Origin of the sequence: Myxococcus sp. AM011, from assembly GCF_013372595.1 — a bacterium.
Lineage (GTDB): Bacteria > Myxococcota > Myxococcia > Myxococcales > Myxococcaceae > Myxococcus > Myxococcus eversor.
In genome coordinates this window covers 1-45,151 of sequence record NZ_JABXEM010000056.1, presented here as the reverse complement: position 1 = coordinate 45,151, position 45,151 = coordinate 1, and the positions used below count along the sequence as shown (strand labels likewise).

The window sequence follows — 45,151 nt, the reverse complement described above, 5'->3', positions numbered from 1 at the left end:
GCCACCCACCACCCAGGCGCCGCCCCCGTCGACGGCCCGTGCGACAGCGCCTGGCGCCGAGCACGCGGCGTCGCCGATTCAGGCGCCCGAAGGCCAGGGGAATGAACAAGCGAAGGTCGCCGCGCCCGCCGGCACCGGTGTGGTGAAGGGGCTGGTGACTTTCACGGGCACGCCTCCCGCCGCGGCGGACCTGCCGCCGAACACCGACCCGGCTTGCGAGGGGCGAGGCTCCAAGGACGAGGCGGTGCTGGTGAAGGACGGCAAGCTGCAGAACGTGCTGGTGCGCGTGAAGGGGACCGTGGCCGGGGCTCCCGCCGCGCCGAGCACGCCGGTGACGGTGGACCAGACGAAGTGCACCTATGTGCCTCGCGTCCAGGGCGCGGTGGCGGGACAGTCGGTCGTCTTCAAGAACAGCGACGGCACGCTGCACAACGTGCGCGGCGTGGTGGGGACGAAGTCGGCCTTCAACGTCGCGCAGCCGCCCTCGGGGGCGCCGGTGCAGAAGCCCGTACCTCCGGCGGATGACGTGCTGAAGCTCAAGTGCGACGTGCACCCGTGGATGACGGCGTTCGTGGTGAGCAACCCGAACCCGTACTTCGCCACGACGGGCGCGGATGGCGCCTTCGCGCTCCAGGGACTGCCCGCCGGCACGTACACCGTGGAGGCGTGGCACGAGACGCTCGGGACGAAGACGACCGAAGTCACGGTGAAGGACGGTGCTCCCGCCGAGGTCTCCTTCGCGTTCTCCTCCGAGGACACGTCCGCGAAGAAGTAGGTCCGCGCCTGTCTCCGCGATGCGGGCCTGAATCCAGGTCCGTGTCGCGTGCCGCCGCGGCACCCGCCCCGAACAGGTCGGCGTGCCCTTCAGGTGGAGAGGGTGCTCCTGCGATACGGCCCGGTGTCGCACGCCTCTGCCGCCGCGAGAGTCGCTCGGGCGAAAGCAGGCTCGACGATTCCGAGCCCGCCTACGCCGCCGCCGGCCGGTCGATGGCGCCCGGGGGCCCGGCCTTCTTCACCGTGAAGCCCACGCGCGCGCCGCCGCCGTCGCGATTCCCCGCGAACGTCTCTCCGCCGTGCGCATGTGCGATGCGCTGCACCAGCGCCAGCCCCAGGCCCAGGGAACCCGCCTCGCGCGCCTCGCCGCCCCGGTCCTTCCGGTAGAAGGGCTGGAAGATGCGAGTCTCCTCGCCCGGCTGAAGTCCAGCACCTCGGTCCTCGACGCAGAACGCGAGGTGCTCTCCCTGCTCCTGCACCCGCAGCATCTCCACTCCGCCACCGTGCCGCCGGGCGTTGTCCAGCAGGTTGGCCAGCGCGCGTCCCAGCAACGTCGCGTCTCCCACCAGCCCCGCTTCCGGCGCATTCACGTCGAGCAATTCCAACGCGAGCCCCGCGCGCTCCAACGCCTGTGTCGCCAGGGCACGTCCATCCAGCACCCGAGATGTGAGCTGGCCGAAGTCCAGCCGTGAGCTGGCGAGCAGCTCGCCCACCAATGCGTCCAGCTCCACCACCTCGCGGTCCACCTGGTCCAGCGTCTTGGGATTGCCACCGCCATCCCGCAGCAGCTCCGTCAGCACGCGCATCCGGGCCAGCGGTGTGCGCAGCTCATGGGACACCGCCGCGAGCAGCTCCCGCTGGTCCGCCACCTGTTTCTCGATGCGCCCCGCCATGTGGTTGAAGGCGACGGCCAACACGGTGAACTCCCCCGTCGCATGTGGAAGCACCTCGGCGCGCGCGTTGAGCCGTCCCGCGCCCAGCGCCTCGGTGGCCTGCACCAGCGCATCCACGGGCTTGGCGAGCCTGCGCGCCATCTTCCCGGACGCCATCCAGAGGACGAGGCACGCCGCGAGCAACGGCAACATCACCTTCTCCGGAGTCTTGCCGCGACTGAGTCCATTGCAGACGCGCACCTGTCCCAGGGGCGTGTTGTCGCGCATGACGGGGAGGGTGAACTCGGCGTGCTTGCACAGCCCGCCCGCCAGCACGAGCAGCTTGCCGCTCGCGTCCGTCACCTCCACTTCGATGTCCAGGTCCTTCGCGAAGGACTGTGCCAGGGCGTCTCGCCGCGCGGGCTCGCTCCACACCTCCTCGAAGCGGTGGCTCGCGAAGTCCTTCAGACGGATCATCTCCTGCTTCCACGTGTTGCCGCCCACCAGGCTGAACACCGTGGCCACCACGACGCCCGTCATGAAGATGCTCAGGCCGAACCACAGGAACAGCCGCCTGTGCAGGCGGGAGCGCACGAAGTGCCCCAGCCGGCTCATGCCCCAGTAGTGGTGCCGCCAGTGCGCGCGTTGCTGGCGCTTCCAGTGGTGCCGCGCGCGGCGGTGATGCGCCTCCCACGCTTCCCTGGAGAAGGGACCTCGGCGGGGGTCCTTCATCTCCTCGCCATCGTCCTTGTCCGCCTGGGTCCACTGGCCCTCGGGCGGACACGCGCCTTCTCGCTCTCCCTGCAACCACCGGGCGATGTCTTCGGCGGCGTCCGAGTCCGGGCCGTCCCACGGCTTGCACGCGTCCTTCGGATTCCAGGGCCCTCGGCCTCGCTTTCCGTCGCGGCCGGCCATCAGAGTCCCTCTTTGGCGAAGACGTAGCCCACGCCGCGCACCGTCTTGATGAGGCGCGTGCCCACGTCGCCCAGCTTCTGGCGCAGATGCGAGATGTGCACGTCCACCGTGCGCTCGCCCACCACCGTGTCGCTGCGGCCGGCTTCACCCAGCAGCGCGTCGCGGGGGATGACCCGACCGGCCCGGCGCACCAGCGCCACCAGCAGGTCGAACTCCAGGCCGGTGAGGTCCACCAGCTTTCCTTCCGCGCGCACCTCGCGCCCGGCCACGTCGATGGACAATCCACCCGCCTCCAGCCGGTCCGCCACGGACGAGGGCTGCGAGCGACGCAGCACCGCGCGCAGGCGGGCCAGGAGCTCCCGGGGGCTGAAGGGCTTGGGCAGGTAGTCGTCCGCGCCCAGCTCCAGCCCCACCACGCGGTCCGTCTCGTCTCCCTTCGCGGTGAGCATGACGACGGGGATGCGGCTCTTGGCGCGGATGCGCTTGCATACCTCCAGGCCATCCATGCCCGGCATCATCACGTCCAGCAGCACCGCGTCGTAGGCACTGGCCTCCAGCGCGGCGAGCCCCCGCCCGCCGTCGGCGGCATGGGTGACGTTGACGCCGTTCTGCCCCAGGTACTGCGCCAGCAGTTCGTAGAGGCGGGAATCATCGTCGATGAGCAGGACACGAGTGGACATGGACGGAGGGGAGTCTAACGCGGCCCCGGCGCGGGGGCCTCGGCCGTTGAGGGATGCGGTGACTCGGACCGCGCGGAGGCGGCCGAGGGAGGCGGGGGCGAATGGGCCCAGGGGCCCCGAGAGCCCCAGCGCTCAGACCACTCGCCCGCCTGACAGTGGCGACGGTGGCGGGCGACGCTGGCGAAGCCGGAGGCATAACCTCCGAAGGTTCCCAGGGCGAGCAGGACGATGAGCAGGCGACGGCGCATGGTGGAGTTCCTCGTTCCTTTCAGGGGAGGGGAGACGGCGGCTCACACCATCCGCTGGTCGTCACCGCGCCAGCCGCCACGCCCGCCGCAGTGGCGTCCTTGCCAGCCCGGGCCTCCGCGCCAGCCATGCCCCCAGCCGTGCTCCAGGATATCCGCCAGCTCGCGACGCTGGCGCGCATCCAGCGCTTCATGCACCTGCGAGAGCGCGCCCTGGAGCGTGCCGCGCGCGTTCTCCACCGCCACGTCGTGCCGGGCGAACAGCTCGCGCAGCGCGGCGCCGTCGAAGTGCTCACCCCGCAGCGCGGTGCCCAGGGCGGAGCGGCTGGGGCTCACCTCGTCGCGCAGCTTGTCGAAGGCCTCCGTCAATTCCTCGGTGGCCTGGATGATGACCTTCTCCTGGCCGGGCGACGTCTCCAGCCGCTCGAACAGCCAGCGCAGCCTCATCCGCCAGCCGAACCGGCTGCCGCGCCTGTGGCCGTGGTGGCGCCAGCGACGACCGCCCCGCACCGTGTAGATGAGGCCCGCGAGGCACGCGGTCCCAAACAAGAATCCGAACATGGGTCCTGCTCCTTCAAATGGGGCAGCCCGAAGCGGGCGCGCCGTTGTTTGACGGAGAGGAAGGTAGAAGACGGGTGTGAAGGGCGCGCCGGAGCCGCATGAAGAAACGTGAAGGGCCGCGGGCGCCGGCGGGATGAAGACGCGAATGTGGTCTGTTCATCTCCCGAGCGATTTTCAGCGTCTCGGATTGTCCTCTGTACGACGACCGCCTGCCCGCTGGGCGGGGGTCGGGTGGACAAAGGAGTCCGGGAGGTAGATTGTCGCGGCAGTGTCGGAGCGATGTCCGCCCCGCACTGGTGGTCCGGCTGGTCCCGGGGCACCGTCTAGCAGAAAGAAGAAGGTCACATGGCACTCGGTACAGTGAAGTGGTTCAACGACGCCAAGGGTTTCGGCTTCATCGCTCAAGAGGGCGGTGAGGACGTGTTCTGCCACCATACGGCCATCAACATGGATGGCTTCCGCACCCTCCAGGAGGGTCAGCGGGTGGAGTTCGAAGTGACCCGTGGCCCCAAGGGGCTGCAGGCCCAGAACGTTCGCGCGGCCCCCTAAGGACTCGCGTCATTCCTGGCCACCCTTGAGTGAGCCCGAGGCCCGGTCTTCCCACAGGGAAGGCTGGGCCTTCGTCTTTGGTGCGCCCTGGCCCGTCGAGCGGGCGAGCGTCGCCACGGGCCCCGTCGAGCCCTTCCTCATTCCTTACCTTCAGGGCTGAGCGCGGCGCATCCGCCGCCTGACGCCCGAGGGCGAAGGAGACCAAGGCATGGGGGATACCAGCGTGAAGAAGGTGGAGAGCCGGCACTCACCCCGGGGAGACATGGGGCAGAAGTACCTGGCCTCCGGCGTGCGAGTGTCCATGCGACTGTGGGAGGACGAGCCACCTGGCGAGCCCCGGCCCGCCGCTCCGCGCGACTACGAGACGGTGGGCTTCGTGCTGAAGGGCCGCGCGGAGCTGCACCTGGAGGGGCAGGTCATCCTGCTCAACGCGGGTGACTCGTGGCTCGTGCCGCGGGGCTCCAGTCACACGTACAAGATTCTCGAGACGTTCTCCGCGGTGGAGGCCACCAGTCCACCCGCGGCGGTGCACGGCCGCGACGAGGGCGCCGAGAAGGAGCAGAAGCCCGCGAAGGCCTGAGGGTGCTCGGTGAGGAGCGAAGCGCACGGGCTCGCCGTCGAGGGGCGAGCCCGGGTGTTCTTCAACCCCGAGGTGGGATGGGCGCTCTGGAGCGCCGCCCCCAGGCGACGAAGAGCGAGAGCCCCACGAGCAGGAAGTTGAAAGGGGTGTTCGCCGACTCGCCACGCGAGATGTGGAAGAGGATGGCGGAGCCCTGGAGCGCGGCGCAGCCCAACGCGGCGAGGACGGTGAGGCCCGGTTTGATTCGCGTGAGCGAGGGCAGGACGATGCCCAGCCCGCCGAGCAGGTCGACCACGGCCGTCGCGTAGAGGAACGCCGCCGGGACTTGTCCCGCCCACGGAATCATCGCGGCGAGCTGGGGGATGGGCGTCAGGAGCTTCCAGACGCCCGTGCCGGCGAAGATGAGACCCAGGAGGGCCTGGGTGACCCACAGGCCGATGGGGAGGGCTTTGGATGCCTTCGCGCTGCCGCCGAACGCGGTCGTCATGGCGTACCTCCGGGTTCAGAGACCTCGCCTATCTTCCATGCTCGCGGATGCCGGACAAGGAGGCACATTGAAGTCACTAGGGAACGGAAAGATGACCAAGCGCTTCGTCGACGACTGCGTCGCGACGCGTGAAATCCTGAGCCTCATCGGGGACAAGTGGAGCGTCATGGTCATCGTCAACCTGGGTGACGGCGCGGTCCGCTTCAGCGAGCTCAAGCGCGCCATTGAAGGCATCTCCCAGCGCATGTTGACGCTCACGCTGCGGGGGCTCGAATCCGATGGGCTCGTGTCGAGGACCGTCTTTCCGACGACGCCGCCGCGCGTGGACTACGCGCTCACGAAGTTGGGACGAACGTTGTTGGAGCCGGTGACGGAGCTGGCCATCTGGGCGCAGCGCCACCGACCGGAGATTCAGCGGGCACGCGAAGCCTTCCAGCGCGCCGCTGTTCCGAAGTGAGCGTGTCCATGGTGCTTCGACTGCCCCCGAACCTCCCGTTCGATTGAGACCCCCGCGAACAGACATCCGGGTCCGCATCCAGGGCGGAGCCTCCGCAAGCCGTGGGCATCGTCAGGACTACCGCCACCAGCAGTCGTGACCCGTTGTCCGCGCACCCCGAAACGAGTCAGGGGCGTATGTCGTCCGCGAACTGGCGCACGGTGGTGGCCAGGTCCGCGCCCAGGATGAGGACCTGGGCCCGTGTGTCCGGGAGTGCTTGGCCCGTGCGCGAGCCGGAGACGTCAATGGAGACTGGCGCACTCGCGGACTGGGTGCCGCATCGCACTTCGAGTTGCCCTCGGAGTCCGAGTTGGAGGGCGCCATTCATCGGATGGGTGCCGCTGCCCCCGTTGATACGGAAGCTGGAGGTGCAGCCGGCCTCGGGCGGAAGCGGGCACTCGCCTTCGTTGACGGAGAAGGTGGTCTCACCTGTCATCGTCGCGCGGATGCCAGCGCCGCAGTCCATCCCGCCGAGATGGATCTGCACCCGGCCAGGATTCCTGGCAGGGGCCTCGATTCGAACGACATCCAGGATGGACGAGACGTCTGTCTGTCCATTCAGGACGATGCTCATGGTTCCCGTGACGTCATACGTGCCCGCGACGTTGGGACGATGGTCGGGTTGATTGTCGCCAGGAGGCTCGACATGCCCCGGCTCCTCTGGGGACTGGGAATCACTGTCACCACACGCACTGAGTGCCAGCAGGGCGACTGCCATCAAGACACGCGAACGCAGCATTTGGGGCTCCCCTTCAGGAGAAGAAGCGCGAGACACCAGTGCCGGCCATGGCGTCTCTTGCACAGGGAACCCCGGGCCTCCATTTTCTGCGCACGGCTTCTTCCTCCTGCTAGAGCGTCAGGCATGCGAATCGCGGTATCCGGGACGCATCGCGCGGGGAAGTCCACCCTCATCGACGAGCTGTCCGAGCAGCTTCCCACCTATGTGACGGTGGATGAGCCGTACCACCAACTGGAAGAAGAGGGGCACGAGTTCCCGCAGCCCCCTTCGGTCGAGGACTTCGAGGCGCAGCTCGCGCGGTCCATCGCCAACCTGGAGGACGCTCCCCGCGACGTGTTGTTCGACCGCTGTCCGGTCGACTTCATCGGCTATCTGCTGGCCCACGAGGACAGCGACGCGTTCGACGTCGAGGCGTGGCTCCCGCGAGTGCGCGAAGCGGTCCAGGGGCTCGACCTCATTGTCCTGGTTGGGATTGAGCGCCCGGACCGCATCTCCTGCTCCGTCTCGGACGACAACGACCTGCGCGTGGCGGTCGACGAGAAGCTGAAGGAACTCCTCCTTGATGGGGCCTACGCCTTTGACGTGGAGGTGCTCGAGGTCGAGGGCTCTCTGAGCGCGCGTGCGAAGCAGGTGCTCGCGCATCTCTCTTCGTCACGTCGGGATTGAGCGCGTCGTGCGGGCCACAGCGGGCCGAGTCCCGACGGCTGCGGGTCCTCGTCCAGCCTGGGGCGCCGTGGAGAGTTGCCCAGGTCAATCCTCTCGCCGGGTGGGCGCTGACATTCCGCTCATCAGGATGCCCAGGTAGCGCTCGCTCGCGGCCCTGGGCTCTCCTCCGATGCGCACGGCATGCACGACGCCGCAGATCAGCCGACGGACGTCGTCGACGCCAACGTCCGTCCGGATGGCTCCCGCTCGGTGGGCACGGGCCAGCAGACGCTGGGTGGCCACGCCGAGTTCGGCCTTCAGCTTCGAAGTCTGCGGCAGCGCGTCCTCCTGCGTGCTGAGGACCTCCGCCAACCCCACGTCGGCCAGTTGCAGCTTCAGGACGGCCCGGAGGAAATGATGCAGTCCCTGGCGAGGCTCGCTCGCGGCCTCGGCTGCCCGTGCCTGCACGACGAGGGACTCGAGGTGCTCGTTCACCAGGGCCTCCAGGAGCGCCTGTCGGGTGGGGAAGTGGCGATACACCGTCCCTACCCCCACGCCCGCGGCCCGAGCCACCTGGTTCAACTGCAGGGACGCATCCCCCTGGGCCATCAGCTCCCGGGCGATGGCCAGCACGTGCTCCCGGTTGCGAGCGGCATCCACGCGCAGTGGCGGCTTCTCCTGCTTCTTCATGCGGCCATCCTAACGGCCAGGGAAACGGATTCTTTATCCGAATGGCTTGAAAATCCACCAGCCGCGCCGTATCCAATAGGCAGAAGTGGATGCCCCATCCGTTTCCATTCCGTGGAGCGGGCCTGGGCCGTCCTCCTACCTGGGAGCCGTCACGTGACTGGGCACACCGATGTTTCGCAAGCGCGTCGCCAGGAAGAAGGCGTCCCCAAGGACTCGGAGGCTGGCGAGCAGGTCGCGCTCGTCACGGGGGCCAATGCGGGCATCGGGTTGGCGCTCACGCGCAGCCTCCTGTCCACGGGCTGGCAGGTCATCGCGGTGAACCGCTCCGCCTTTCCCGAGGATGATGTCCTCCTGAAGGACGCTGTCGGCACGGGTCGACTGCGCGTCTACACGGCCGACCTGACGGACTTCGACGCGCTTCGCGCCGTGCTCGGTGAGCTCAAGGCGCGGGAGGCACGCATCGACGTGTTGTTCAACAACGCGGGCGGCAGCTTCCCGACGCTCGCGTTCTCCAAGCAGGGACGCGAGGTCCACTACGAACTGCAGACGGTGGCGCCGTACGTCCTGCTGATGGAGCTGCGAGAGCTGCTCCACCGGGGGGAGCTGAAGACGGTCATCAACACCTCCTCGGCCGTGTTCCTGCGGACGAAGGCCTTCGACCCGGGCGCGTTGGAGCGTCCCTCGAACTTCAAGATGCTCCTGGGCCCGTATTCGACGACCAAACTGGCGCTCTCGCTGTGGACGCGCGAGCTGGCGCCCCAGCTCGCCGCCGAGGGAATCCGACTCCTCAGCGTGGACCCGGGAGGCAACAACACACAGCGGGCCGGCAAGCCGTCGGGCCTCCCATTCTGGCTGCGGCCCATCGTGACGCTCTTCTTCCCGCCCCCGACGAAGGGCGCGTCGCTGCTGTACGACGCGGCCCTCGGGAATGCCAGACGGGAGCCACCGGGTGCCTACCTCGTCCAGGGGAAGGCGACCAGGCTGGGCTTCCAGACGCAGGGGCGCGCTGTCCTGGACCAGGTGCGAACCATCCATGCCCGGGAGTTCCCGGCCCAGCCTCCTCGGGCCTGAGGCTTCCGATTCTTGAGCACGCCCCGCCGTTCACCTACTCCATGCCCATCGCCTCCGGATTGGAGACGCCCTTCAGCATGGGCCCGCTGGGCCCGCCGTTGCGGATGCACTCATCCGAGTGTTGCGAGATGATGTTGTCACAGCCATCCGGGGGGTTGCCCCATTGGAGGGTGATGTCCATCCACCCTGGCCCGTTCGTCGAGGTATAGGTTCCCAGCGGCTGCCAGGGGATGATGACGGGGTTGACCCACCCGGGCCACGGCGTGCCTCGCCCTGTTTCGTCGCTCAGGACCTCGCCGTTGAAGAACGTCCTGTAGGGATGCGAGCCGCTGTCCGCATAGACGCCGTGCGAGCCAAAGGCCGCATAGGTCTCCGGGTGGAAGTTCAGCAGGCTCAGCGCCTTGTCTCCGAAGGAGAAGAGCTGCCCGTCGGCGTGCTGCGCCATGTAGACCTGCGTCGGTCGCCCCTCGACGAAGCGCACGGTGACATGCTCCCAGTCACCCACGTGGTTGCCGAAGGTCGAGAACCTCCCGATGCATTTATGCACGGCATTGTAGGTGCCGATGCAGACACGCTTGCCCCCGTTGTAGGGATAGAACATCCAGTAGACGACGTCGGTCGTCTGGGTCGGATTTCCGGCCTGCGTACGAGGGATGATTTGCGCATACATCGGCACGTGGGTCGTCGGGTCCGGACGCTGGCCGGTCAGGAACGCGGGGTCCGTACAGGAGGCGCAGCCCAGTGGCTCCTTCGTCTCCAGGTAGTACCCGACAGGCTTCACGTTCGCGAGGAAGAACTCGGCGGATGACGGCCAGTAATACTCGTCCGGATGGAGCCAGACCATGGGCGCGTACTGGAGGACGGTGAGGTCATCGACTGGTGCGCCCTGGAGCTCGGGGTTGGCGAGGGCGCTCTTGTTGAGGGCCCAGAAAAGGCTGGCATTGGCGCCGCCATAACCCACCTGGCCCACCATGGAGGAGACGGTCAGGGTCCGGTGGTCGATGGGATTGGCCTGGAAGACAGTGCCGTCGCTATAGCCATGTGAGCCCTGGTCGTCCCAGAGCCAGGCGGGGCTGGCGGGCAGGACATATTCGCTGCGGACACATCGGACGAGCTGGGTGGAGGGCTTGTCATAGCCCAGGGTGGCCACCGAGCCGAGGCAGGTATAGCCAGGAGCGGGCTTGGGGTGCCAGAAGCTGGCATCGTGAGAGCCGCCGGTGTGTTTGTCATCCCAGACGAAGTCGTAGTCGATGGGAGGCGCCAGGAGGTCCCCCTCACCGGAGACGGCGAAGGTCATCCGAGCCGGTGTGCCGTGAGAGGGCAAGGCCACGTCGCCCAGGGAGTAGTAGCCCGGGAACTTGTCGAGCTTGGGACGCCAGACGGAGATGTCGTGGTTCGCTCCGGTGTTGTGGTCGTCGTAGACCCAATCGAAGGTGCTCACCGCCTGGACGGAGAGGCGCAGCGGATAGCGGAGCCGGGCCTTGTCGGACCGGAGCGTGAAATCGGCCGTCTCCCCGACCTGGGTCGTCGCGGCGACGAGCTTGTAGCCGCCGGGCTGGAGGTAACAGGCGATGTGCGCGCGTGAGCCGCCATTGGAGTTGTTCGCCTCCGCGAGCACGCGTCCGCTGGAGTCGAGGAGGTAGAGGTAGGGACCGACGATATCGGCTTCGAGGTCGAAGGTGACGATGTCGGGGGGGCCGGAGTACTCGACGAGGAATTGCCGGTTGGCGGTGCTGGTGGGGCTCTGACCACCAGAGGAGCGCCATTGTCCGGAGAGGATGTTGTTGTGACGGGAGGTGGTGGACTCGACGACGAGACTGGACGCCGTGGCGTTGAGGAGGTTGCCGGAGAGGTCCGTGTCCTGGGTGAGGACGATGCGTTGTCCTGAGAAACCCGAGTCCGCGTAGAGGGTGACCTGGAAGCCCTCGGGCACCTTGAGGGAGCGAACGGTGTCATTGCCCAAGGTCAGTTGGTTGATGTCATAGCGACCCGCGCGCAGCGCCTGACGGGCCCCCTTGAACTCGTGCTGGGAATAGAGGGTGACGGGGGCTTCCACCCGGATGCTGGAGGTCTGTCTGTCCCAGCCAGTGCCCGTCAGGATTGTGTCGGAAGTGACGGTGGTGAAGCTGCCGGAGAAGCCCGCGTGCTCATAGATTGTGACGGCCCAGCCTCGTGGAACATGGAGGGAGCTGATGGTGTCATTGCCGACGGTGAGCTTCTGCTGGTCGTACCAGCCGGGCTGGAGCGGCTGCGCGAAGGGCTCCGCACCGCCGGAGGGATAGACGCGCACGACAGGCGTCCACGTGGTGGGCGGATGGGCATAGAAGAGGGGAAGAGAGCCGCCGAGGGCGGGGTCGGCGCCGAGAGGAGCCATCCAGCCGCAGTAGCCACCGCCTGTGATGGAGACGACCTGGTCGACGAAGCTGTAGGACGCGGTGCCTCGCTGGCTGAAACCACTCGCCACGAAGGAGTTGGAAGCCACCTTGAACGGGGTGCCGCGCAAGTCGATGTTGGCCCTGCCGGAGTCACCCCAGTCGCAGGACATGGCGGTGGCGTAGGGCATGGTGGAGATGTTGGCCTGGCCATTGTGTGAGAGCGCGCCGGTGGACCTGGCGAACCGCTGGTCGGACGTGACGACCTTGAGTGTGACGGGGTCGATGCGCAGCCTGGAGAAGACGGTGCGGACGCTGGTGCCAGTCGCCGCGCCACCCGCGGTGTACTGGGCGAAGTTGGAGTGGAGGCCGTTCTCGGGGAGCGGGAGGTACTCGGTGGGGGTGCCCGCCATGTCATGGCACCAGGCTCTCCAGGGCCGAGCGGCGTCCCCCATGAAGTGCAGGATGTATTCACCGTCCATGGCCTGGGGCTGGGCGCTCTTGATCTCCTGACAGGACTGCTCCCTCAGGGGCGCGAGCCGTTGCTGGAGGACGGGCAGGCTCCCGTCCACCTCGATGCCTTCGCCCTGGCAACCCGTGAAGAGCGCGAGGAGTCCCCCGAGGAGCACTCCGTGCCACGCAGCGGACTTCAAAGAAAAACCCAGACGCATGTCGCCAACCCTTCGCTCGATTCAAGGAGCGGGCTGGAGACGGTGCGGGGCTTTCGGGTGTGATTCCCCGGGGATTAATCCGGCGCGGCGAAGACCGTGGCGCGCGCGTCCCTGCGCCTGCGCCAGTAGAGGAACACGGGCACGCCCGCGCCGAGCAGCAGCGTGCCCTTGAGCGCGTTGAGGGGATTGGAGGCCGTGGAGCCCACCACGACGTAGACCGCCGCCGCGATGAAGAGCAGGGGTGTGACGGGGTAACCCGGCACGCGATACGACACGCGAGGCACCTGTCCCTCGCGCTCCCGGGCCCGGTAGACGAAGAGCGTGGCGGCCGTGGCGCCGAAGACGAGCCAGTCGGCGAAGACGACGTAGTCGAGCAGCTCGCCGTAGGTCCCCGTGCCCGTGAGGAGGATGGCCCAGACCGCCTGGAAGACGATGGCCGCGGACGGTGTGTGGTAGCGCGGATGCAGCCGCGCCATCCACGGGAAGAACAGCCCATCCGCCGCCATCGCCTGATAGACGCGGGGCGACACGAGGATGACGAGGTTGAGGAACCCGAAGGTGGAGAGCGCCACGCCCGCGGTGATGAACGTGCGGCCCGTGGGTCCCATCAGCAGCCCGAGCGCGTCCGCCGCGGGCGCGTTGCTCGCCGCCAGTCCCTCCGCTCCGAGCGTGCGCAGGTAGGTGAGGTTGGCGAGCAGATACACCGTCACCACGCCGATGACGCCCCAGAGGAGCGCGCGGGGCAGGTTGCGCTCCGGATTCACCAGCTCCTCGGCCACGAAGTTGGTCTGCTGCCAGCCGCCGTAGCTGAAGAGGACGGGGACGAGCGCGGCGCCAAGGGCCAGCACGATGGAGTCCGGAGGCACTGGGGGCGTCGTGGTCCCCACCGAAGTCGAGGCCCCCGCGAGCAGCAGACCCGCGCCGATGAGCACCGCGAGCGCCACCAGCTTGAGCACCGTGAAGACGTTCTGCGTGAGCGCTCCGGGCCGCACGCCGAAGTAGTTGACCCCGGACAGCAGGATGATGGCGCCGACGGCGAGCGGGAACCGGTAGCCGTCCGAGAGGCCCGTCAGCGCCAGCGTGTAGTTGGCGAAGGTCACCGCCACCGCGGCGATGGCGCCCGTGGCGATCATCAGCAGCATTCCCCAGGCATTGAGGAAGGCGGGCAGCTCGCCAAAGGCATCGCGCAGGTAGACGTAGCTGCCGCCCGCCTTGGGGATTCGCTGGCCCAGCTCGCCGTAGATGAAGGCGCCGATGAGCGCCACGACACCGCCCAGCAGCCAGGCCCCCAGCGTGAGGGCGGGGGTGTGCACGCGCTGGGCGACGATGGCGGGGTTGAGGAAGATGCCCGAGCCGATGATGCCGCCGATGACGAGCATCACCCCCGAGAACAGGCCCACTCGACGCGCATAGCCTCCGCCCGACGTTCCTGACGGCGCTCCAGCTTCATGCTCGGCGGAAGGGCTCATGGCCCGAGCATAGACGGGAGGGTTCGGGGCCTGTTGAACTTCACGTCCTCGAAAGAATGGCCCATCCGCTTCTTCATCGCGGGTCGCGGGTTGGCTGCTGAACAGCGCGGAGCTCGTCGTCACCGGGGGGAAATCCGGTTCGTGGGGGGCCTGCGTACGGCCTCGGGAACGCAGTCCGTTGCCTCTCCTGGGGAGCCCATGACGCTTGTCAGTCCGCAGTACAAAGTCCTCGCCGTGCTCGCCACCGCGCTCCTGCTCACGGCTTGTAGTGACGACGATGACCCCACGCCGACTCCCGATGCGGGGATGGATGCCGGGACGGACGCTGGCTCGGATGCGGGGACGGACGCTGGGCCGGACCCGGTCATGGTGGGCGAGGTCATCGCGCTGACCGCATCCAATACGCTCGTGTCCTTCAATCGCGCGACGCCTGGCACCCTGGTGGGCTCTGTCGCCGTGACGGGCCTGAACCAGGGCGAGTCGCTGCTGGGCATCGACTACCGTCCCGCGGACTCAGGGTTGTATGGCCTCACCAGCGGGGGCCGAATCGTCACCCTGGCTCCAGACACCGGCGTCGCCACCGTGAAGTCCACGCTGTCCGCCATGACCGGAGACGACAATCCATTCACGGGCCTCGGTGGCACCGACTTCGCCGTGGACTTCAATCCCGTGGCGGACCGCCTGCGCGTGGTGAGCAACACGGGGCAGAACCTGCGCATCAACGTCGACACTGGCGCCACCATCACCGACGGTGCCATCAATGGTGGCAATTCCGGCGCGCAGGTCTCCGGTGCGGCGTACACCAACTCCTTCGCGGAGACCGCCACCACCCGCCTCTTCGTGCTGGATGCGGCAACCGACACCGTCTACCTCCAGGACCCGCCGAACAACGGCACGCTCTCTTCTCCGGCGGCGTTGGGCGTGGATGCCTCGGCGGTGAATGGCTATGACATCGATGCTCGCACCAACGTCGGCTATGCGGCGCTGACGGTCGGCGGCACGCAACGGCTGTACCGCATCACCCCGGCGAACACGACGACGGCGGCCACGGAGCTGGCGGCCATCGGCTCGACGGAGCCCATCAAGGGGCTGGCCCTGAAGCAGGAGGTGGGGGCCGCGGTCTACGGCCTCACCGTCGACAACCAGCTCGTGCGCGCCGCTGTCTCCGCGCCCAACACCCTGACCGCGACGGTGGCGGTGACGGGCGTGCCAACGGGAGAGACGCTGCTCGGCATCGACCAGCGCCCGGCGGACCGGACGATGTATGCCCTGTCGTCCGCGGGGAAGCTCTACACGGTGGACACGCAGACGGGCGCGGTTACCGCGAAGTCCACCCTGGCCGCCGACCCCGCCGACCTCACGGACCCCTTTACCGCCCTGTCGGGAGCCTCGTTCGTCATGGATTTCAACCCGGTGGCGGACCGTCTGCGCGTGGTGAGCGACACGGGGCAGAACCTGCGCATCAACGTGGACACGGGCGCGACGACCACGGACGGCGCCATCAACCGGACGCCGGCTGCCGTCGTCTTCGGCGCGGCGTATACGAACAGCGTCATGGGCGCGACGGCGACGACGTTGTTCGACCTGGAGCGCAACGACAACGTGCTGACCCAGCAGGTGCCCCCCAACAATGGCACGCTCGTCAACGTGGGCGCGCTGGGCGTGACGTTCGTCGGCGCGGCGGGGTTCGATATCGCTGGCGGTGACAACGGGCTGCCGCTGGTGGCGGGCCGCACGGCGGCCAGCGGGCCCTATGTGCTGTACCAGGTGAATCTGCTGACCGGCGCCGCGACGTTCTTCCCGCGCACCGCGACGACGGCGGAGCAGGCGGCCATCGGTGGGGCTTCCGGCCCGGCGCTGCGAGACATCGCCGTCGTGTACTGACACAGGCGCGTGAAGGACATGCCGGGAGAAACGGGGCCCAGGCCCGGATGCCGGGCCCCGTGTTCATCAGCCGTCGAGGCCGACGAAGGAGTGGAACGTGTTGCCCGAGGTGGCGACCGAGCAGGGGCCTGGGGTGCTTGAGTAGCAGTAACTACTAATTCGATGGGGAAATTAGTAGTTTCTAGTAGCTTCACCTCCATGCGAATCCCAGAAGCACCCCCGGGCAGGCAGGCCATCCTCGAGGAGCTCGTGCGCTTGGGGACCGAGCGGCTGGTCAAGCTGTTGGGTATGCAATGGGGGCCCGAGGTAGAGGGGCGCTATCTCCATTGGGACGAACTGCGACGGCATCCCGCACCCGAAGGGTTGACCCATCGGGAGTGGTGGCTCCTGGTGGCGCAGGGCCGGAACGCGCTGCGGACCGAGCTGCCCCTGCCGGACAATCAGGGACGCGCCTTCAGCTACACCCGCCCTGACAGCCTGCTCGAAGGGCTCCATCGCATCGACCGAGGGTTGGGCAATCACCTGGAAGCCACGGAACCCCATCTGGTCAACAAGGACGTGCGTGACCACTACATCATTCGCTCTCTGATGGAGGAGGCTATCACCTCCAGTCAGCTCGAGGGGGCCTCGACCACGCGCAAGGTCGCCAAGGACATGCTGCTCCAGAATCGTCCACCCCGGACGAAGGGAGAGCGGATGATCCTCAACAATTTCCAGGCGATGGAATTGTTGCGCCGGCGAGTGCAGGAGCCGCTCTCCATCCGTTTCCTTCTGGAGCTCCACGAGACGCTCACGACCGGTACCTTGGATTCGGAAGATGAGGTCGGCCGACTTCGGCATCGCGATGAGGTCATCACGGTACTGGACCGGGGAGACGGTGAGGTTCTTCACATCCCGCCCGATGCGGACGAGCTTCCCTCAAGGCTCAGACAGTTGTGCGCCTTCGCCAACGAGGAGAGTGCTCAGGTCTTCATCCACCCTGTGGTGAGAGCCATCTCGCTCCACTTCGCGCTCGCGTACGAACACCCGTTCGTCGATGGGAACGGACGGACCGCGCGAGCCCTCTTCTACTGGAGCATGCTCCGGCAGGGGTATTGGATCGCCGAGTTCCTTTCCATCTCGCGCATCATCCAGCGCGCTCCCGTGAAATACAGCCGGGCCTTCCTGTTCACGGAGACCGATGGGGGGGACCTGACCTACTTCCTGCTGAATCAACTGGAAGTCATCCACCATGCAACTGATGACCTCTACAAGTATCTGGACCGCAAGAGCCGGGAGGTGGGGCAGGTGGACCAGCTCCTTCGAGGAGACGACAGCTTCAACCACCGGCAGCGCGCCCTGCTGGCCCATGCGCTTCGGCATCCCACCGCTCGGTACGACATCCAGTCGTTCCAGAAACAGCATGCGGTGGTCTACCAGACCGCGCGACAAGACCTGCTGGACCTGGAGCGAGCGGGGCTCTTGAAGAAAACGCGCATCGGACGCGCCTTCTCGTTCATTCCTGCCCCTGGGCTCCAGCAATTGTTGAAGCGGTTGAGGGCTTGAAGAGGGCCGGTGGACGACCCGGCCCTCTTCCTCACTGGCTCACGGCGGGTGTCGCTACTTGTTGTCCTCGTAGAACTTCTTCAGCTCCTCCTCCGCGCTCTCCAGGTTCTCCGACGCCTTGTCGATCTTCTTCTGGAGGGCCTGGTCCTCGGCGGCCAGCTCCCTGATGCGCTGGTGGACTTCGTCCATGCGCGCCTCGTCCGGGTGGGACTGGCTCGCCTCTTCGAGGTAGCTCCCCAGCTCATGATGCAGGTTGGCCTGCTGCTGCTCCATCTCCTGGATGGCTTCCCGGATGAAGCGGGCCCGCGACTGGGCCAGCGGCTCGCTGAAGAGGGGGTTGGAGCCGTTGATGCACCCGCCGATGAACTTCACGACCTTGAGGGCGGAGTTGCCCTTGCGGAGGGTGGACACCACCGGGTTGTTCAGGAACCGCTTGCCCAGGTCGTACCCGGCCTTCACGCCCGAGACGACCTTGGGTCCACCGACGCGCACGCCCGCGGCGATGGCGATGGGCGCGCCGACACTCACCCCATTGCCGACGGCGTCCCCGTGGGTCAACGGCTTCTCCTCGGTGCCCGTCGGGTCCACCAGGTCCAGCGGACGGTTGCTCACATAGCTGTAGAGGTTGCACTCCACGGGACTGGCGCGGCACTTCTCCAGGTCCTCGAGGAACAGCGGGTCCGGCGTCGTGAAGCGGTTGATGCGAGCGTCGTAGTCGCGAACGCCCATGCGCACGAAGCCCAGGTCCGCGTCATAGGCCTTCTCCACGTAGTCCATCGCCGCCGCGCCCGTGGGGTGCGTCGCCCTGTCTCCGAAGGGAGAAGCAATCCTCGGCGTGCCGTCCGCGTCCGCCATCACCGTGCCCCGGCGGTCGGTGGACAACAGCCGGAAGGTGCCGTTCTGGAGCGCCCCCACCAACTGCGAGTCCACGCGCACCGGCTGGGTGATGCCCGTGCCGTCCAGGTACGCTCCGCCCTCCAGGTAGGCCGCCAGCGGCGTCCCCGAGCCATCGCGCTTCAGCAGGCGCTCGCCATCCTCGTCGTACAAGAAGCTCCAGGACTGGGTGCCCTTGGTCGCGGTGGCCACCTGGCCGTCCGGCCCGTACGTGAGGCTCAGGTCATCCCTGCCCACCGTGCGGCCCAGTCCGTCCATCGTGTACGTCACGCCCCCGGCGACCAGCGTATTGGCGCCCGTGACGAGGTTGCGCGTGCCCGACGCGTCGGAGATGTGCGTGGACAACCCCATCGCGTCGAAGCCGTAGTCATACACATGCTGCGCGTCCTGCGCGGAGGACAGGAAGCCCTGGGGTGAATAGCCATACTGGCGCACGAGCGTCGTGCCGCCCAAGCCCATCACCTCGCTGCCGGTGAGCCCCCGCGCATTCAGCTTCCAGGCGATGCCGGAAGTCCACGCGGGCGTCGTGTGCATGAGGGTGGTGCGCTGCCGGGTGAGGGCGTCGTAGCCCATCTCCACGAACGTCCCACCGCCGAAGTCCACCTTCGCCGTCTGGCCCAGGCCGTTGTACTGGACGCTCGCCCAGGGCTGGCCGTTGCGCGTCAGCGCGCTCATCCGTCCCCAGGCATCCCAGGAGTAGCCGAGCGTCGTCGTGGAGAGGACCGCGCCCCCCGCGTCCTTCACGCGAGTGACTTCCTGGCTCACCTCTCCGCTCTCCGCATACGTCAGCTCGCTCTCCACCGTGCGCCAGCCGCTCAACTGGAGTGTCGACTTCGACAGCGTGCCGTCCGTGCGGTACTCCATCCGCTTCGTGTACCCGTCTCCCGACGTGGCGGTGAGCAGGCCTGGAACGCTCGTGTTGGCGGGCGCGGCGGGTGAGGCGCCGTCGTAGTAGAGCTGGTACGACTTCACTCCGCCCGTGGCGCTCGTGTGGGTGATGCCGGTGCGGCGGCCGATGCCGTCGTACTGGTAGCTCTCGCCGCGGACCAGCGTGTTGCCCGGCGTGCGGAACTGCTTGGCGGACACCAGCCACGTCCCGGGGGCGTACTGGAAGTCCACGTTCGCCACGCCGTCGCGCTCCATGCGGTTGACGCGGCCATAGGCGTCATAGGCCAGGCGGTGTCCCTGGCTGTCCGGCATCGTCACGCTCCGCAGGCGTCCCAGCGAGTCGTAGGTGTACGAGTACGCGAAGCCCAGCTCGTCCTCGTACCGCGTCATCCGCTTCGCCGCGTCCAGGAACTGGCGACGCGTCTGCATGCCGTTCTCCTGCGTCTCGACGACGAGCCGTCCGCCCTCCAGGGCCCAGGACGTCGCCAGGGCCTGCTGGACGTCGGCGTGGTGGCGCAGCACCTTCTCCACGTCGTAGCCGAAGACGGCGGTGCGCACGCTCGACGTCTGCTCGATTCCGCCCAGCAGCGTCGCGTAGTCCAGGGCCGCCATGTCCGTGTTGGCCGGCAGGTTCGGACGCACGTAGCGCGTCTTCTCCCGCTGCTGGCGGCTGTGCAGCGTCAGCCCATCCACCACCCAGCCCTCGGGGATGAGGCGCGTTTTGGCCACGTCCTCGCCGGCCGCGGTGGAGTACTCCTCCGTGTAGCGCCGGGCGTTGCTGCCCGCGTCCACCAGCGCCGTCGCGGCGATGCCCGCGGGCCGCGTGGCCGTGGCGAACCGGTAGCTGAGCGTCTCGTTGGGGTTCACCTCGCTCGCGACACCGAGCGAGTCCCACCGCTTCGCCAGCCGCTCCATCCCGTCGTAGCGGAAGCGCTCCACGTGGGTGCTCGCCCCGCGCCGCGTGGTCAACGTCAAGAGGCCGTCGTGCAGCGGGTGACGCTCGGTGACTTCCAGCGCGACGCCGTCAGGCTGAATGACCTTGGAGAGCAGCAGGCGACCCGGAGCGTAGTCGAACGTCGTGGTGCCCCGGCCGGGCTCGCTCACCGTCTTCACGGTGTAGTCGGCCGCGTAGCTCACCGTCTGGAGCGGCATGGCGCCTTGCGGTCCTTGCGCCACCACGCTCTGCACCAGTCCCACGGAGTTGCGGGTGATGACGCCCTGGTAGGAGAAGTCCAGCGCGGGCTGCGGGTGCGTGCCCGCGTACGTCACGTTGGAGGGCAGGCAGTGCAGGTGCTTGACGAGCGCCGGCAGGCTGGCGCGTCCCAGCGTGGTGGTGAGCGTGCCCCACGGGGTGGCGCGCACCTGTTGCTGCGGGCACACGCCGTCGAAGGCCACCGTCTTCGTCGACTCGGTGAGCGTCAGCGCCGGCAGGCTCGCGTCGCGGAAGCCCTGTCCCTCCTCCTTCAGGCGCTTGAACGTGAGGCCCTGGTGCGTGGCGTCCTCGTACTCGCGGAAGGACACCTCGCGGACCTGGGGCGTGAGCGCGTCCGTGCGCGTGTCGGAGAGCAGCAGGCCGGCGAAGTCGTCTCCGTTGAGGAAGTTGACCGCGTGGCTCTCTTGCGGCGCGGTGCGCACGACGCTGTCGAAGCCGACGAGGAAACCGCCCTGCGAGTGGTAGTTGGCCCCGAAGTACTGGTAGCCGTAGGTGACGGTGTCGTAGCCCGAGGACGCCGACGTCAGCGACGCGAGCACCGGCTGCCGGAAGCGGGCCCCGGGTGCCGCGGGCAGGCGGGTATAGGTGAAGCCCAGCACGGTGCCCTTGCCGTCGTCCGCGGACTTGAGCAGCCCCGTCTCGGGTCCGTCCAGGGAGGTGCTGTAGGCATCCGAGCCCTTCGTCACGGTGAGGCTGGTGTTGCCGCTGCCCGCGAAGTCGCCCTGAGTCAATGCGCTCGTCGTCCCGTTGAAGAAGGTGAGCGCGGGGACGGTGACCTCGCGGAACTCGCTGCCGTTGTTGACGAAGAGCAGGGCGAGGCCCGGCTTCGACAACAGCACGTCCGACAGGCCGTCGCGATTCACGTCGACGAACATGGCGGAGTAGGTGGCGAGCTGCGCCAGGCTGACGCCCGTCTTCGTCAGCACGGGGAACAGCTTGCTGGAGGCGGAGTCGAACGCGAACCTGCCGGTGCCCGGCCACACGTGCAGGCCGTTGGAGAGGCGCGCGACGATGTCCGGGATGCTGTCGCCGTTCATGTCATGGACCCACGTCGCCGTCGCCGACACGCTGGGCGTCAGCGTCCCGGTGACGGCGGCGCCGAAGCTGGTGCCGGGCGCCACGCCGCTGGTGTTGGGACGCACCTGGAAGCCGCCGGGAACGACGCGGATGAAGTCCGGCTGCTGGTCGCTGTCCAGGTCCACGAAGCGGGTGTGCGGGCCCAACTGCCACGCTCCCGTCAGGGACTGCTGGGACAGCAGCGTGCCCGCGCGGTCGCACACGCGGATGTCCGTGTTGGAGCCGCCGGGGTTGGTGATGGCGACGACTTCGGGCTTGAGCTGGTTGGGGCGCAGGCGCGCCAGCAGCCGGGGCTCGTTGCTCACGTTGGCGGTGGGACGGCACACCGACTGCGTGCCGGCGTTGGCCGGAGGCAGGGCCTCGGCGCGGAAGCCCGAGTCCTCCTGGACGTAGAGCATCTGCGCCTGGGCATGCTCGAAGTCGAGCCGTCCGTCCTCGTCCTCGTCCAGCAGCGTGGCGCGCCAGGGTTGGATGGCGTCCTGTCCCGCGGCGGCGAGCGTCGCGTCCAGCTTCGTCACCCGGGTGAAGCTGGCGGCGGCGAGCGCCTCCGCCGACGCGTGGTACGTGTACCGGGCCGTGGGCGCCACCGTCACGTTGGGCGCCGTGCCGTAGGTCTGGTCCACCTGGGCCAGGTAGAAGGCCACGCCCTCCACGGGCTCGGTGAAGGTGAGCAGGTACTGCCACCGCGCCTCGAAGAGTCCCGTGCTCGCGTTCTTCGCCTTCACCGACACAGAGGACACGCGCCGGTCCAACCGCAGCTTCTTGCTGGAGCGGAAGTCATCCACCGGCTTCGCCAGCGTCGCGTAGCCCAGGTCCACCTGGTACTGGAAGTCATTGCCGGTGCCGCCGTACTGCACCGTCGTCAGGAAGAGGCGGCCCGTCGCATTGGCCTCATAGGTGAAGCGCGTCTTGCGGCCCGTGGCGCTCACGACTTCGCGCAGGGACCAGGAGTAGATGCCCTTGGCCGTGCTCACCTGCGCGCCGTCGCCGAAGGTCCACACGCTGCCGTCGGGGTGGTACGCGGTGAGGGCCGTGGCGGACTGCTCCACGCGTACGGCGGGGGTCAGGTCCGCCGGATACCAGGCGCCATCGGCGCCGCGCACGAGCCGGCCCCAGGGACTGGAGAGGTCGTCCGTCGCGTAGTCCAGGTCGCCTCGGACGCGCCAGCGGCGGATTTCCAGCTTGGTCTGCCAGCCGTGTCCCCACTCGGACTGGCCCGCGTCGGAGGAGTAGGTGGGGAAGGGCGAGCCGAGCACCTCGCCCCTGTCCTTGGGGAGGGTGAAGGGGGAGGCCAGCGCGAAGCCGCCGCGCGCCACGTCGGCCGCGCCGAAGGCCGTCTGCGCGTAGGTGCCGATGAGCGAGCCTCGCTGAGGCGCTGCGAGCTGGGGAGGTTGAATCTTGGCGTCCGTGAAGCCAGCGGGCTGCGCGAGCGCGAGGGGAGAGACGAGCAGGGCGGTGCCGCCCAGCATCCGTCGGAAGAGGGAAAGATGTTTCATGGTCCTACCTGATGGGTGAAGTGCTGACGACAGTGGTACTGCGAGACGACAGGGCGGCGGAGCGCGGGGCGTTCCCCACGTCGCTCCGCCACCCTCGAGGAAACCAAAGAGGGACTACTGGCAGACGGTGACGCCGGAGACCGGAGTCGCCAGCTCCAGCACGTCCACCTTCATGGTGATGACCAGCGCCGAGGCCTCGTCGAACAGCGCGGAAGGCACGTTGCCCAGCCGGATGTTGAAGGTGCCGAACGGCGACAGGCCATTGCCGGCGATGGCGGAGAACGGCTGCTGGAGGTCCTGCGCGAAGAGCGTCAACACCTCGATGTCGTTGCCGAACAGGAGATGGGGCGCCCCGACGAGGAAGTCCTGGTTGAGCATCACGTAGTTCTTGAGGCCCGTCGTGGAGGGATGGGACAGCACGTCACCCCACCGCACGGGCACCGTCAGGCCCGCCTGCGAGTCCGCCGCGTTGGTGCTGCTGAAGGGGCGGACGACCTGGATGCCCAGGTTCTTGATGATGGGCATGTGGTGCTGGCAGAGCAGCGCGCCACCCTGACCTCCCACGCTGTACAGGTCCTCCGGCGTGAGGGTGATGCTCACCTCGCCCGAGCCCGCCAGGAGCGTGTTCCACAGCGTCTCCGAGCGCTCCGCGTTCGCCGCGTGCCACTGGGTGGGCATGCTGAACGCGGGGTTGGGGAAGGCGAACGCAATCGCCACGTCCTTGGGCAGCTTGTCGGTGATGCGCGCCTGGGCCAGGGCCGTCTCGACGGCGGTGACGGCCGCGAGCGCCTTGTCGGCGAGCACCGTGAAGTCATCGGACCAGTTCGCCTGCAACAGCGCGTTGATGTCCGCGTTCGTCTTCAAGCTCACCAGGGAGTTGGGGTGGCGCAAATCCAGCGTCGGGTAGAGGTACTCGGTGACGAGCCCCGTCAACGCGCGCGACTTGTCACGCAGCTCCTCGCCATCCAGGTTGCGCAGGCGCCACAGCGGCAACAGGCGCAGCAGCCGCGCCTGGTTGGCGCCATTCGTCAGGTCATCCGCCAGGGACTGGATGTCGAGCAGCTGGAGCTCAATCGCGCGCTCCACGGTGCGCAGTTGCACCAGTCGCTCCAGTCGGGCGAGCTCCTGGGTGACGAACGTCACGAAGAGCGAGCTGAAGATGTCCGGCATGCCGCTCAACTGGCAGCCCGGGCACTCCACGCTGTACTGCTGGAGCAGTCGCGACTCGGCGTTGGCGCGCAGGGCCTCCAGCTCCGCGTTCGTCACGCGCCCCTGCTCCACGTGGGCCGGCGTCGCCCCGCGCAGCTCGGTCATCACCGTGGCCATGGCCTTGCCCAGCGCCCGGGCGGCTTCGCCGGTGGGCATCAGCCGCACGCTCTTCACCGTGAGCCGGTGGGACACGTCGTCCATGCAGGAGCCCACGTCGTTCACCACCAGGAAGTAGTCGCTGTCCGCCTCCACGATGACGCCCGTGTGCGGCGACTGGAGCACCTGCACGTCGCGGATGTGGTTGCGGCTGGTGCCTCCCGGCGTCATCGCCACCAGCAGCAGGCTGCCCACCGGCGCGTCCGGGAAGGGCGTGTTCGGCAGGCGCAGGCCCATGGAGAAGCTCGCGGTGCTGCGCTGCTCGCTGCCGGAATTCTCGTTGTACGTCCCTTCGATGCCCGTCGAGCTGTTCACGCAGGCCTCGGCCGACACGTAGGCCGTCGTCCCGTTGCCGAAGAACTCCGCGCCGACCTCCGTCTTGACGCCCGCGCACAGCCGGGTCTCCACCGAGCTCTTCGCGAACATGGACAGGTTGGAGCTCTCCGCTTGATAGCCGCTGCCGGAGAAGGTGACGGTGTAGCCCCCGGGGCCCGTGAGGGCCTTGCCGTTGCCCAGGTTGATGGCGGTCGGCGCGTTGCTGGTGGGGTGGGGCAGCACCGCTCCGGAGATGGCGCAGCTCGGCGTGTAGTCGCCTGCCACCTCGAAGTTCAGCAGCTCGCCGCGCAACGCGGGGATGCCGAAGGCCTGGGGACCGCCGGCGCCACCCGGGCCCGGCTGGCGCACCGCGAGCGTGAGGATGTTGAACGTCCCACCCGGAGCGTGGCGTGCCTCATCCGCGCCGATGCTGAGCACCTGCACCGGCCCGCGCTGGATGTCCGTGCCCAGGTTCGGCGACTCGATGTCCAGCGCGGTGTTGAACGCCGCCGCGAAGTCGTTGAACTGGGTCCGCTGCAGCTCCAGGTTGTCCTGGAGGCCGACGAGGTCCGCGTTGAGGGAGTAGAACTCGTTGAGCTTGCGCGCCAGCGTGGTCCGCACCGTCTTCTGGTTGGCGGCGTTGGCCACCTCGCCGAGCACCTCGTTGATGAGCGCGGTGCGGTGCTGGGTGAACTCGTTCAGGGCCGTGGTGAGCGCGCTCTTGCGCGTCGTTACGACGTCATTGATGAAGTTGGCCTTGTACTCCTCGATGCCCGTCTTCAGCGTGTCGCGCGAGGTGCTGACGAAGAAGCCAGACTTGGCGTAGCTGTTGGAACAGGCATCCGCCTTCTCCACCATCTGTGCCCAGCGGGCCAGCGGAGCGGGAGCGCCCGCGGCGCCGCTCTTGAGCAGGGCGGGGCTGTAGGTCGTCTCGCCCGTGGCGGACAGCACCGCCTGGGTGAAGGTTGCGTGGTTTGCGTGCAGCAGGCCGAACACCGCGACCCAGCCCGCGTGGTCCTCTCCGGCCGTGTTCAGCTTGTTGGCCGCCGCCATCGCCGCCTGGAGCGAGGGGGCCTCCGGCACGGCGCCGAACAGCGCCCACAGCTCTCCCGTCTCGGTGTCCACCGTGCCGCCACCGCAGCCCTTGAAGCGGCAGCCGAGGTCGTGCAGGTAGCTGAAGTCCTCCATGCGCTGGAACAGGCCGCTGAAGCCGTCACCCAGCAGCATCAGCAGGGGAGGGCCGCTCATCGCGGGCGTCCCCGTCAGCGTCGCCTCCAGCACCGCCTGGTCCACCAGCAGGCCCGCGTTGAGCGGCTGGGCGTGCAGCGGCAGGCCATTCACGTTGAGCAGGGCGTTCTCGTAGGCGACCTTCCAGAACATGCCGAACGTCTCGCTGAGCTGCTTCATCAGCACCGGGCTGTTGAGGGCGCCGGGGAACATCTGTGCCTGCTGCACCGCGTACCAGTCGCTGATGGACTTCAGGTGGGTGCGCACGTCCTCCGCGTTGGGCACCTTGCGCTGGAGCGTGTCGTTGGGGACGTCCTCGCGGCGCAAGTCGGAGAGGGTCCGCTCGTACAGCTTCACCCACATGGCGTGGTACTTCTCGCGGTACACGTCGCCCTGGCAGACGCCCGCGGGCACCGCCGCCGCCTGGGAGGCGAGGCCCACGCAGTAGGAGACCTGGGAACGGGCGGAGATGCCCGGGACATGGGCCGACGCGAAGCGGGTGCAGGTGTCCATCGCCGCGTTGAGGGCGGTCAGGCTGACGCCGCAGCCGGTCGTGGTCGGGGCGATGAAGCCGGCGCTGCAGGTGGTGTTCGCGCTCGGGTCTGACAGATACAGGCCTCGGATGAACTGTGCCTGTGCGGGCGTGAGCTGGTGGCCGTGCAGCTCGAAGAGCAGCTTCAGGCGGGAGACGACCTCGCCGCGAAGCTGCGCGCCTCCGGCTCCTGCGGGGAGTCCCGAGGCCAGGCCCTGCTGCAGCAGACAGTCATACTTCGCGGTGACCTGGGTGGTGGTGGACTGGGCGGTGAGCGCCAGGTGGTCGCACGTGCGGCAGAACGGCTGCTGCACATAGAGCGGGGAGGCCTCGTAGTTCTTCGGGCTCATGGCGCCCCACTTCGTTGACGCGGCCTGCTTCACGGCGGACAGGGAGGTGCCGGCCGTGTGGTACAGCGGGTTCGCGTTGCACGCGGACACCACGTCATCGCCGAAGCTGTTGTGTCGGCACGTGGGGTAGATGGGCTTCGTCGTGTCGTCGCAGGAGTAGCTGCCCGTGGAGGCTCCGCAGGCTGCGTCCGCCTTGAGGATGTACGTGGGCCACTGGGTCAGCGTGTACGAGCAGGAGCCGGAGGAGGTTTCCAGCTCGCCGGCGCCGTTGTAGCTCTGGATGGTGACGAGGTTTCGGTCCGCGAGCGGGAGGCTGTTGCGCTTCGCGTTCGCCGCCGAGAGGCACTGGGTGGCGCAGTTGAAGCGGGTGACCGTCGTGCAGATTTCGATTTCAGGCGTGTGCGGCTTGGGCCTGCAAATCTCTTCCGAGTACGAGGAGCAGGAGGAGACCGTCGTATTGAAGGCCGTCGTCTTGCGGCTCTCGACGCCGAACTGGGGCAGGCGGCACGACGGATAGTTGAAGCAGGTCTTCTGCTGGTAGCCGGTGAGGGCGCCGCAGCTGCTGTTGGTGCCGGACTTGTTGCAGTCGAGTCCGTACTGCCAGGGCACCGCGCAGACGTTGGACGGGTCTCCCGCGGAGGCCCAGGCCAGGCGGGTGTCATCACACGCGCCATTGAGCGTCTGCGGGGCCGCCGACAGGGCCTCCACGTCGTTCACTTCCTCCTCGGAAGCCTCTCCGCAGGCCATCAGGGCCAGGAGGACTCCGAGACACCACGGGCTCAACGAACGCATGAAACACACTCCTCCCGTGGAGCACGCGCAGGTGCGCGGCTCCCGGGGCTGTGGGCACTTCCAGGGCGCCCTGGGTCAGGGACTGCGATGCGACTCGCGCGGGCCACGCTCGGGGAGGAGCGCGGGCCCGCGGCGGTGTCGTGAAGGCTGTCGGGGAGGGGAACGGAGCCCGCGCCGGATATTCCCGGGGACTATTCCGTTCTGGATGCGGCTGGGGTTGCCCGCGACTCGTGGGGCGGCCTCTTCGGCCTGGGGCGCTGGCACTGCCACGGGTTGACGGCCGAGAGGCGGCTCCCGGCCGTCTTGTCCATCGTCAGCGTCGCGTCGCTGTCGCAGGCACGGATGGCCTCCAACTGTTCCTGGAGGCCATCAATGCCGTCGCCCTGCTTCACCTCACTCCGCGCCGACCTTCGCCTCCGGCCACCGCTGGCCCGAGCTGTAATTGGCGGGAATCCACCGGTAGCTCCTCCCCTCCGCGCCCAGGCGACCCAGTCCGGGGAAGGGCATGTGCGCGAGGCCCAGCAGGTCTCCGCGCGCCGCGGCGTCCGCGAACACACGCGCTCGCTGGGCGGCCGCGGCGCGGTCGTCGACGTCATAGGCGACCGTCACCGAGGGCTCACGAAGCTGCACCGAGCCGAAGTGCATGAGGTCACCGAACAAGACCAGCCGCTGCCTCCGGCTCTCGATGACGTAGCTGCTGTGCCCCGGCGTATGTCCAACGGTCGCCATGACGCGGATGCCCGGGACGATGGAGTCCCCGCCGCCGAACGTCCTCAGCTTCCCGGCGACGCGGTAGGGCTCCACCATCGCTCGCGCCTCCTCGAAGTACTTCGGGTCCACGTTTCCCCTCGGCTTCTCACGCCCGAGCCAGAAGTCCGCTTCGCGCGCGTGGACCTGGAGGATGGCGTTGGGGAACGCCCGGCGCGTGTTGGACATCAGCCCGCCGGAGTGGTCGGAATGGATGTGCGTGAGCAGCACCACGTCAATCTGTTCGGGCTGGTAGCCCGCGGCTTGAATGCTCTGCTGAAGCTGGCCGCCCACGCCGGGGCCGAAGAAGCTGCCCACCCCCGTGTCCACGAGCACCAGCGCCGTGCCGGTGTTGACGAGGAACGCGTTGATGGACAACTCGACGGGGTCCTCGAGGTGGTCGCGCGCGAGCAACTCCTTCACCCGCTCCGGCGTCGTGTGCGTCGCCACATCGCGCACGACTTGTGGAACGGTTCCGTCGGACAGCGCGGTGATTTCGAAGTCGCCCAGCATCATCCGGTAGAAGCCAGGCGCTTGCGTTCGCACCTGGGGCGCGGCTGAGTGGGCGGAGGCCGGAAGCAGTGAAGCGATGGCCAGCACCAGCATCGTGAGGGCGCGTGAGACTGCGAGGAAGGCACTGCGAGGCAGGGGTCTTGTCATGGGAGAGGAGATAGCGCCCGGCCTCGTCTTGGATAAACGGGCGCTCCTCTCACACACTGTTTCACCCCAGAAACAATCAGGAGCGCGTCGCGGAGCCCTGGGGCGCACAGGATGGACGCGATATGCCGCGAGTGGAGGTGGAAGATGGACAGGTTCCTGGCCATGGAGGCCTTCGTCCGCGTGGTGGAGAGTGGCACCTTCACCAAGGCGGCCGACGCGCTGGGCCGCCCGAAGACGGCGGTGACGCGGCTCATCCAGCAACTGGAGGCGCAGCTTCGCGTGAAGCTGCTGCACCGCACCACGCGCCGGGTGACTGTCACGCCGGAGGGCATGACCTACTACCACCAGGCCCTGCGCCTGTTGGGGGAGGTGCGGGAGCTCGAATCCACGCTGTCCCAGTCACGGCGTGGCCCCCGAGGACGCCTGCGGGTGGAGTCGAGTGGAACTCTTTCCCGGCTGCTGATCGTCCCCGCGCTGTCGTCGTTCTACGCGCGCTACCCGCAGATGCACATCGAGCTGGGGGTGAGTGACCGTGTCGTGGACCTGCTCGCGGACAACGTCGACTGCGCGATTCGTGGCGGTGGCGTGAAGGACGAGTCCCTGGTGGCGCGGCACCTGGGGGACCTCTGCTATTGGTTGTGCGCGTCACCCAGATATGTCGAGCGTCACGGGCCGCCACGTCACCCGCAGGAGCTGGCGGGGCCGGCGCACGCGGTGGTCAGCTACTTCTCGTCGCTGAGTGGCAAGGAGCTCCCCTTCGTGTTCCTCCGCGACGGCGAGCGGCTGGAGGTCCAGGGACGCAGCCTGCTGACGCTCAATGAAACCAACGCATACCTGGCCGCCGGTCTGGCCGGCCTGGGCGTCATGTTCGCGCCGCGCTTCGTGGTGGAGCCGTACGTCGCCACCGGTGAGCTGGTGCAGGTGCTGGAAGGATGGCAGCCCGAATCCCGGCCCCTGTTCCTCGTCTATCCGCCCGCACGCCAGCAGGCCGCCGGACTGCGCGTTTTCATCGAGTGGACGATGGAGCTGTTCGCGAGCCGTCCGAGTCTGTGGCGCCGCGAAGGGTAGCCCTCGCGCCATGTCTTCCGGGGTGGAGGCGCTCCAGGTCGGTCATCGACGGGCGCCAGCCCCCAGCGCGACGGTCACCACCTCGGCGATGGCGACCTGCTCGAGCAGCTCGACCTTCGGAATCCCGGGGATGTTTCCCAGCACCCCCGCGGACCGCAGCGATGCGAAGCCATGGCACAGGGACAGGGCGGCGATGGCCCGGGCGACGACGGTCTCGAGTGGCAGCCCGGGATTGCCCTCGGCCACCACCTCGAACAGGGTCTGAAGGGAGCGGTCGGACGCTTCGTGGACGGACGCGAAGCGCACCCGGTCCTCGATTTCGGGCAGGAACATGATGCGGTAGTGCGAAGCGTGCTCCTTCGCGAAGGTGAGGTACGCGGCGGCGACCGCCGAGAGTCTGCCCGGCACGGTGGGCTCATGTGCCACGGCCCGTGCGACGCGCTCCGCGAGCAGGTCGTAGCCCTCGGTGGCCAGCGCCGCCAGGAGGGACTGCTTGTCGGGGAAGTGGTGGTAGGGCGCTCCGGGAGACACCCCCACGGCTCGCGCGAGGACCTGGATGGTCAGCCCGGTGACGTCGCCTTCCCGCAGGAAATCGATGGCCGCGTCCAGCAGTGCGCGGCGCAAGTCGAGGTGGTGATAGCCGCGAGGCTTCGGGGGCTTCTTGGCCACGGTCTGACGCGTCTTGGGTGTGTTCGCCACGGGGCTCCCGGTTCTCCGTGGCGAGCATAGGCCGAGGCCGCCCGCGTCGTCAGTTGGACCGCGCCGCCAGGTCGAGCGTCGACTCCGCCTTGATGTGCTCCATGCCGACCTTCATGTACCCGGCGAAGTCCTCCTCGACGAAGTCCTTGAGGATGCCCTCGGTGGGCCACCCATTGCCACGGAAGCGGTAGGTCCAGCGCAGGTGCGTCCCTGTCGAGGTCGGCGTGAAGTTGAACTCGCCGACCGCGTACTGGACGGCGCGCCGCGCCTCGTTGGTGAAGTTCCAGACGACGTACCGGAACCGTTGGCCTTCCTCGACGAGGAGCAGCTCTTCGAGAGAGGTGTTCCCGTCGCGCAGCACCACCCGCCGCCGCGCTCCCGGGCCGCCCCAGGAAGGGGAGAGGACATCGGTCCGCTCGATGCCGGCGAGCTTCTCCGTCCCCAAGAGGATGCGCTCCAGCGGAACATTCACCAACCAGGGCAACAGCCGGTCCGGAGGCACCGCGATGTCTGTCTCCACGGTGTGCGCGATGAACGGCGCCTCCATGTCCACGGCGGGCGCCACCGTCGAGCGGTGCAGCGAGTCCCGCTCCGTGGCGGAGGTCCCCGATGCATAGCCGATGGGCGTCGCACACGCGCCCAGGAGCACACCACAGGCGAGGGAGAACAAGGCGATGGCAGGCGTGTCGAGCCGCGGCATGAGGTGTCCTCGTGAGTGATTGATCTAAAATACATTTAGATGTGAAGGCATGGATTGTCAAGGCGACCCCGGGGCGTCCTGGTGGCGCCGGACGTCCAGCGGTCGGGGAATCCGGCGGAGCGAGGCTGGGTGCTCGCCCTGGCCGGAGGCAGACCGTCCAGGCGTACAGCCACCCCATGAATCCCAGGTATGGTCCACGCGTCATGACGACCGTCCCCCCGGAGCCCCTGCGGTTGTCCGCACACCTTCCCGCGCTGGATGGCCTGCGCGGCGTGGCGGTGTTGCTGGTGATTGCCTATCACTCGCTGGGCGAAATCCGGACGGCGTCCATCGGCGGCCTCTTCCAGATGGGCTGGGCGGGCGTGGACCTCTTCTTCGTCCTCTCCGGCTTCCTGATTACCCGCATCCTGCTGCAGACGCGGGATCGCGGCGGGTACTTCCGAGCCTTCTACATGCGGCGTGCGCTGCGCATCTGGCCGCTGTACTTCGTGATGTTGGCCTTCGTCTTCGGCCTCATGGGCGGGTTGCTGCCCGCCATGGCCTTCGATACCCAGCGGTATCCGTGGACGCTCTACGCGCTCTACCTCCAGAACGTCTGGTTGCCGGACTTCGGCCCACCACCGCTCAACGTGACGTGGTCGCTGGCCATCGAGGAGCAGTTCTACCTGGTGTGGCCCCTGCTGGTGTTCTTCCTGCGTCCCGGGCAACTGCGCGTCCTGCTCTGGACGCTCGTGCTGCTCTCTCCCATCGCTCGCCATGCCGCACTGTCGATGGGCGCCTCTCCCCATCTGCTCTACACCTTTCCCCTGTTCCATCTGGAGGGCCTGGCCCTCGGAGGGCTCCTGGCGCTGGGCGTGGTGGACGGCCGCTACACCGCGGAGTCCCTGGCGCGATGGGGCCGTCGCCTCGCGGCACCCGTACTGCTCATGGCCTTCGGGCTCGGCACCGTGTTCTTCAACCGTGACCACTCCATCCACACTCCCGAAGCGCTCCAAGGGATGGGTGGCCCCCTCTTTCGCGCGCTGCTGGTGTCGGGCCTGTACACGTGGGTCGCGGTGGGCTTCGCCAGCCTGTTGGGCTGGGTGCTCACCGGACGCGTCCAGGTTCTTCAACGCGTGCTTCAGTGGGGCCCGCTGCGCTTCATGGGGCAGATCAGCTATGGCCTCTACCTCTTCCATGCGTTCGTTTTTCCCGTCAGTGCGCACTACCTGAGGCCGGTGTTCTCCCGACTCATTCCATCCAGCGTCGCCGCCACCGCGCTCTCGTTTCTCTTCGAGTACGCGGTGCTGCTGGCGCTCGCCGTCCTGTCGTGGCGGTTCTTCGAGCGCCCCCTGCTGCGCCTCAAGGACCGCTTCACCCCTTCGGAAGTCACCGAAAAGGCCGTCGCCCCCACGGCCTGAGGACGGGCTGGCTTCTGGGGTGGGGCCGACCGCTCAGAGCGCGGAGAAGACATCGCCGAGCGTGGCGATCATCGACTCCGAACCACGCAACCGGAACGTCAACCCGGTGAGGCGCGCTGACTCGATGCGGTCGACGCGGAGCATGCGCACCGCCCCTCGCAGATGGTCCCAGACGAGCAGGAACCAGGCGGGCCAGCTGAGCAGGAGGTAGTGTGGCTCCACGACGCGCACGGTGCTCACGTCGTTCGCGCGGTAGGTCAGCTCCAGTGCGCGTTGCTCGAAGAACGCCTCCTGGATGGGGCGGAGCACCGCGGCCCTGGGTGCCTTCCACGTCGCGGTGACGTTCCTCGAGCTGGGGCCGATGAGAATCCTCCGGCGCAGCCCACTCACCCGAGAGCGCTCCTCCGGTGGAAACGAGGCGGAGAGCTTCTGCCTCAAGCCCTTGAGCGTGGAGAGCAGCAGGGGAGAGCCCAGTTGCTCCACGAGCGCCAGCGCGAGCATGAGGTCAAGGGCCTCCCGGGTGTCGAGCTGAACGCGTCCCAGTCCCGTCCGGGGTGGCACGCGCACGCCGCCGCCTCGCCCCGCGTCCGACTCAATAGGGACTCCGCGAGCCGCGAGCCGGGACAAGTCCCTCCGGATGGTTCGCACACAGACGTCCAGCTCCTCGGCCAGCTCCGACGCGGTCCACGAGGGTCGGGAGGCGAGGAGGCCGAGGACGCGGTCCAGGCGGTCGCTGACGGGTTCGCGTTTCAAAGGTGACTCATTCTGTCACCTTTACGGGAGACAGTCTCCAGGTCGCGAACGAACGCGGCCCCGACACGAGAGACCCATGACCTTCCTGCGCGGAATGAGCACCCTCAAGCTCTGGTCGGACGACCTGCGAGCGGCGACCCGCTGGTACTCGGAGCTGCTCGGCGTCGAGCCCTGCTTCAGCAGCGAGGCCACCGGGCGTGGGCCCGGTTCCGTCGAGTTCCGCATCGGCGACTATCAGCACGAGCTGGGCATCATCGACCGACGCTTCGCGCCCCAGGGGCTCAACACGAGCCGGGGTGGGGTGGTCGCCTACTGGCACGTCGACGACGTCGCCGGTGCGCTCGCGCGGCTGCTCGAACGGGGCGCCGAGCTCCTGGACGGCGTCACCGAACGAGGCCCTGGCTTCGTCACGGCGTCGGTCATCGACCCCTTCGGCAACGTGCTGGGCCTCATGTTCAATCGTCACTACCTCGACGTCCTCGGAGCCCGCCATGGCGCGCGCTGAGCGAGGTGCCGTCGCCGAGGCCCCGGTGAAGGCGTTCCGTGGCGTGGCGGAGTTCGAGGCGTGGCTGGAAGAGAACGGGGGTGCTCGCGCCGGGGTCTGGTTGAAGCTCGCCAAGAAGGGGACGGGCATCCCCTCGTTGACGGATGACGAGGCGGTCGACGTGGGGCTCTGCTTCGGCTGGATATCCGGCCAACGGAAGTCGCTCGACGAGCGCTTCTATCTCCAGAAGTACGTGCCGCGCCGGCCGCGCAGCCGGTGGTCCCAGGTGAATGTCCGGAAGGTGGAGGCGCTGCTCGCCGCGGGCAGGATGCGCCCCGCGGGCCTCGCCGAAGTCGCCGCCGCCCAGGCCGACGGACGCTGGTCCGCGGCCTACGCGTCGCAGCGAAACGCCACCGTCCCCGGCGACCTGACGGCGGCGTTGTCCGCGAGCCCCCGGGCCGCGCGTGCCTTCGAGGCGCTCGGCAAGACGCGGCGCTACGCACTCATCCTGGAGGTCGTGACGACCCGTACGGAGACGGGTCGCACGAACCAGGTGCGTCGCATCGTCGACTCGCTCGCGTCCGAGAAGCCTTGAGGCGCTCGGGGCGGGCGTTGGAACGAGCCGGGTCCTACTGGCGCGGCGAGTCCTGACCCACGGAGCGCCGCTCCTGAGGCAGTCGACGCTCGACGCCATCGACATCGAAGTGCCGGACAATCATGCTCGCCGTGGGCCGCGATGCTCCCGGGCCGGTCCCGGCGATGGCCGAGGGCACGAGCACCTTCTCCGCGATGTCATAGCTCGCGAACGCTTCGAAGCCGCCATCCACCACCGCGGAGGAATGGCGGATGACCACCTTCCCAGACGGCAAGCCGGAGGGCAGTCGCGCCAGGAAGCCGCTCTTGTCGCCGCTCGCGACCAGCGCCTCGAGTCGCCTGGCGTCCTCCAGGACCTTGGCGGGAATGGCGGGCCAGTAGACCCACTCGCTGACGACCCTGCCGTCATTGCTCAGCCGTGCCCAGGCAACCGAGTCCACCACGGAGAACCTTCCGACGGTCCGTTCGAGGATGGAGGCATAGCCGTCGACCTGGGGCTGCGCCGGTCGCGACTCATTCGTCGTACCGTGCGATGACAGGTACGTGTTGGCATGCACGCCACCCATCTGGTCGCCAGGGACTCCCGCCGCGCGGAAGTACTCGATGACCTGGGCATTGTGCTTGTCTGGTCCCAGCGTGTAGCGGAGGTCGGGAGGGGGCGCCAGGACACCCACGGCCTCCTTGGACGAGCCGTTGCTCGGCGTGGCGATGACCAGACCATTGCCCAGGTGGGTGGCGAAGACGCCATCGGGGCCCACCACCTTCGCGAAGCCATGTTCATCGAGCCGACGCAGGGCGACTCCAGGCGGGCCGGACAGGAAGCGGGAGCGCTCCATGGAGTGTTGGTAGCCGACCGCACCGCCCTTGTCCGTGGCGATGAGTCCTGGGGCGGGGGGCTGTGCGAGCGCCGGGCCGGTGCACAGCAACGAAAGGCACGCGCCGAGGCTCAGGGAAAGTTCGCGGACCGTCTTCATGGCAGCTCCCAGGCGTTCTGGTTGGTGGCGGGCAGCGCGTAGTTGCAAACCCATCGCGCCGAGTAGAACTGATTGCCCAAGGCGTCATTGGAATCGTTCGCGAGCTGGACCCAGCTCTCGGCCATGGAGCCCGAGGCGCGCGCGGCGGAGTTGTCCATGCCGATGACGATGTTGCAGCCACAGCCGTTGAAGCCATGTCCTCCGCCTCCTCCCGGGCAGCCGCCTCCTTCGTTCGCTGGCAGGGAGTTCATCGTCTGCACCCAGGATTCGGACGCGCGGTTGTTCTCGTTGGCCCGGTAGAACATCGCGAAGGTCGCGCCGCGGTCCGGCACGTTGGCGGTGTCCCCGCCGGCGGTCATCATGGTGGCGATGAGCTGCACGCCCGCGCTGGCGTTCACGAACGTGTGCGCCCAGAACGGAGGAAGGATGCCGTGGCTGATGTCGAGCACCACCAGGTTGGCGCCGCCATCCGTGCCGGCGCCGGCCCAGGCGCCCGACTGGGGGCTCTCTCCGAACCGGATGGGTCCCTGGGTGTAGTTGATGAGCCCGCCGAAGCGGTCCCCGGTGCTGTGAGTCACGGCCTGACGGTCCACCATGTAGCAGCAGCGCGGCGCATCGAAGGGACTGAAGCGGCAGGTGCCGGGCATTCGGGCAACACCACCCCCTGTCGCGGTGCCGGGTTGATTGCAGGTGGCTGTCGTCGTGCAAGAGACCGTCGAACAGCCATGGTCGGTGATTCCATGGCCCGTGAAGAAGGCGACCGCCCGACCCGCGCGGTCAAAGTAGGTCTGGTCCGCTCCCAGTGAGTTCCGTGCGAAGTCCACGAAGTCCGTGTCGTAGACGGCGGAGTTCGTGTAGCGCGCGCCAGTGGCCCACCTGCTGCCCGCGAAGACCATGTTCTGCATGAAGCCGTCGCCATTGGCGATGGAGTTGCCCAACTGGTCGTTGGGTCCGTAGTCATTGACGCTCTCGACGATGATGGCGTTGCTCGTCTGCGCATGGGCGTCGAGTGCGAAGACCGCCATAAGCATTCCGATTGCCAGGAACCTCGAGTGATTCCCTGGGGTCATGCGGCGCTCCCGTGTCATGGGTGTGTATCTCCGGTCGTTGGATTGGTTTGTCTTGAAGCGTCCGCACGCCCTCCGGGAGCTGCTGTCCCGGAGGGCATGTCCGAGACGAGGTCCGGTGGCGTTTCCACCACCGTCCCGCGTCTCGACCGCGAGTTGTCGATGTGGCGGCTACGGGCTGACGGAGAAGCTCCCGCCCCAGGCGCTGTAGGAGAGCGTGGTGATGCCATTGCGGGTGGTGCCCGTGTAGCTGCTCTGCCCCGGCTGGATGGTGACAGTCACATTGCCTCCGGTGGAGGGAATCGCACCCGCGTGCACCGCGGCCGCGCAGGCGTTCGAGTCATCGGTATAGAGGTCCGTGCCCCACACGACCCCGCTGCTCGTCGCCGGGCAGTTGCAGCGAATCTGCGTCCCGTTCTGCCCGCGATAGGACGTGAAGCTGACGCTCGAGCAGCTCTGCGCGGGCGGGAGCTGGAACGAGAAGCTCCCGTCCCAGGCGCTGTAGGAGAGCGTGGTGATGCCGTTGCGGGTGGTGCCCGTGTAGCTGCTCTGTCCCGGCTGGATGACGGCGACCACCGTGCCTCCGGTGGAGGGAATCGCGCCCGCGTGCACCGCGGCCGCGCAGGCGTTCGAGTCATCGGTATAGAGGTCCGTGCCCCACACCGTCCCCGAGCTCGTCGCCGGGCAGCTGCAGCGAATCTGCGTCCCGTTCTGTCCGCGATAGGACGTGAAGTTGATGCTCGAGCAACTGGGGATGGTGCCTCCGTAGAGGTAATCCAGCGCGGTGTTGTCGGAGCTGGTCCACTCACCAGTCTCGGTGGAGCGGAAGCAGGAGTTCATGATGGACCCGCCCACGACGGCCGTGGTCGGCGTCCCCGGGATGTGGATGGCGCCCACGCCCGCATCGCCCTCGTCGCCGCCGGAGCCGCAGCTGATGCTGCGATTGTAGTAGTCCGAGTGACGGAAGCCGACCGCGTGGCCCAGCTCGTGGGTGATGACGTGCTCGTTCACGTCGGCGCTGTAGCTGTTCAGGCCGGTGCCGATGTTGATGATGCCGTAGGGCAGACCGCCCGAGGGGAAGCCCGCCGAGCCGCCGGTGCCTGTCGTCGTCTGCGCGGTGATGTTCGCGGTACAGCCAGTGGCCGGGCCGCGGGCGAAGGTGATGCGGAGGCCGCGCTCATTGTAGTTGGCGATGGCCAGGTCGAGCCCCTGGCTCAGAAACGTGTAGCTGTCGAACGCGGCGGTGGAGTTGACGCAGATCTTCGTCACGCCCGTTCCGACGAGGTTCGTCGTGCGGTACTGCTCGGGGCTCTCCGAGGTGGCCTGGAGCATCTCCCGGGACGCCTCGAGCGTGACGTGCGCGTCGCGGCCTACGTAGACGGCGTCGTCGGCGATGAGGATGTCGTCGGCGGGGAAGCCGGCCTCCAGAAGGTTGGAGATGATCTCCTCGTTCTCGGCCTGTGGGTCGGCACTGCAGCCGACCAGCAAGGCGCCACAGGTCACCGCGAAGACTGCTGCCTTCTTGAACATGGGGGCTCGTTTCGCTGACAGCGAGGATGCGCCGTCCGCCTGGCAGTCCCGCCAGGACAGCGCGACGTCCCTCCGAGCATTTCCCTGTTCAAGAGTTGGAAGTTCGTAAAAACGAGACTAACTGTTGAGGTCTGGATGAATCGTGGCTCCGAGCATTGCCAGCGTGGGGCGTCGTGGGAATGTCGGTTCACGCCTTCACGCGGGTGAACTCCATCACCCAGTTGGTCTCCCAGCTCTTGCCTTCGTCGGGGGAGAACGCCTGCTCCCAGCGCGCGGTGTCCTGTCCCAGTCGAGTCCATGTGAAGCGCACGCGGATGGCGCGGCCTTCGAACGTGTCGTTCGTCTCGAACTGGCCCACGTCGCCCGAGAAGCCGCCCAGCACGGGTGGGTCGATGGTGTGGTTGCGATTGTCCACCCAGGAGATGGACCACTGCTTCGTCGCCGGGTTGTAGACGCGGAGCGCCAGACCCACGAACCCGGGCCAGAACTCGCTGCGAAGGGTCTCCTGATTTCCAAGCCCGCCAGGCAGGGGGTGCTCTTCGGCGGTGGCCTCGAACGACAGCCATTCCGTGGAACCCTTCAGTCGCTCCTTGAGCCGTCGGTTGTGGACCCGCCAGGTCCCCATGAGGAAGTCGAAGTCCCGCGCCCCGTCGTTCTGTCCCTGTGCCCGCATACCATCGGCTCCGTTCAGGATGTCGAGGGCCCACCTCGGGCCTCTGAATACGAACGGTAGAGGGCATATAGGGCGAACCCCGCCCTGATTCGGACGGGCCCGGCTTATTGTGCTCTCAGGGCTTCCCGGTGGTCTCCGCGGGGCAACCCGCCGTCGCGGTGACGTGTTGGAGGCGGCCGGACGCCGGCGCCACCAGCGGCTTCTTCTGGGTCTTCCAGTGCTCGACGAGCGCGTCGCGCAGCGTCAGCGCCTGCTTCTCGCCCAGGTCGATGCTCGCGGGCGCCAGCGTCTTGAGCACGTCCTCCAGCCCGCCACCCCCGCGCGCCAGGAAGTCCGGCATGGCCACGCGGAAGCGCTTGCTGGCCGGAAGCGGCTTGCCGTTCGGCAGGGTGACGGAGGCGAGCCGCGACACGCCGTTGCACTGCTCGACCTTCACCTTCAGCCCCGACACCTGGAAGGTGCCCTTGCGTCCGTAGGCCGCCTCCAAGAGCCGCTTCAGCTCCGCCGTGGACAGGGTGAGGACGGCGAGGGTGTTGTCGAAGGGGAGCACCTCGTAGACCGCGCCGTAGGTGAGGTCACCCGCCGGCAGGTCCGCGCGGAGGCCGCCACTGTTGAGCAGGGCCACGTCCGTCGCGGAGACCGCGCGCAGCGCATCCGCCAGCACGTTTCCGAGCGCGCTCTCCGCGTCGTAGTTGCGGCCGAGCGCCGCCGGCACACTCACCCCCAACGAGCGCTTCTGCTCCTCTTCCACGCGGGCGAACGCCTCGGTGAGCTCCGCCTCCAGCGCCGCGTCAGCCACCACCGCGCTCCCACGGAACGTCGCGGGGACGAGCCGCAGGCCCTTCGCCGCCTTCAGCTTCCGCTCGTCACACGTGCCCAGCGTCGCATCCATGCGCGCGCACACCGGGATGGAGCCCTGCAACAGCGTCCGCTCGGGAAGCACCTTGCGCGTCACCGGGTCCACGAAGAGCTCCACCAGCCCGAACGCGCGACCCCGGCCCGACGTCTCGATGACCGGTGTGCCCTTGATGAAGTGGCCCACGGGCTGATGCGTGTGCCCGGCCACCACCGCGTCCAACGTCCCCTCGGGCAGTGTCTCCAACAGCTCGATAATCTCACTGTCCCCGCGGTCGCAGGACGACGCGTCGCGAGGGTCATCCCCGCGCTTGCACACCGCGCCCGCATGCGCCACCGCGACCACGACCTCGGCCCCTCGTGCGCGCAAGGCCTTCACCGCCGCGAGCGCCGACTGCTCCAGGGCCGCGAAGCGCAGGCTCGCCACATTCACCGGATTCGTCACCTGCGGCGTGTGAGGCGTGGCCAGCCCGACGATGCCGATGCGCACCCCGCGCCGCTCCACCAGCAGAGTGCCCTCGTTGCCCAGCCACGTGGGAGCCACGCCCGTCTGCGCGTCGGTGACGTTGAACCCGAGCACCGGGAAGCGCGCCTGCTGGATTCGCGCCTTGAGCGCGCCGAACGGGTCGTCCCCTTCGAGCGCCACCGAGCGAGGCCCCACCGGCCCGTAGTCGAACTCGTGGTTGCCGAGCGCCGAGGCGTCATACTTGAGCGCGTTCATCGCGCCGATGACCACCGCGCCCTCGGTGAGGTTGGAGGCGAGCGTGCCCTGGAAGAGGTCTCCGCCGTCCAGCAGCAGCACGCCATCCGGGTTCTCCGCGCGCAGGATGGACAGATACCCCGCGAGCGTCGCCAGCCCGCCCTGCTCCACGCTGGTGCCATCCGGCAGCGTGGCCTTGGAGGGCATCACCCAGCCGTGCAGGTCGTTGGTCCCCACCACGGAGATGCGCAGGGGCTCCGGCGCGGCTTTCGCCTCGCTCGCTCGCGCGGGCACGGGCGCGGGCTCCGGCACGGACGGCGTGGAGGAAGCGCAGGCGACGAGGAGGGCGGACAGCAGCCCGAGACGGAAGGGACGGAGGGCGGAAGGCACATGCCCGTCTAGAACGTCGACCCCGCCTGATTCAAGGGCCCTCGCTTCCGGCTGTCAGACTTCCGGAAGCGAGGGCCCCACGTGCGCGGGTGTGGCTAGTTGCGCACGCGCAGCAGCAGCTCGGCCTGCATCGGGCTGCGGCGGCTGGTCGCCGTGCCGAAGCGGTTGTTCGTGGGGCGGTACTGCTCCTGCAGGAACGTGACGTCGCTGTTGTTCAGGACGTTGAACATGATGAGCGTGAGCTCCATCTTGGTCTCCTGCGTCTTCACGATGCGGTTCAGGTCGTAGCGGGCCTGGACATCGAACAGGAACTGGCTCGGTTGGCGCAGCTCGGAGACGGCCGACGGGTCATTGAAGTCCGGCAGGTTGGTGCTGGAGTTGGAGGAGTGGCCGGTGCCGCGGTCCGAACGCGCCACGCGCTGCCGGTCCACGGTGCCCTCCGTGAACATCCACATGGGCGCGCCGGTGCGGTAGTTGAACCGCACGCCGAAATCGAGCCCGAACCGCGTGGTGTACCCGATGGCGCCCTTGATGGTGTGGCGGATGTCCTCCGGCGACGGGCCCTCGAAGAAGCGCTTGAAGCGCGGATTCACGCCGTAGCCGTCGAAGTAGTCACCCACCGTGCCATTGCTGTAGGCCAGGGTGTAGCTGGCGAGCAGATCCCACGGGCCCGTCTTGCCCTGCGCCCACAGGTCCATGCCCTTGTAGTCGCGCCAGGCGTCATCCGGGTTGTGGATCTTCACGATGGTGTGATTCACGCCGTCCACGTAGTCCACCACGCGCGTGCCGGACGGATCCCAGATGCGGTTCATCTCCTCGTCCACCCACATGTTGGAGTACTTGCGGTAGGTGAGGTCGACGCCGATGACGGAGCCCTCGGTGATGGCGTGGTGCAGGCCGAGCGCCAGCTCGTCCACGTGCGGAGGCGTGTGGCTCGTCTTGTCGAAGTAGCGGCCGGAGGCCCCACCCGCCACGCTGCACTGGGCGTTGCCGACGGTGTCCGGCGCACAGTCCGCGAAGGCGCCACCGGCGAAGGTGGACCGCACCGTGAGCAGCTCCGGGTTGGCGTGCTGCGCGATGAAGACGTCGCCCACTTCGTTGGAGCGGCCGTAGTGCGCCTTGACCAGCGTGGTGCGGTTGCCGAACATGTCGTAGGTGGCGGACAGACGCGGGCCCACGCCCACCAGGTTGGTGATGAACAGGTTGTCATCGCCGTACAGGCGGCCCACGTCGGCGCGGATGCCCGCGACCAGCGTGAGGTAGCGGTTGACGTTCCAGCGGTCCTGGAGGAAGGCGCTGGAGATGAGGGTGCCGGCCTCGGTGCTCAGCGGGGCCTGCACGCCGTCGGTGTTGTAGAAGTCGAGCCGCTCGTTGCAGAACGCGAAGGTCGTCGGGTCCTCGGGATTGCACTCGCCGCCGCGGTCATTGAAGCGCTGGTTGCCAATCACCTGCGTCGTCTTGTCGCCGCTCAGGTAGCTGAACTGCAGACCCGCCTTCATCTGGTGGTTCTTGAGCTTGAAGAGCAGCGTCGGGTCGAACTGGTAGCGCCTGCGCTGCTCCGTCACGAGATTTCCCACCTCGTTGCGCAGCGCGCCGGCGTTCCGGTACGTGACGCTGTTGTAGGTGTGGGCGATATCCTGCGAGTCCTCGTTCATGGGCCCCTGCCAGATGTCCTTGTAGGTGGTGCCCGTCTGGAGCTGGAAGAGGACGTTGTCGGAGATGCTGCGGTCGTAGTTGACGATGGCGAAGAAGCCGCCGCGGTCGATCTGCGTCTCCGCCTCCGGGGAGGCGAACGTCGAGGCGACCTGGTTGGTGATGGTGTTGTTGTCGTAGTTGAACGCCAGGGACAGGCGGTCCTTCGGCGTGGGCTGCCAGGTGAGCTTCAGGCGGGCCAGGCGCGTCTGCGTGTCCGTCGTGCGGCTCTCCTCACCCAGCGGCGTGTCGCGCTTGGAGAAGTTCCACTGGCCGGAGACGTAGAACCACAGCTTGTCCTTGATGATGGGGCCGCCCACGCCCACCAGCGGGCTGTAGAAGGCCGTCTCCGACAGGGGCACTTCATTCTGCGTGTAGTTGGCCACGTTGGTGGGCTGGTTGGCCGCGCCCCGGTACTTCGCGTTGGCCCACGCCGGCGAGAGAATCATCGTCACGTCGTAGGTGAACTTGTTGGAGCCGCTCTTGCTGACGACGTTCTCGATGAGGCCCAGCGAGTTGTACTGCGCGTCGAAGCCGCCGGTGATGACCTCGAAGTTCTCCACCGCGTAGAAGCTCATCGGCGAGCTGATGCTGCCGTCCACCACGTCGGACGTGTCCATGCCGTCGATGAAGAACTTGCCGTAGCGCGACAGGCCGGCGCGCAGGCTGGGCGCGTTGCCGTTGCCCACGCCCGCCACCAACTGGGGCATGGCCTGCACCTGCGTGAAGACGGGCGAGGTCGCCGCCTTCTCCGCGTTCATCACCGCGCCCGTCTGCGCGGAGTCCGGGTTGATGATGGGGTTGACCTTCTCGACGATTTCGTAGGTGGCCACCGCCGTCTGCTCGGTGAACACCTCCAGCTTCACGTCCACCTGCGTGGCCTGGCCGAGCAGGACGGTGATGCCCGCCTTCTTGATGGGGGCGAAGCCGGGGACGTTGACCTCGAGGACGTAGCCCTCGCCCGGGGGCAGGGTGTCGAACTCGAAGCGGCCGTCCTCGCCGCTGGTGCGGGACTGGGGCAGCTGCAGCGCCGGGCCCGTCACGGTGAGGGGCACCTCGGCGAGCGGCGCGCCCGTCGGGTCATAGACGTAGCCGGCCATGCGGCCGTAGTTCTGGCCGGCGGCGAGGGCGGATACGGGGAGGGCCGCGACGAGCGCGAGCAAGAGCAGCGCGCTGCCCCGGAGGAGAGTCGTCTTCATGGAAGGGCTCTGGGGAGAAAGGGGGGGACTCACAGGGTGCTCCCCACGACGAAGAGCACGCCGGCGTACCGGGTGACGGTGGTGAGGTTCAGCTCGGTCTCGGCGCAGGCGTCGACGCACAGGCCGGTGTAGCTGGAGGCGGGCTTGGCCGCGGTCGCGGTGAAGGTGCGCAGGCGCACCACCGGCGACCAGCCTTCCTCTCCGGGGAGAGAGGAGAACAGGTACACGGGCGTCTCCGTGGCGGGCGCGCCCGTCGGCGGGCTCACAAGGACGCCGTCCATGGCCACCACGTTGCCGGCCTCATCCACCTGCACGGGACCGCCGTCCAGGTAGGCCAGCTGCAGGCCGCGGTACCAGCCGCCCTGGGAGGTGAACTCGGAGCCGCTGCGCAGCGGGTTGAGCTGCGCGGAGACGTCGATGATGGCGCGCAGGGAGATGCTCGTGGCCTCCTCGGCGGCGCCACCGAACGAGCCCTTGGTGAGCGAGGCCAGGTCCTTGATGGCGTTGCACTGCTGGGCGCCCGTGCCCGTCCAGCGCGTCACCTTCGACAGCGGCAGCACGTGGGGCGTGGTGTTGCCGGTGACAGTCAGCGGCAGCGTGGCGAAGACGGGCCACTGCACCGTCTCCGGGAAGCTGTCGTTGCGGAAGTCGAAGTCCGCCTTGCCCGTCTTGCAGCCGTCCACGAAGTCGTACGACGTGGCCACCACCCGGCTCGCCGGGAGGAAGGGACGCCCGGTCTCATCCACGGGAACGCCCGAGTTGGTGATCACGCCCCGGTCGTCCTTGCGCTCGGTGGGGACCTGACCCAGGTTGAAGAAGGGCACGCTGGTGCCCTTCGCCTTGGCCGCCGCGGGCCGGTAGACGCCGCTGACGGGCCTGAACTTGGAGTCGAGGTTCGTGGCGTCGATGACTCCCTGGTACTTGTCACCGACCTCCTCGTTCGACTCACCACACGCCACCGCACTCAGGGCTGCAGCGAGCCCGAGTACGCACTTCATTTTTGTCTGCACGGAAAAAACCTCTGGGGATGGGACGAGGTGGCGGCCCTCTAGCACGACTCTCAGGTCCTCAGGTATCAGTTGAGTGGCTTCCACGTGACAGCCCCTCGTTATGCTGGGGCAGCACGATTACATCCTGAGGAGTCGCTCCCGGCTTGTGGTATGTGCCGACTCGGCATGTTCGCGCAGCAAACCGACCCTCCCTCCACACGAATCCTCGGCTTCGCCGCCTTCTCCGTCGCCGTCCACGTTGGCATCGTGGCGGTGATGATGTTGGTGGTGAAGCCCATCGTCCTCGAGGCGGAGCAGCCCATCGAGGTGGTGCTCAACCTCGTCAAGGCGCCGCCCCCGCCGCCTCCACCGCCTCCGCCCGCGCCGAGCAGGACGACTCCGCGTCAGGTGGAGAAGAAACCCCGCACGGAGCTCCGCCAGCCGGTGGAGATCAAACCCGTCGTGGAGGTGGAGAAGCCCGTCGAGCCCGAGCCCGAGGCGCCAGAGCCCGAGGCGCCCCCGGAAGAGGGTGGCGTCGAGGGAGGCGTGGCGGGCGGGGTGGCCGGTGGCGTCGTTGGAGGGG

Annotated in this window: 34 protein-coding genes and 1 pseudogene; 13 read left to right on the top strand and 22 right to left on the bottom strand. The window is 68.0% G+C overall.

The genetic code is table 11. The features are described from left to right. Positions 1 to 775, top strand: a 775-nt coding sequence (locus tag HUW62_RS14500; protein WP_176434783.1) for a carboxypeptidase regulatory-like domain-containing protein, incomplete at its 5' end; no start/stop codon positions are given. 190 nt (positions 776 to 965) lie between these two features. On the opposite strand, the gene HUW62_RS14495 is transcribed toward HUW62_RS14500, so the two are convergent. Genes HUW62_RS14495 through HUW62_RS14480 form a run of 4 tightly spaced genes read right to left on the bottom strand, consistent with a single transcriptional unit; the run spans position 966 to position 4,047 of the window. Beyond that, positions 966 to 2,561: an ATP-binding protein gene (locus HUW62_RS14495; protein ID WP_255203425.1), complete on the bottom strand. Its 1,596-nt coding sequence runs from the start codon at positions 2,559 to 2,561 to the stop codon at positions 966 to 968. Then, entirely contained in the window at positions 2,561 to 3,241 is a 681-nt protein-coding gene (locus tag HUW62_RS14490; protein WP_163861494.1) for a response regulator transcription factor, read from the bottom strand. The genes HUW62_RS14495 and HUW62_RS14490 overlap by 1 nt, the downstream gene beginning before the upstream one ends. Before the next feature lie 14 nt (positions 3,242 to 3,255). Continuing rightward, on the bottom strand, positions 3,256 to 3,489 hold the full coding sequence (locus HUW62_RS14485; protein WP_176434767.1) for a hypothetical protein: 234 nt from the start codon (positions 3,487 to 3,489) through the stop codon (positions 3,256 to 3,258). Between the two features lie 42 nt (positions 3,490 to 3,531). Further along, positions 3,532 to 4,047 (bottom strand): periplasmic heavy metal sensor, encoded by a 516-nt coding sequence (locus HUW62_RS14480; RefSeq protein ID WP_163861496.1) that lies wholly within the window; start codon positions 4,045 to 4,047, stop codon positions 3,532 to 3,534. 345 nt (positions 4,048 to 4,392) lie between these two features. Here HUW62_RS14480 and HUW62_RS14475 point away from each other — a divergent pair, with 345 nt between their 5' ends. Further along, complete coding sequence (locus HUW62_RS14475) at positions 4,393 to 4,596, top strand: cold-shock protein (RefSeq protein WP_163861499.1); 204 nt, start codon at positions 4,393 to 4,395, stop codon at positions 4,594 to 4,596. Positions 4,597 to 4,804: 208 nt separating this feature from the next. Beyond that, positions 4,805 to 5,176 (top strand): cupin domain-containing protein, encoded by a 372-nt coding sequence (locus HUW62_RS14470; protein WP_163861501.1) that lies wholly within the window; start codon positions 4,805 to 4,807, stop codon positions 5,174 to 5,176. Between the two features lie 61 nt (positions 5,177 to 5,237). On the opposite strand, the gene HUW62_RS14465 is transcribed toward HUW62_RS14470, so the two are convergent. Beyond that, positions 5,238 to 5,663, bottom strand: coding sequence for a DoxX family protein (locus HUW62_RS14465; protein ID WP_163861504.1), 426 nt, complete (start codon positions 5,661 to 5,663; stop codon positions 5,238 to 5,240). Positions 5,664 to 5,754: 91 nt separating this feature from the next. On the opposite strand from HUW62_RS14465, the gene HUW62_RS14460 reads away from it, so the two are divergent. Then, complete coding sequence (locus tag HUW62_RS14460) at positions 5,755 to 6,120, top strand: helix-turn-helix domain-containing protein (RefSeq protein ID WP_163861507.1); 366 nt, start codon at positions 5,755 to 5,757, stop codon at positions 6,118 to 6,120. Between the two features lie 166 nt (positions 6,121 to 6,286). Here HUW62_RS14460 and HUW62_RS14455 read toward each other — a convergent pair whose 3' ends face one another. After that, positions 6,287 to 6,898, bottom strand: a complete 612-nt coding sequence (locus HUW62_RS14455) for a hypothetical protein (RefSeq protein ID WP_176434782.1) — start codon at positions 6,896 to 6,898, stop codon at positions 6,287 to 6,289. Between the two features lie 123 nt (positions 6,899 to 7,021). Between HUW62_RS14455 and HUW62_RS14450 the strand changes: the two genes are divergently transcribed. Beyond that, positions 7,022 to 7,564, top strand: coding sequence for an AAA family ATPase (locus HUW62_RS14450; protein ID WP_163861513.1), 543 nt, complete (start codon positions 7,022 to 7,024; stop codon positions 7,562 to 7,564). Positions 7,565 to 7,648: 84 nt separating this feature from the next. Here HUW62_RS14450 and HUW62_RS14445 read toward each other — a convergent pair whose 3' ends face one another. Further along, the gene (locus HUW62_RS14445; protein WP_163861516.1) at positions 7,649 to 8,233 is read right to left on the bottom strand and encodes a TetR/AcrR family transcriptional regulator; all 585 of its coding nucleotides are present in this window, start codon (positions 8,231 to 8,233) and stop codon (positions 7,649 to 7,651) included. A gap of 153 nt (positions 8,234 to 8,386) precedes the next feature. Between HUW62_RS14445 and HUW62_RS14440 the strand changes: the two genes are divergently transcribed. Next, positions 8,387 to 9,304: an SDR family NAD(P)-dependent oxidoreductase gene (locus HUW62_RS14440; protein WP_176434781.1), complete on the top strand. Its 918-nt coding sequence runs from the start codon at positions 8,387 to 8,389 to the stop codon at positions 9,302 to 9,304. Between the two features lie 34 nt (positions 9,305 to 9,338). Here the strand turns inward: HUW62_RS14440 and HUW62_RS14435 are convergent, their stop codons facing one another. Together HUW62_RS14435 and HUW62_RS14430 are read right to left on the bottom strand one after the other, a co-directional pair. Then, the gene (locus tag HUW62_RS14435) at positions 9,339 to 12,347 is read right to left on the bottom strand and encodes a Vps62-related protein (RefSeq protein WP_176434780.1); all 3,009 of its coding nucleotides are present in this window, start codon (positions 12,345 to 12,347) and stop codon (positions 9,339 to 9,341) included. A gap of 74 nt (positions 12,348 to 12,421) precedes the next feature. Then, positions 12,422 to 13,816: an APC family permease gene (locus HUW62_RS14430; RefSeq protein WP_176434779.1), complete on the bottom strand. Its 1,395-nt coding sequence runs from the start codon at positions 13,814 to 13,816 to the stop codon at positions 12,422 to 12,424. A gap of 198 nt (positions 13,817 to 14,014) precedes the next feature. Between HUW62_RS14430 and HUW62_RS14425 the strand changes: the two genes are divergently transcribed. Together HUW62_RS14425 and HUW62_RS14420 are read left to right on the top strand one after the other, a co-directional pair. Continuing rightward, positions 14,015 to 15,700, top strand: a complete 1,686-nt coding sequence (locus HUW62_RS14425; protein WP_176434778.1) for a DUF4394 domain-containing protein — start codon at positions 14,015 to 14,017, stop codon at positions 15,698 to 15,700. A gap of 249 nt (positions 15,701 to 15,949) precedes the next feature. After that, positions 15,950 to 17,245 carry a Fic family protein gene (locus HUW62_RS14420; RefSeq protein ID WP_368670411.1) on the top strand — a complete coding sequence of 432 codons (1,296 nt, stop codon included), beginning with the start codon at positions 15,950 to 15,952 and terminating at the stop codon, positions 17,243 to 17,245. Positions 17,246 to 17,299: 54 nt separating this feature from the next. Here the strand turns inward: HUW62_RS14420 and HUW62_RS14415 are convergent, their stop codons facing one another. The 3 genes from HUW62_RS14415 to HUW62_RS14405 all read right to left on the bottom strand — a co-directional run bounded on the left by HUW62_RS14415 (position 17,300) and on the right by HUW62_RS14405 (position 28,801). After that, positions 17,300 to 22,813 (bottom strand): RHS repeat-associated core domain-containing protein, encoded by a 5,514-nt coding sequence (locus HUW62_RS14415; RefSeq protein ID WP_176434777.1) that lies wholly within the window; start codon positions 22,811 to 22,813, stop codon positions 17,300 to 17,302. Positions 22,814 to 22,927: 114 nt separating this feature from the next. Further along, the gene (locus HUW62_RS14410) at positions 22,928 to 27,394 is read right to left on the bottom strand and encodes a hypothetical protein (RefSeq protein WP_176434776.1); all 4,467 of its coding nucleotides are present in this window, start codon (positions 27,392 to 27,394) and stop codon (positions 22,928 to 22,930) included. Positions 27,395 to 27,787: 393 nt separating this feature from the next. Continuing rightward, positions 27,788 to 28,801, bottom strand: a complete 1,014-nt coding sequence (locus tag HUW62_RS14405; RefSeq protein WP_217911320.1) for an MBL fold metallo-hydrolase — start codon at positions 28,799 to 28,801, stop codon at positions 27,788 to 27,790. Between the two features lie 144 nt (positions 28,802 to 28,945). On the opposite strand from HUW62_RS14405, the gene HUW62_RS14400 reads away from it, so the two are divergent. Beyond that, on the top strand, positions 28,946 to 29,869 hold the full coding sequence (locus tag HUW62_RS14400; RefSeq protein ID WP_176434775.1) for a LysR family transcriptional regulator: 924 nt from the start codon (positions 28,946 to 28,948) through the stop codon (positions 29,867 to 29,869). Positions 29,870 to 29,911: 42 nt separating this feature from the next. Here HUW62_RS14400 and HUW62_RS14395 read toward each other — a convergent pair whose 3' ends face one another. Together HUW62_RS14395 and HUW62_RS14390 are read right to left on the bottom strand one after the other, a co-directional pair. Next, positions 29,912 to 30,568, bottom strand: coding sequence for a TetR/AcrR family transcriptional regulator (locus HUW62_RS14395; RefSeq protein WP_163861544.1), 657 nt, complete (start codon positions 30,566 to 30,568; stop codon positions 29,912 to 29,914). A gap of 49 nt (positions 30,569 to 30,617) precedes the next feature. Further along, complete coding sequence (locus tag HUW62_RS14390) at positions 30,618 to 31,268, bottom strand: SRPBCC family protein (protein ID WP_163861547.1); 651 nt, start codon at positions 31,266 to 31,268, stop codon at positions 30,618 to 30,620. 203 nt (positions 31,269 to 31,471) lie between these two features. Here HUW62_RS14390 and HUW62_RS14385 point away from each other — a divergent pair, with 203 nt between their 5' ends. Continuing rightward, positions 31,472 to 32,668, top strand: coding sequence for an acyltransferase (locus HUW62_RS14385; protein ID WP_176434774.1), 1,197 nt, complete (start codon positions 31,472 to 31,474; stop codon positions 32,666 to 32,668). Positions 32,669 to 32,701: 33 nt separating this feature from the next. Here the strand turns inward: HUW62_RS14385 and HUW62_RS14380 are convergent, their stop codons facing one another. After that, on the bottom strand, positions 32,702 to 33,421 hold the full coding sequence (locus HUW62_RS14380) for a YafY family protein (RefSeq protein WP_176434773.1): 720 nt from the start codon (positions 33,419 to 33,421) through the stop codon (positions 32,702 to 32,704). 76 nt (positions 33,422 to 33,497) lie between these two features. On the opposite strand from HUW62_RS14380, the gene HUW62_RS14375 reads away from it, so the two are divergent. Both HUW62_RS14375 and HUW62_RS14370 read left to right on the top strand, forming a co-directional pair. Next, on the top strand, positions 33,498 to 33,926 hold the full coding sequence (locus HUW62_RS14375) for a VOC family protein (protein ID WP_176434772.1): 429 nt from the start codon (positions 33,498 to 33,500) through the stop codon (positions 33,924 to 33,926). Beyond that, positions 33,913 to 34,500, top strand: coding sequence for a YdeI family protein (locus HUW62_RS14370; protein ID WP_163861559.1), 588 nt, complete (start codon positions 33,913 to 33,915; stop codon positions 34,498 to 34,500). The genes HUW62_RS14375 and HUW62_RS14370 overlap by 14 nt, the downstream gene beginning before the upstream one ends. A gap of 34 nt (positions 34,501 to 34,534) precedes the next feature. Here the strand turns inward: HUW62_RS14370 and HUW62_RS14365 are convergent, their stop codons facing one another. From HUW62_RS14365 to HUW62_RS14335, 7 genes are all read right to left on the bottom strand, one after another. Next, entirely contained in the window at positions 34,535 to 35,473 is a 939-nt protein-coding gene (locus HUW62_RS14365; protein ID WP_163861562.1) for a hypothetical protein, read from the bottom strand. Next, positions 35,470 to 36,498, bottom strand: a complete 1,029-nt coding sequence (locus tag HUW62_RS14360) for a hypothetical protein (RefSeq protein ID WP_163861565.1) — start codon at positions 36,496 to 36,498, stop codon at positions 35,470 to 35,472. The genes HUW62_RS14365 and HUW62_RS14360 overlap by 4 nt, the downstream gene beginning before the upstream one ends. 213 nt (positions 36,499 to 36,711) lie before the next feature. Further along, positions 36,712 to 38,070, bottom strand: a complete 1,359-nt coding sequence (locus HUW62_RS49660) for a M57 family metalloprotease (protein WP_176434771.1) — start codon at positions 38,068 to 38,070, stop codon at positions 36,712 to 36,714. Between the two features lie 187 nt (positions 38,071 to 38,257). After that, on the bottom strand, positions 38,258 to 38,743 hold the full coding sequence (locus HUW62_RS14350) for a hypothetical protein (protein ID WP_176434770.1): 486 nt from the start codon (positions 38,741 to 38,743) through the stop codon (positions 38,258 to 38,260). Between the two features lie 115 nt (positions 38,744 to 38,858). Beyond that, entirely contained in the window at positions 38,859 to 40,688 is a 1,830-nt protein-coding gene (locus HUW62_RS14345) for a 5'-nucleotidase C-terminal domain-containing protein (protein WP_176434769.1), read from the bottom strand. A gap of 95 nt (positions 40,689 to 40,783) precedes the next feature. Continuing rightward, positions 40,784 to 43,579: a TonB-dependent receptor gene (locus HUW62_RS14340; RefSeq protein ID WP_176434768.1), complete on the bottom strand. Its 2,796-nt coding sequence runs from the start codon at positions 43,577 to 43,579 to the stop codon at positions 40,784 to 40,786. Positions 43,580 to 43,608: 29 nt separating this feature from the next. Then, positions 43,609 to 44,577 (bottom strand): hypothetical protein, encoded by a 969-nt coding sequence (locus HUW62_RS14335; protein ID WP_163861578.1) that lies wholly within the window; start codon positions 44,575 to 44,577, stop codon positions 43,609 to 43,611. A gap of 177 nt (positions 44,578 to 44,754) precedes the next feature. On the opposite strand from HUW62_RS14335, the pseudogene HUW62_RS14330 reads away from it, so the two are divergent. Further along, a pseudogene (locus HUW62_RS14330) lies at positions 44,755 to 45,151 on the top strand (PaxA); the annotation flags it as partial.

Excerpts from the sequence above, each read along its gene's own strand:
- HUW62_RS14495 (WP_255203425.1), bottom strand. The coding sequence starts at position 2,561 with ATGGCCGGCCGCGACGGAAAGCGAGGCCGAGGGCCCTGGAATCCGAAG.
- HUW62_RS14490 (WP_163861494.1), bottom strand. The coding sequence starts at position 3,241 with ATGTCCACTCGTGTCCTGCTCATCGACGATGATTCCCGCCTCTACGAA.
- HUW62_RS14485 (WP_176434767.1), bottom strand. The coding sequence starts at position 3,489 with ATGCGCCGTCGCCTGCTCATCGTCCTGCTCGCCCTGGGAACCTTCGGA.
- HUW62_RS14480 (WP_163861496.1), bottom strand. The coding sequence starts at position 4,047 with ATGTTCGGATTCTTGTTTGGGACCGCGTGCCTCGCGGGCCTCATCTAC.
- HUW62_RS14475 (WP_163861499.1), top strand. The coding sequence starts at position 4,393 with ATGGCACTCGGTACAGTGAAGTGGTTCAACGACGCCAAGGGTTTCGGC.
- HUW62_RS14470 (WP_163861501.1), top strand. The coding sequence starts at position 4,805 with ATGGGGGATACCAGCGTGAAGAAGGTGGAGAGCCGGCACTCACCCCGG.
- HUW62_RS14465 (WP_163861504.1), bottom strand. The coding sequence starts at position 5,663 with ATGACGACCGCGTTCGGCGGCAGCGCGAAGGCATCCAAAGCCCTCCCC.
- HUW62_RS14460 (WP_163861507.1), top strand. The coding sequence starts at position 5,755 with ATGACCAAGCGCTTCGTCGACGACTGCGTCGCGACGCGTGAAATCCTG.
- HUW62_RS14455 (WP_176434782.1), bottom strand. The coding sequence starts at position 6,898 with ATGCTGCGTTCGCGTGTCTTGATGGCAGTCGCCCTGCTGGCACTCAGT.
- HUW62_RS14450 (WP_163861513.1), top strand. The coding sequence starts at position 7,022 with ATGCGAATCGCGGTATCCGGGACGCATCGCGCGGGGAAGTCCACCCTC.
- HUW62_RS14445 (WP_163861516.1), bottom strand. The coding sequence starts at position 8,233 with ATGAAGAAGCAGGAGAAGCCGCCACTGCGCGTGGATGCCGCTCGCAAC.
- HUW62_RS14435 (WP_176434780.1), bottom strand. The coding sequence starts at position 12,347 with ATGCGTCTGGGTTTTTCTTTGAAGTCCGCTGCGTGGCACGGAGTGCTC.
- HUW62_RS14430 (WP_176434779.1), bottom strand. The coding sequence starts at position 13,816 with ATGAGCCCTTCCGCCGAGCATGAAGCTGGAGCGCCGTCAGGAACGTCG.
- HUW62_RS14425 (WP_176434778.1), top strand. The coding sequence starts at position 14,015 with ATGACGCTTGTCAGTCCGCAGTACAAAGTCCTCGCCGTGCTCGCCACC.
- HUW62_RS14415 (WP_176434777.1), bottom strand. The coding sequence starts at position 22,813 with ATGAAACATCTTTCCCTCTTCCGACGGATGCTGGGCGGCACCGCCCTG.
- HUW62_RS14410 (WP_176434776.1), bottom strand. The coding sequence starts at position 27,394 with ATGCGTTCGTTGAGCCCGTGGTGTCTCGGAGTCCTCCTGGCCCTGATG.
- HUW62_RS14405 (WP_217911320.1), bottom strand. The coding sequence starts at position 28,801 with ATGACAAGACCCCTGCCTCGCAGTGCCTTCCTCGCAGTCTCACGCGCC.
- HUW62_RS14400 (WP_176434775.1), top strand. The coding sequence starts at position 28,946 with ATGGACAGGTTCCTGGCCATGGAGGCCTTCGTCCGCGTGGTGGAGAGT.
- HUW62_RS14390 (WP_163861547.1), bottom strand. The coding sequence starts at position 31,268 with ATGCCGCGGCTCGACACGCCTGCCATCGCCTTGTTCTCCCTCGCCTGT.
- HUW62_RS14385 (WP_176434774.1), top strand. The coding sequence starts at position 31,472 with ATGACGACCGTCCCCCCGGAGCCCCTGCGGTTGTCCGCACACCTTCCC.
- HUW62_RS14375 (WP_176434772.1), top strand. The coding sequence starts at position 33,498 with ATGACCTTCCTGCGCGGAATGAGCACCCTCAAGCTCTGGTCGGACGAC.
- HUW62_RS14370 (WP_163861559.1), top strand. The coding sequence starts at position 33,913 with ATGGCGCGCGCTGAGCGAGGTGCCGTCGCCGAGGCCCCGGTGAAGGCG.
- HUW62_RS14365 (WP_163861562.1), bottom strand. The coding sequence starts at position 35,473 with ATGAAGACGGTCCGCGAACTTTCCCTGAGCCTCGGCGCGTGCCTTTCG.
- HUW62_RS14360 (WP_163861565.1), bottom strand. The coding sequence starts at position 36,498 with ATGGCGGTCTTCGCACTCGACGCCCATGCGCAGACGAGCAACGCCATC.
- HUW62_RS49660 (WP_176434771.1), bottom strand. The coding sequence starts at position 38,070 with ATGTTCAAGAAGGCAGCAGTCTTCGCGGTGACCTGTGGCGCCTTGCTG.
- HUW62_RS14350 (WP_176434770.1), bottom strand. The coding sequence starts at position 38,743 with ATGCGGGCACAGGGACAGAACGACGGGGCGCGGGACTTCGACTTCCTC.
- HUW62_RS14340 (WP_176434768.1), bottom strand. The coding sequence starts at position 43,579 with ATGAAGACGACTCTCCTCCGGGGCAGCGCGCTGCTCTTGCTCGCGCTC.
- HUW62_RS14335 (WP_163861578.1), bottom strand. The coding sequence starts at position 44,577 with ATGAAGTGCGTACTCGGGCTCGCTGCAGCCCTGAGTGCGGTGGCGTGT.